At 63.3% G+C, this 42,741-nt stretch carries 30 protein-coding genes; 14 read left to right on the forward strand and 16 right to left on the reverse strand.

All coding sequences use genetic code 11. The features are described from left to right. Window positions 1–161: 161 nt before the first annotated feature. Both RLO07_RS01165 and RLO07_RS01170 read left to right on the forward strand, forming a co-directional pair. The gene (locus RLO07_RS01165; RefSeq protein ID WP_462290299.1) at window positions 162–1,427 is read left to right on the forward strand and encodes a cytochrome P450; all 1,266 of its coding nucleotides are present in this window, start codon (window positions 162–164) and stop codon (window positions 1,425–1,427) included. A gap of 56 nt (window positions 1,428–1,483) precedes the next feature. Continuing rightward, window positions 1,484–1,837: a glycine zipper family protein gene (locus RLO07_RS01170; protein WP_462290300.1), complete on the forward strand. Its 354-nt coding sequence runs from the start codon at window positions 1,484–1,486 to the stop codon at window positions 1,835–1,837. A 34-nt stretch (window positions 1,838–1,871) separates the two neighbouring features. Here the strand turns inward: RLO07_RS01170 and RLO07_RS01175 are convergent, their stop codons facing one another. Beyond that, the gene (locus RLO07_RS01175; protein WP_462290301.1) at window positions 1,872–3,092 is read right to left on the reverse strand and encodes an argininosuccinate synthase; all 1,221 of its coding nucleotides are present in this window, start codon (window positions 3,090–3,092) and stop codon (window positions 1,872–1,874) included. Between the two features lie 131 nt (window positions 3,093–3,223). On the opposite strand from RLO07_RS01175, the gene pyrC reads away from it, so the two are divergent. Together pyrC and rnt are read left to right on the forward strand one after the other, a co-directional pair. Further along, window positions 3,224–4,276 carry a dihydroorotase gene (gene pyrC, locus RLO07_RS01180; RefSeq protein ID WP_462290302.1) on the forward strand — a complete coding sequence of 351 codons (1,053 nt, stop codon included), beginning with the start codon at window positions 3,224–3,226 and terminating at the stop codon, window positions 4,274–4,276. Continuing rightward, window positions 4,273–4,908: a ribonuclease T gene (gene rnt, locus RLO07_RS01185; protein WP_462290303.1), complete on the forward strand. Its 636-nt coding sequence runs from the start codon at window positions 4,273–4,275 to the stop codon at window positions 4,906–4,908. The genes pyrC and rnt overlap by 4 nt, the downstream gene beginning before the upstream one ends. A 9-nt stretch (window positions 4,909–4,917) precedes the next feature. Here the strand turns inward: rnt and RLO07_RS01190 are convergent, their stop codons facing one another. Beyond that, window positions 4,918–5,733 (reverse strand): sterol desaturase family protein, encoded by an 816-nt coding sequence (locus RLO07_RS01190; RefSeq protein ID WP_462290304.1) that lies wholly within the window; start codon window positions 5,731–5,733, stop codon window positions 4,918–4,920. Further along, a complete protein-coding gene (locus RLO07_RS01195) occupies window positions 5,730–6,398 on the reverse strand; it encodes a TetR family transcriptional regulator (protein WP_462290305.1) in 669 nt (222 codons plus the stop codon). Before RLO07_RS01195 ends, RLO07_RS01190 begins: the two co-directional genes overlap by 4 nt. A 152-nt stretch (window positions 6,399–6,550) precedes the next feature. Here RLO07_RS01195 and nifJ point away from each other — a divergent pair, with 152 nt between their 5' ends. Next, window positions 6,551–10,195 (forward strand): pyruvate:ferredoxin (flavodoxin) oxidoreductase, encoded by a 3,645-nt coding sequence (nifJ, locus tag RLO07_RS01200; protein WP_462290306.1) that lies wholly within the window; start codon window positions 6,551–6,553, stop codon window positions 10,193–10,195. Continuing rightward, a complete protein-coding gene (locus RLO07_RS01205; RefSeq protein WP_462290307.1) occupies window positions 10,188–11,201 on the forward strand; it encodes a dihydroorotate dehydrogenase-like protein in 1,014 nt (337 codons plus the stop codon). Before nifJ ends, RLO07_RS01205 begins: the two co-directional genes overlap by 8 nt. Window positions 11,202–11,297: 96 nt before the next feature. Here RLO07_RS01205 and rnk read toward each other — a convergent pair whose 3' ends face one another. After that, window positions 11,298–11,708 carry a nucleoside diphosphate kinase regulator gene (rnk, locus tag RLO07_RS01210; RefSeq protein WP_462290308.1) on the reverse strand — a complete coding sequence of 137 codons (411 nt, stop codon included), beginning with the start codon at window positions 11,706–11,708 and terminating at the stop codon, window positions 11,298–11,300. A gap of 288 nt (window positions 11,709–11,996) precedes the next feature. Further along, window positions 11,997–12,920, reverse strand: coding sequence for an isopenicillin N synthase family dioxygenase (locus tag RLO07_RS01215; protein WP_462290309.1), 924 nt, complete (start codon window positions 12,918–12,920; stop codon window positions 11,997–11,999). A gap of 154 nt (window positions 12,921–13,074) precedes the next feature. Between RLO07_RS01215 and RLO07_RS01220 the strand changes: the two genes are divergently transcribed. From RLO07_RS01220 to RLO07_RS01230, 3 genes are all read left to right on the forward strand, one after another. Next, window positions 13,075–14,088, forward strand: a complete 1,014-nt coding sequence (locus tag RLO07_RS01220; RefSeq protein WP_462290310.1) for a histone deacetylase family protein — start codon at window positions 13,075–13,077, stop codon at window positions 14,086–14,088. A gap of 192 nt (window positions 14,089–14,280) precedes the next feature. Then, window positions 14,281–16,695: a TonB-dependent receptor gene (locus RLO07_RS01225; protein WP_462290311.1), complete on the forward strand. Its 2,415-nt coding sequence runs from the start codon at window positions 14,281–14,283 to the stop codon at window positions 16,693–16,695. A gap of 50 nt (window positions 16,696–16,745) precedes the next feature. Further along, window positions 16,746–18,371 carry an alkaline phosphatase D family protein gene (locus tag RLO07_RS01230; RefSeq protein ID WP_462290312.1) on the forward strand — a complete coding sequence of 542 codons (1,626 nt, stop codon included), beginning with the start codon at window positions 16,746–16,748 and terminating at the stop codon, window positions 18,369–18,371. Here RLO07_RS01230 and RLO07_RS01235 read toward each other — a convergent pair. Beyond that, entirely contained in the window at window positions 18,310–20,292 is a 1,983-nt protein-coding gene (locus tag RLO07_RS01235; RefSeq protein ID WP_462290313.1) for a BCCT family transporter, read from the reverse strand. The two genes, RLO07_RS01230 and RLO07_RS01235, sit on opposite strands and share 62 nt — an antisense overlap. Before the next feature lie 354 nt (window positions 20,293–20,646). On the opposite strand from RLO07_RS01235, the gene RLO07_RS01240 reads away from it, so the two are divergent. The 3 genes from RLO07_RS01240 (at window position 20,647) to RLO07_RS01250 (ending at window position 26,005) form a co-directional block, all read left to right on the forward strand. Then, window positions 20,647–23,256, forward strand: a complete 2,610-nt coding sequence (locus RLO07_RS01240; RefSeq protein ID WP_462290314.1) for a TonB-dependent receptor — start codon at window positions 20,647–20,649, stop codon at window positions 23,254–23,256. A gap of 66 nt (window positions 23,257–23,322) precedes the next feature. Beyond that, window positions 23,323–25,299, forward strand: coding sequence for a sulfotransferase (locus RLO07_RS01245; RefSeq protein ID WP_462290315.1), 1,977 nt, complete (start codon window positions 23,323–23,325; stop codon window positions 25,297–25,299). Window positions 25,300–25,456: 157 nt separating this feature from the next. Continuing rightward, window positions 25,457–26,005 carry a tetratricopeptide repeat protein gene (locus tag RLO07_RS01250; RefSeq protein WP_462290316.1) on the forward strand — a complete coding sequence of 183 codons (549 nt, stop codon included), beginning with the start codon at window positions 25,457–25,459 and terminating at the stop codon, window positions 26,003–26,005. Window positions 26,006–26,041: 36 nt separating this feature from the next. On the opposite strand, the gene RLO07_RS01255 is transcribed toward RLO07_RS01250, so the two are convergent. The 10 genes from RLO07_RS01255 to mpl form a co-directional block, all read right to left on the reverse strand. Then, window positions 26,042–27,217, reverse strand: a complete 1,176-nt coding sequence (locus tag RLO07_RS01255) for an MFS transporter (RefSeq protein ID WP_462290317.1) — start codon at window positions 27,215–27,217, stop codon at window positions 26,042–26,044. A 13-nt stretch (window positions 27,218–27,230) separates the two neighbouring features. Continuing rightward, window positions 27,231–28,871, reverse strand: a complete 1,641-nt coding sequence (locus RLO07_RS01260; RefSeq protein WP_462290318.1) for a serine hydrolase domain-containing protein — start codon at window positions 28,869–28,871, stop codon at window positions 27,231–27,233. Then, window positions 28,864–30,417, reverse strand: coding sequence for a sulfotransferase family protein (locus RLO07_RS01265; protein WP_462290319.1), 1,554 nt, complete (start codon window positions 30,415–30,417; stop codon window positions 28,864–28,866). Before RLO07_RS01265 ends, RLO07_RS01260 begins: the two co-directional genes overlap by 8 nt. 45 nt (window positions 30,418–30,462) lie before the next feature. Continuing rightward, window positions 30,463–32,820, reverse strand: coding sequence for a TonB-dependent receptor (locus tag RLO07_RS01270; RefSeq protein ID WP_462290320.1), 2,358 nt, complete (start codon window positions 32,818–32,820; stop codon window positions 30,463–30,465). Window positions 32,821–32,924: 104 nt separating this feature from the next. Then, window positions 32,925–33,797, reverse strand: coding sequence for a carbon-nitrogen hydrolase family protein (locus tag RLO07_RS01275; RefSeq protein ID WP_462290321.1), 873 nt, complete (start codon window positions 33,795–33,797; stop codon window positions 32,925–32,927). Window positions 33,798–33,916: 119 nt separating this feature from the next. Beyond that, the gene (locus tag RLO07_RS01280; protein ID WP_462290322.1) at window positions 33,917–35,722 is read right to left on the reverse strand and encodes an aminotransferase-like domain-containing protein; all 1,806 of its coding nucleotides are present in this window, start codon (window positions 35,720–35,722) and stop codon (window positions 33,917–33,919) included. 20 nt (window positions 35,723–35,742) lie between these two features. After that, a complete protein-coding gene (locus RLO07_RS01285; protein WP_462290323.1) occupies window positions 35,743–36,342 on the reverse strand; it encodes an LON peptidase substrate-binding domain-containing protein in 600 nt (199 codons plus the stop codon). A gap of 13 nt (window positions 36,343–36,355) precedes the next feature. Further along, window positions 36,356–36,580 carry a Fe-S-cluster oxidoreductase gene (locus tag RLO07_RS01290; protein ID WP_462290324.1) on the reverse strand — a complete coding sequence of 75 codons (225 nt, stop codon included), beginning with the start codon at window positions 36,578–36,580 and terminating at the stop codon, window positions 36,356–36,358. A gap of 32 nt (window positions 36,581–36,612) precedes the next feature. Next, a complete protein-coding gene (locus tag RLO07_RS01295; RefSeq protein ID WP_462290325.1) occupies window positions 36,613–39,228 on the reverse strand; it encodes an efflux RND transporter permease subunit in 2,616 nt (871 codons plus the stop codon). Continuing rightward, window positions 39,228–40,601, reverse strand: a complete 1,374-nt coding sequence (mpl, locus tag RLO07_RS01300) for a UDP-N-acetylmuramate:L-alanyl-gamma-D-glutamyl-meso-diaminopimelate ligase (RefSeq protein ID WP_462290326.1) — start codon at window positions 40,599–40,601, stop codon at window positions 39,228–39,230. Before mpl ends, RLO07_RS01295 begins: the two co-directional genes overlap by 1 nt. Before the next feature lie 174 nt (window positions 40,602–40,775). Here mpl and RLO07_RS01305 point away from each other — a divergent pair, with 174 nt between their 5' ends. Then, window positions 40,776–42,038: a 6-phosphofructokinase gene (locus RLO07_RS01305; protein WP_462290327.1), complete on the forward strand. Its 1,263-nt coding sequence runs from the start codon at window positions 40,776–40,778 to the stop codon at window positions 42,036–42,038. Window positions 42,039–42,095: 57 nt separating this feature from the next. Beyond that, window positions 42,096–42,641 carry an inorganic diphosphatase gene (ppa, locus tag RLO07_RS01310; RefSeq protein WP_462290328.1) on the forward strand — a complete coding sequence of 182 codons (546 nt, stop codon included), beginning with the start codon at window positions 42,096–42,098 and terminating at the stop codon, window positions 42,639–42,641. The last annotated feature ends 100 nt before the right edge of the window (window positions 42,642–42,741 follow it).

A 42,741-nucleotide genomic window follows, 5' to 3' on the forward strand; every position in this document is an offset into this window, starting at 1 on the left:
GTTGGGGGAGCTGTGCCTGAAAAAAGCAAAAACTCCAAAAACGACGAAAAAATGTACAGATGAAGGCGTGACTGCGCGCTACGGAATCGCTACGGCAAAAATATCGCCTTCACCGGCACACTCGTGCAACATTGGGGCTAGTATTCCGACAGGAGATCGCCGTGACCGGTGCCAATAGCCAACAGCAACAACCGCCCTTCAAGCCTGCCGACGTGCTGGATGCCCACATCATGGGCGACGAGCGCACCATGTATGCCCTGTTCGATTACCTCCGGGCCAACGATCCAGTGGCCTGGGTGGAGCATCCCGACTACCGTCCGTTCTGGTCCCTGAGCCGCTACGACGACATCAAGCGCATCGGCAGCGAGAACGACCGCTTTCTCAGTGCGCCGCGCACGGTACTGGTGCCAACGGCCTTTGAGGAAGCGCTACTGGAACGCTTTGGCACCCGCAACGGCCTGGAAACCCTGATTCACATGGACCGACCCAAGCACTTGAAACTGCGCCGGGTCACCCGCGAGTGGTTCCTGCCCCGCTCGATCGAGAGCCTGACCGCCGAGGTGCAGGCGCTGTCGAAGGAATTTGTCGACAAGATGCAGGAAATGGGCAGTGAGTGCGATTTTGTCCGCGACATCGCCCTGCTCTATCCACTGCGCATCATCCTCTCCATTCTGGGTCTGCCGCGGGAAGCTGAAGAGACCATGCTGAAGCTGACCCAGCAGCTGTTTGGCGGCCAGGACCCGACCCTGCAGCGCGGCGACAGCGAGACCGCCGGGCTGGATGTGCTCAATGACTTCGGCGCCTATTTCGGCGAGGTGATCGAGGACCGCAAGAAGAACCCGAAAGATGACCTGGCCACGGTGCTGGCCAATGCGGAAGTGGACGGCGAGCCGATGAACGTGCTCGACCAGGCCAGCTACTTCATCATCACTGCCACCGCCGGACACGACACCACCTCCGCGACCATCGGCGGCGGCATGAAGGCCCTGCTGGAGCACCCGGACCAGCTCGCCCTGTGGCGCAAGCGCCCGGACCTCGACAACAGCGCCGCCAAGGAGATCATCCGCTGGGTGTCACCGGTGCGGCACATGGTGCGCACCGCCACCGAGGACCTGGAACTGCACGGTCGCCAGATCCGCGCTGGCGACAACATCGCCCTCTGGTACCCCGCCGCCAACCGCGACCCGGAAGTCTTCGACCACCCCAATCGCCTCGATCTGCAACGGGACCCGAAAATCCAGCTGGCTTTCGGTTACGGCTCCCACATGTGCCTGGGCCAGCATCTGGCGGCACTGGAAGTGTCCTGTTTCTTCCGCGAACTGTTACCGCGCCTGAAGGACATGGAACTCGCCGGTGACCCGGAGTGGGTCAAGGCAATCTTTGTTGGCGGTCTGAAATCGATGCCAGAGCGCTACACTCTGAACTGAACCGGTCGCAATATTTGTTGCCAAAGCCCGGAAGCGCTGACGTCAACGAGGTGGACATGAAAACTTCGAGCATGCTGTTGATGACCACTGTACTGGCCCTGGCCGCGTGCTCGGGCACGCCCCGGCCCATCGTCGACACCAAGGGCGTCGACATGAACCAGTACCACCAGGATATGGCCGAGTGCCAGCGCTTCGCCGCAGAGGTGAATGTCGCCGGCGGCGTGGCGCGCGGCGCCGGGGTTGGTGCGGCTGTCGGTGGTGCCATCGGCGCAGTGACCGGCAGCGGCACCGAAGGCGCGGCCACCGGCGCCATAACCGGTGGCGCCACCTCCGGTATCAAGAATGACAGGGAGCGAGAGCGGGTGGCCAAGAACTGCATGCGCGGGCGCGGCTACCGGGTACTGAACTGACCCGCGCTCAACCCCGGACCAGCGCCGCGGGCGCTCAGAACAGCTTGCGCCCCTTGTTCGCCGCGATCCGCATGCGCAGCGCGTTCAACTTGATGAAGCCCTCCGCATCCTTCTGGTTGTAGGCACCGGCATCGTCCTCGAAGGTGGCGATGCTTTCGTCGAACAGGCTGTCCTCCGACTGGCGCCCGGCGAGGATGATGTTGCCCTTGTACAGCTTCAGACGCACCTTGCCGTTCACGTTCACCTGGCTCTGGTCGATAGCGGCCTGCAGCATCTGTCGCTCCGGCGACCACCAGTAGCCGTTGTAGATCATCTCGGCATAGCGTGGCATCAGGTCATCTTTCAGGTGGGCGACTTCCCGGTCCAGAGTGATGGACTCGATGGCACGGTGGGCCTTGAGCATGATGGTGCCGCCGGGGGTTTCGTAGCAACCGCGGGATTTCATCCCCACGTAGCGGTTTTCCACCAGGTCGAGGCGGCCAATGCCATTGGCGCCGCCGATTTTATTCAGGCGTTCCAGCACGGTGGCCGGGCTCAGGCGCTCGCCGTCGATGGCGACGATATCGCCGCGCTCATAGTCCAGTTCTATATAGGTAGGTGTGTCCGGAGCCGCCTCCGGGCTCACGCTCCAGCGCCACATGTCTTCCTCGGCTTCCGACCAGGGGTCCTCGAGTATCCCGCCCTCGTAGGAGATGTGCAGCAGGTTGGCGTCCATGGAGTAGGGCGACTTTTTCTTGCTGCTGCTGAAGTCCACCGGAATATCGCGCTCCTTGCAGTAGGCCATCAGCGTTTCCCGGGAGGTCAGGTCCCACTCGCGCCAGGGCGCGATCACCCTGATCCCGGGCTTCAGCGCATAGGCGCCCAGCTCAAAGCGGACCTGGTCATTGCCCTTGCCGGTGGCGCCGTGGGAAATGGCCTCGGCGCCGGTCTCGTTGGCGATCTCGATCAGGCGCTTGGCGATCAGCGGGCGGGCGATCGAGGTGCCCAGCAGGTACTCGCCCTCATAGACAGTGTTGGCGCGGAACATGGGATAGACGAAGTCGCGCACGAATTCCTCGCGCAGATCGTCGATGTAGATCTCCTTTACGCCCATGGCCTGGGCCTTGGCACGGGCGGGCTCGACTTCCTCACCCTGGCCGATGTCCGCAGTGAAGGTCACCACCTCGCAGGCATAGTTGTCCTGCAGCCAGCGCACGATAACCGAGGTATCCAGGCCGCCAGAGTAGGCCAGCACCACTTTCTTGATGTCAGACATGAGTTGCTCCGTTTTCAGGACTGTAAAGGGTCCGTATTCTACTCCGGGGCAACGGGTGATTCCCAGTCCGTATTCCCGTAGGGTGGGGTTTACGTTACCATCTCCGCTGACATTCCCTGCCCTGGCCCGCTGTGACTGAACTCACTCTTACCCGCCCCGACGACTGGCACGTGCACCTGCGCGACGATGACGCCCTGCCCCATACCTGCGCCGACATGGCACGGTATTTTGGCCGCGCCATCGTCATGCCCAACCTGACGCCGCCGGTGACCACCGTGGCTGCCGCCAGCGCCTACCGGGAGCGCATCCTGGCGGCCATGGCCGGGCTACCGCGGCAGTTCCAGCCGCTGATGACCCTATACCTGACCGACAGCACCGACGCCGCCGAGATTCGCCGCGCGGCAGACTGCGAGTTCGTGCACGCAGTCAAGCTTTACCCGGCGGGCGCCACCACCAACTCCGATGCCGGGGTGGCGCAGCTGGAGGCCCTGTACCCAACCCTGGAGGCCATGCAGGCGGCGGATCTGCCACTGCTGGTCCACGGCGAGGTCACCGACAGCGAAGTCGATATCTTCGACCGGGAAAAAGCCTTCATTGATCGCCATTTGGCGCCGATCGTGCAGCGATTCCCGGGTCTGCGGGTGGTACTGGAACACATCACCACCGCCGATGCAGTGGACTTTGTCAGCACCTCGCCGGCGACCGTGGCCGCCACCATTACCGCCCACCATCTGTTGCTGAACCGCAACGACATGCTGGTGGGGGGCATCCGGCCGCACCTGTATTGCCTGCCGGTACTGAAACGCAGCACCCACCAGCAGGCCTTGATTCGCGCGGCCTGCTCCGGTAGCCCGAAATTCTTCCTTGGTACCGACTCCGCACCCCACAGCACCGGGCGCAAGGAGACCGCCTGCGGTTGTGCCGGCTGTTACACCGCCCATGCCGCGCTCGAGCTGTATGCGGAAGTGTTCGAAGCCGAGGGCGCGCTGCCCCTGCTGGAGGGCTTCGCCAGCCACTTCGGGCCGGACTTCTACCGCCTGCCGCGCAACAGCGACAGCATCACCCTGCGCAAGGAAAGCTGGCAGGTACCGGCGCACCAGCCCCTGGGCGACACCACCCTGACCCCGCTGCGAGCGGGCGACGCCGTACACTGGCGAGTACTGGATCGGGACACCACGGTTTGACGGAAACCAGCGGGCAACGCATCTGCGACCGCTTCCGCGGCTTCCTGCCGGTGGTCATCGATGTGGAGTGCGGCGGCTTTGTCGCCGCCACTGACGCCATCCTGGAAATTGCCGCCACCATCGTGCGCATGGACGAGGACGGCAACCTGGGCGTGCATCGTACCCTCAACTTCCACGTCAAGCCTTTCGAGGGCGCCAACATCGAGCAGGCGGCGCTCGACTTCACCGGCATCGATCCCTGGCACCCCTTCCGGGAAGCGGTCGACGAGGCGGAAGCCTTCGACGAGCTGTTCAAAGTGGTGCGCAAGGAAGTTCGCGACCAGAGCTGCAATCGCGCCATCCTGGTAGGCCACAACGCCCACTTTGACGCCGGCTTTGTCAACGCGGCGGTGGAGCGCTGCGGTATCAAGCGCAACCCCTTCCATCCCTTCTCGTTCTTCGATACCGCTACCCTCGCGGGCCTGGCCTATGGCCAGACCGTCCTGGCCAAGGCCTGCAGGGAAGCGGGTATCGCCTTCGATAACGCCGAGGCACATTCCGCCGCCTATGACGCCGAGCGCACCGCCGAACTGTTCTGCGAAATCGTCAACCGCTGGAAGGACTCCGGCGGCTGGATGCCCAGCTTCGAGTAATCGGTCGTCCTACTTTGCCCCCGGCTGGCCGCGCTGCACGCCCTTGCGCACCAGCGGCCAGAACAGTTCCTCGCGCCAGTCAAACCGGCCCGGCAGGCCAAAGCGCTCCTGCCGCTCCCGCGGTATCTTCGCGGTACCGTAGAACACGTCCAGGCAGAACAGGGTGATGGCATAGTTGCCGCGCGCGTGGGCATGCTTGCCAAGTCCGTGGTGGGCATGGTGGGTGTCGGGCAAAGTAATGACCTTCTCCAGCACGTTGAACACCGGGGTCATGCCCGGCAACCGGCGCAAAGCCAGGTCCCAGCGGTAGGGGGTATGGGTCAGTGCATTCACCACGAATTCAATAAGGATGGCGGCGGCAAACACCTCGTACAGGCCCAGGTGCACGCAGATGGCACCGATCCAGGTCTGCGGTAGCAGCAGGGTCCAGAAAATGTTGTAGCGGTACAGTACCAGCGCATTCAACTGCGGCGCACTGTGGTGGGTGCGATGCAGCTTCCAGAGCCAGCGTTTCTCGTGGGACCAGCGGTGCAACCAGTAGTGGCAGAACTCCTGCAGGAAAAACACCACCGGGAACGCGAGCCAGAAACCGATCCCTGCCAGGGCACTCTCGGTACCGGTAAAGACCCTGCCGAACAGCAGGCCGATCATCAGGGCCACCACGGGACCCGCCATCAGGGTCTGGGCCGAGATGCCCGCGAGGGCGAAGCCACGGTCGCGCCAGGTATTGGTGCGCCGGCTGTGGTGCCCGCCCAGGGCTTCCAGCAGCAGCATGCTCACAAATACCGTCAGGACCACCACACCGACCAGCTGCTCTATTGTCATTGCTCGTTGCTCCCGGTAAAGGTGTCATCACGTTCCCGGCCCGCGGCCTGCAGGCCACCCGCCAGAAAATCCACCAACTGCCCTGTGCGGACCGCGACCTGCCGCCGCGACCAGGGCTGTTGCGCCTGCCGCCGCTGGTGTGCCCACAGGGCAGCGGTATGCACCAGGGTCAGGCTGGCCAGTTCCAGCCGCAGATGGCAGGTTGCCTCCGGCAAAGGTGCCAGCGCCCGGGTCAGCCACTCCGACAGCAGCCGCAGGGAGCGGCCGCGCTCGTGGCCGGCACCAAGCAGGAGTGCCTGGCGCTGCTGGCTGTGCAGCTGCGATACCAGGCTCAGATAGAAGCTGTCCTCGACAGCACCTGCCAGCAACTCGAGATAGGGCAACACCATCGCCTCGACCAGGGCCGGCAGCTGTGCAGTCCGCCCCTGCGCCTGCAGGGTTTCCAGCAGAACCATCCGGCGCCGGTTGATCGGACCCTGGCGGTATTCCAGCAACGCCTCCAGCAGCGCATCCTTGCTGCCGAAGTGGTACTGCAGGGCGGAGTTGTTGCGCTGCCCGGCCTCGCTGCTGATGCGACGCGTGGACAGGGCATCCAGGCCCTCTTCCGCAAACAGGCGCTCCGCTGTCAGCAGCAACTTGTGGGCGGTGGTGTTGGCAACATCCATGGTCATGGCGCCAGTTAAGACAATTGTCTTGATTAAGTCAAGCGTATTAACCGGTCGCAGCCTTAACTCTCGCGGTCATGATGCCGATCAAGCAACGTCAGCCCGAGGTGAACTATAGTGAAGCCTGCAGCAATCGCGTAAGGATGTACGTTATGGGCAAGACCAGCCTGACTATCGATGGCAATGAGGCGGCCGCACGCATCGCCCACCTGACCAGTGAAGTCATTGCCATCTACCCCATCACCCCCGCCTCCACCATGGGCGAATGGGCCGACGAATGGTCCGCCGCCGGGCGCCGCAATCTCTGGGGCAGTGTGCCCCGGGTGATTGAGATGCAGAGCGAAGCCGGCGCCGCCGGGGCGATTCACGGCGCCCTGCAGGCCGGTGCGCTCACCACGACCTTCACCGCTTCCCAGGGGCTGCTGCTGATGCTGCCCAACATGTACAAGATCGCCGGCGAGCTGAGCCCGACCGTATTCCACATCGCCGCCCGCTCGGTGGCCAGCCAGGCCCTGTCCATCTTTGGCGACCACAGCGACGTGATGGCAGCGCGAGCCACCGGTTTCGCCATGTTGGCCGCGAACAGTCCCCAGGAGGTCATGGACTTCGCCTTGATAGCCCACGCCGCCAGCCTGCGCGGGCGCCTGCCAGTGCTGCACTTCTTCGACGGCTTCCGCACCTCCCACGAAGTGGCCAAGATCGAAGCCGTGTCCGAAGATGTGGTGCGGGCACTCATTGATGAAGACGCGATTCGCGCTCACCGCGAGCGCGCATTGTCGCCGGAACACCCGGTACTGCGCGGCAGTTCGCAGAATCCGGATGTGTTTTTCCAGGCCCGGGAAACCGTCAACCCGTGGTACAGCGCCTTCCCCGGTATTGTCCAGGCCGTCATGGATGAGTTTGCGGCGCTGACCGGGCGCCGTTACCACATTTTCGACTATGTTGGTGATCCGGAGGCGGAGCGGGTGATCGCCTTGATGGGCTCCGGCGCCGAGACCGCCCAGGAAACCGTGGATCATCTGGTGGCTCGCGGCGAGAAGATCGGGCTGCTGAAAGTACGCCTGTTCCGGCCCTTTGATCCCGCCGCCCTGCTCGCAGCCATACCCGCCAGCACCCGCGCCATTGCCGTGCTCGATCGCAGCAAGGAACCCGGCGCGGACGGCGAGCCGCTGTACAAGGACATCCTCGCCGCGCTGGCGCAGGAAGCCATGACCGGGGGCGCCCGTGCCGGGCTGCCGCGGGTGATAGGCGGCCGTTTCGGGCTCTCCTCCAAGGAATTCACCCCCGGCATGGCCAGGGCGGTGTTCGATGAGCTTGCCAAAGACACACCGAAGAACCACTTCACCATCGGCATCCACGACGACGTCAGTCACAGCAGCCTGGACTGGGATCCAGACTTTCGCACCGATGCCCACGCCCACAGCATGCAGGCCCTGTTCTACGGCCTCGGCAGCGACGGTACCGTCAGCGCCAACAAGAACAGCATCAAGATCATCGGCGAGAGCACCGGCCTCCACGCCCAGGGCTATTTCGTCTATGACTCGAAAAAGTCCGGCGCCACCACCGTGTCCCACCTGCGCTTCGGGCCGCAACCGATCCACGCCAGCTACCTGATCGAGGACCACAGCGCCGGTTTCATTGCCTGCCACCAGCCGGGCTTTTTGCACAAGGTCGACATGCTGCACAAGGCCGCCCCCGGCGCCACGTTCCTGGTGAACTCGCCGCTGCCCCCGGACCGGTTCTGGGACAGCCTGCCGTCCCACTGCCAGCAACAGATTGTCGACAAGGATTTGCAGCTGTACTGCATCGACGCCTACCAGGTAGCCGCCGAAACTGGCATGGGCAAGCGCATCAACACCATCATGCAGGTCTGCTTTTTCGCCATCTCCGGCATTCTCCCAGCGGAGCAGGCCATTACCGCCATCAAGGACGCGGTGGAGAAAACCTACGGACGGCGCGGGGGTCGCATCATCGAGCGCAACTTCCAGGCCATCGACGCGGCACTGGCGGGGCTGCACCAGGTCGAGCCCGGCAGCGTGCGCGACAAGGTCGTTCCACTGCACGCAGATGTCGGCAGCGGCGACAGCTTTGTCGAGCGGGTCACCGCCCGCATCATGGCGGGCCAGGGCGACCTGATCCCCGTCAGCGCCCTGCCCGCGGACGGCAGTTTCCCGCTGGGGACGGCGGCGCTGGAGAAGCGCAACCTGGCGCTGGAGATTCCGGTCTGGGACGCGGACCTCTGCACCCAGTGCGGCAAGTGCGCCTTCGTCTGCCCCCACAGCGTCATTCGCAGCAAGATCTTCAGCGAGGCACTGCTGGCACAGGCACCCGCCACCTTCAAGGCAGCGCCGGTGCGCAACAAGGACTATCCGGCCGGCCAGGTCATGAGCTATCAGGTCGCGCCAGAGGACTGCACCGGCTGCACCCTGTGCGTAGACATCTGCCCCATCCGCGACAAGAGCAATGCCAGTCACAAGGCCGTCAACATGGCTCCCATCGAACCCCTGCTGGAAGAGGAAAAAGCCAACTGGAACTTTTTCCTGCAGCTGCCGGAGTTCCCCCGCGAACAGCTCAAGACCACTACCCTCCCCGGCGCCATGGTCATGCAGCCACTGTTCGAGTTTTCTGGTGCCTGCGTCGGCTGTGGCGAAACGCCCTACCTGCGGCTGGTAAGCCAGCTGTTCGGTGACCGCATGGTGATTGCCAATGCCACCGGTTGCTCCTCCATCTACGGCGGCAACCTGCCAACCACCCCCTGGGCGCACAACGCCGAGGGTCGGGGCCCGGCCTGGAACAATTCCCTGTTCGAGGACAACGCCGAGTTCGGTCTCGGTATCCGCATTGCCATCGACCAGCAGGTGAGTCAGGCCAGGGACCTCCTGCAACAGCTGCGCGGCGATGTGGAGCCGGCCCTGGCAGACGCGATTCTCGGTGCCGACGAGAGCGACGAGGCCGGTATTCACGAGCAGCGCCAGCGGGTGGCAGAACTGCGACAGGCATTGACAAGCCTGGAGGGAGACAGGGCCCGCCGCCTGCTGGAGTTGAGCGAAAACCTGTGCCGCAAGTCCGTCTGGTGCGTGGGCGGCGACGGCTGGGCCTATGACATCGGCTACGGCGGCCTGGATCATGTGCTGGCCACCGGCGAGGATATCAACATCCTGGTACTCGACACCGAGGTGTACTCCAATACCGGCGGCCAGACCTCCAAGGCCACGCCCCGCGGCGCGGTCGCCAAGTTCTCCGCCGGCGGCAAGCCGGTGGCGAAGAAGGACCTGGCCCTGCTGGCGATGGAATACCCGAACGTCTATGTGGCCCACGTCGCCTACGGCGCCAAGGACACCCAGACCCTGAAGGCCTTCCTGGAAGCGGAGGCCCACGACGGCCCGTCCCTGATCATTGCCTACAGCCCCTGCATAGCGCACGGGGTGGATCTGAGCAACAACCACCGGCAGCAGGACATGGCGGTAAAAAGCGGGCACTGGCCCCTGTTCCGCTTCAACCCGGCGCGGATTGCCCAGCACCAGAGTCCCCTGCAGCTGGATTCACCGGCGCCCAGCATTCCCTACCGGGAGTTCGCCGACTCGGAGACCCGCTTCAAGATGCTCTGGCACACCCACCCGGAGGCCGCGGAAAAATTTGTCGCCCAGGCGCAACACGACGTGGCCCTGCGCTACCAGCACTACCTGCAGCTGTCGCAGCTGGACTGGAGCGAGGAGGCCACCCTGTCGGCACCGCGCGCCCAGTTGCGCAAGAAAGGCGACCAGAACCGGAATGGGGAGACACCTGACCATGACTGACCTGAGCACCCGCTACCTGGGCCTGGCCCTGAAAAACCCGTTCGTGCCCTCTTCCTCTCCCCTCACCGGCAAAGTCGATAGCGCCCTGCGGCTGCAGGATGCCGGCGCCGCCGGTATTGTCATGCCGTCCCTGTTCGAGGAAAAAATCCAGCAGGAGCACGCGCTGCTGGACCGCTTCCTGGATGAACAGTCCCTGGGGCACGGCGAAGCCACCAGTTTCCGGCCCATTCCGGCAGAGTACAAGTCCAGCGAGGACCAGTACCTGGAGACTCTGCAGCAGCTGAAATCAGCGCTGGAGATCCCAGTGATTGCCAGCCTCAACGGCGTCACCGCCGGCGGCTGGCTGGAGTGCGCCCTGGCCATCCAGGATGCAGGCGCCGACGCGCTGGAGCTGAACGTGTACTACGTGCCGGGTGACAGCCGTGAAACCGCCACTGCAGTCGAGCAGCGCTACCTCGACATCGCCGCGGCACTGCAACCGCGGGTCAAGATTCCGGTAACGGTAAAACTCTCCTCGCAGTTCAGCGCGCCGCTGGATTTCATCCGCAAGCTGGAGCAAACCGGGGTCCAGGGCGTGTGCCTGTTCAACCGCTTCTACCAGCCGGATATCGATCTGGAGACACTGACGATGGTGCCGAAACTGGACCTGTCCAGCTCCATTGAGTCACTGCTGCGGGTGCGTTGGGCAGGCATGCTCCACGGGCACACGAGCTGCAACATTGCGGTAACCGGCGGTTTCCATACCGCCGCGGATGCGCTCAAGGCCCTGCTGGCCGGTGCTGATGTGGTACACCTGTGCAGCGCGCTGCTGCTGCAGGGGCCGCAGCTCATCGAGACACTGCTGGCGGACATGCAGCGCTGGCTGGAGGAAAAGGAGTACACATCGGTCGAGCAACTGCGGGGCAGCCTGAGCTGCCGCCACGCCCCCAACCCGGCCGACTACGCGCGGGCCAACTACATCGATGTGCTGGACAGCTACTCGGTTCCGGACGGCGTGCAGTTCTGACGCCGGCTCACGGCCGCAGCATCAGGCCCCGCTCGACAAACCAGCGCTCATCCAGCGGCGCGTAAAACTGTCCATGGCGGACTCCCGCGTAAAGGTTCAGTGGCCTCCCAGGGAGCCGTCGCCCTGCTCCACCGACTTCACCCGCAGGTGGCGAACACGCCCCGACGGCAGCGGCCACTCGATCTCGCCACCCACAGCGAGGCCGATCAGCGCACTGCCCACCGGGGTCAGCACAGACACCCGCATCTTGTCCACATCGGCTTCCTGGGGATAGACCAGCGTCACGGTGGTTTCCTGACCGGCGTCGGTGTCCTCGAATGTCACCCGGGAATGCATGCTGACAATACCCTCGGGAAATTCCTGATCGGGCACCGTATCGGCACGGGCCAGCTCTTCATCCAGGGCATCTGCCTGCGGACCTTCATGGTGCTCGATAGCCGCCTGCAGGCGGCGGTAGTCGCTGTCCCGGATAGTTATCGGGGAATTGATCTGGGCACTGTGCATCATTAAAACTCCATAACTCCTGATTGTCGACTGCGGAGGCCGGCCGTCAGGGTACTGTTGCTTTGATTGGTAAAGCGCAACCGCCGCCCGAACGGGCTGCAGCAAGCTCTGTTGTTATCGGGATACTGCCTGAGAGGGTGGCGCGACGATCAGGCCGGCAGGGAAGCCTGATCGCCGCGCACGGGGAAGACGCCGGCAGCACTCTGCGTCCGGGTTGCAATCGAGAATACAAAAATGTGCTGTGCACTGAACATGGGCGCAGCATAGCATAACGACGGTAGCTGGCGAACCTCAGCGCCGGTAGTCGCTGATCTGTACTTCCTCGCCGTAGTCACCGTAATCACCCAGGGCGCGCAGGTTGCGGAATTCCTGCCAGGGCAACGGACGATAGTGAGCGGGCGAGGACTCCGACACCAGGCCCGGGAGCGGCGCAATTATCGAGTCCCGGCCCGGGTTGAGAAACCAGGCAATGCTGAGACGCGCCTGACCCGAGCTGGCGCGAACCCGATGCAGCGGCGCCAGGTAGCGATCATTGGACCAGACCTGGAGCATGTCTCCCACGTTGATGGTGAGTGCGCCCGGCAGCGGGTCCACGTCCAGCCACGCCCCCCGGTACTGCACCTGCAGGCCCTGCACCTGATCCTGCAGCAGCACGGTCAGGGCACCCGCATCGGTATGGTGACTGATGCCGAAGGGGCCTGCCGGGGGAGCCTCCGCATCCAACGGCAAATCCCCGGTCGGATAGTGATTCAGTCGCAGGAAGCTGCCGTGTGTCGGGGCAAAGTGTGCGACCAGACTGGCCGGCGGTTGCGCCAGCCCCTCGCACAGGCGCTGCAACAGGTCCAGCGCCAACGCATGGCAGGCATCCGCGAATACTTGCAGCACCGGCCGCAGCTCCGGCATGGCGGGCGGCCACGGCGTTTGCCCCAGGGGTGCAAAATCAAAGATCTCCTTGCGATCCCGCAGGTTCTTGGTGAGCTCCCGGTCATAGTAGCCAAACGGGTTGTCGAGGGTACGGCTGGCAGCCTGCTTGAGCGCCGGATCGCTGGCGAAGAAGGCCCGGGCCGCGGCCTGGACATCAGCGACCAGCACCGGCGCCAGCCCGTGGCCGGTCACCTGGAAGAAACCCCAGCTGCCGGCGGCGGCCGCCAGCTCGGCGACGACAGCCTCGCGCCGGGCGCTGAGGTCGATAACAGGTATGGTTGGCGCGGTCATGCCGGGAGACTCCTGCTGTGGGTTCGCTGACAGGATACATTATGCCGCGCGGGTGCCCCGCGATGCACTATCCCGCCATACACTCCGCCGCCAGCTTTTGACCTCGGCAACCAGCTCTCTATACTGGCCACACACACAGCAAAGAGATTATCCGATGCAGGCATTTTTCCATTCCGCCCAGGACCAGCATATCCCGAAGACCTACTTTACACGAGGCCAGATGCGCCAGCCGCAGGAAGTGCCGGACCGCACCGGGCATATGCTGGAGGGCCTGAGGGAGCTGGGGGTAAGGGTTTCAGAGCCGGTAGACAGGGGTGCCGGCCCCATCTCCCGGGTGCACGACCTCGATTACCTGCGTTTCCTGCAGTCGGCGCACCGGCGCTGGCAGGAGATCCCGGAGGACTGGGGCGACGAGGTGATGTCCAATATCTTCGTGCGCGAGCCCAATGCGCTGCGCGGGATCCTGGCCGAAGCCGCTCGCTATCTGGCTGACGGCAGCTGTCCGGTGGGCGCCAATACCTGGCACGCCGCCTACTGGTCGGCCCAGTCGGCAGTCGCCGCGGCCGAGGCGCTGCTGGCGGGCGACCGCAGCGCCTACGCCGTCTGCCGCCCCCCGGGCCACCACGCCCGCCGCGACGCCGCGGGAGGCTTCTGCTACCTGAACAACGCTGCCATCGCCGCCCAGCACCTGACTTCGCGCTTCCCGCGCATCGCCATCCTCGACACCGACATGCACCACGGCCAGGGTATCCAGGATATCTTCTACCACCGCAGTGACGTGCTCTACGTCTCCATCCACGGCGACCCCACCAATTTCTACCCCGTGGTGAGCGGCTTCGAAGACGAGCGCGGCGCAGGCGAGGGGCTGGGCTACAACATCAACCTGCCCATGCCCCACGGCTCCTCGGAAGAGGACTTTTTCGCCAGGCTGGAGGAAGCCCTGGCGGCCGTTACCCTGTTCCAGCCCGACGCCCTGGTCCTCGCCCTGGGTTTCGACATCTACAAGGACGACCCCCAGGCCAAGGTGGCCGTCACCAGCGAGGGCTTCGCGCGGCTCGGCACTGCCATCAGCGAACTGCTCCTGCCCACCCTGGTGGTGCAGGAAGGCGGCTACGACCTGGATTCGCTGAGCACCAATGTCCAGCAGTTTTTCCGCGGCCTGGGGTAAGGGGCTTGAGGGGCCCTCCCCGGGCCCCTGTTCATCAGCCTCCTTTCCCACTTCGTCTATTCATCAAACCGTAACCCCGGTTTAGCACCACTGTCATATCCCACCGTTAGCCTTGTGGTCCGAATCGAGGCAGGGCAGGTGGAACTCGCATGCCTTGTCCACAACTACCCCCCACATGGATGCGATAGACAGATGACATTTCACAAGGCTTTCAATCTGCGCTCGGCACTGCTGAGTTCCTTTACGCTGCTGGCCGCCACGGCTTCTTCAGGTAGCCTGGCACAGCCAGCCTCCCGCGATCAGATCCAGTCACAGTCGCCTGCTCTGGAGGAGGTTGTGGTGACAGCGCAAAAGCGTGAACAGCGCCTGCAGGATATCGCGGCAGCTGTCAGCACCCTGGCAGGAGAGGATTTCGACGTACTGAACATCAGCAATCCCTTTGATTTCAGCGACCAGATCCCCGGGCTGGTTGCCAACAACGTGCAGGGCTACCGCCGCACCTTCTCCATTCGCGGCATTGGCAACGAACTGCCCGACAACGCCGCCACCAAGCCCGGGGTCGCCTACCACGTAGACGGCGTCTTCATGTCCAATGACTTTGCCCTGTTCCAGGATCTGGTAGATATCGAGCGTGTCGAAGTCATCCGCGGACCGGACGGCACCATCTATGGCAACAGTTCATCAGGCGGTGCGGTCAACGTCATCACCCGACGCCCCGATACTGAAGCAGTATCCGGATTTATAGGCGGCGAGACCGGCAGCTACGCCACCACTAATATTCGCGGCAGTTTCAACCTGCCCCTGGCCGAGACGCTGGCCCTGCGCCTGGCAGCGTCACATCGCGAACACGACGGTTTTACCAAGAATGTGCCCAATCCGGAAGCCAGCCCCCTGAATGTCCCCGGGGCTTTCAATGATCTCGATGACGAGAACAACACCTCCCTGAACGCCCAGCTGCTCTGGCAGGTAACGCCGGCGTTTTCCGCGCGCCTGTCCGTGCAGGACTTCGACATGGATATCAATGGGCCGGCACTGAAGGGCGGTTTCGATACGGTGTCGAGCGACAAGCGCGTGGTCTCCCACGATACAACCGAGTTTTTCCAGGTAGAGAACGCCATCGCCAGCCTGATCCTTGAATGGGAAGCTCCGGCTTTCGATGTCAAGGGCCTCTTCAGCCAGCAGGACTACAAAATGAGCCGTCGCCTGGACGCCGACCGCTCATCCCTCACCGCGAATGACCCTGCTCCCCTGGCCACTCCACCCTCCGGCGAGATCACCCTGTTGGGCCAGCTGCCCATCCGCCAGCATGTCGGCGGCCTTACCCAGGAAGACGAAACAGCGACTGCCGAAATCAACATCAGCTCGAGGGCTGACAACGGCGGCGCACTGGACTGGCTGGTTGGGGCTTTCTATCTGGACACGGATATCGAAAGCAATACACGCAATTTCGTCGACAATGACCGTGACGGTCTGCCGGTGAATTTCCGTGTGGTGGGCTTCGGCAACCCTGACACAGATTTCCAGAATTCCGATATTCGCTCGTTTGAGTCCACAGCCGTCTTCGGTCAGCTGACCTATGCTCTGACGGACCAGTTGAGCTTTACCGGCGGAGCACGCTGGACAGAAAACACGTTCGAGGACCGGCGCTGCAACATTTTCAGTGGCTGCCTGACCAATGAAGGTCGCGTTGGCACCCCTTCGCGGCCTTCAGAAAAGGAAGACAATGTAACCTACAAACTGGCCCTGGACTACGTCTGGAGCGATGACAACATGGCCTACCTGTCGGTGGCCACCGGTATAAAACCCGCCGCCTCCAACAATGGTTTCGTCGCGGACCCCAACGGTACCGGCTTCTTCCCGGAAATTTTTGAAGAAGAAGAAGTGACGGCCTGGGAGATTGGTTCCAAGAACTACCTGCTGGACCGACGGTTGCAGCTGAATGTCGCTGCGTACTACTACGATATTGAGAACTACCTGTTCAACTCCGCGGGACTGAACCTCACCGGCAACGGCGTCAGCGGTGGCAGCAACCTGCCTGAATCCGAGGTGTACGGAATCGAGATCGAGTCCGTAGCCAGGCTGACTGATCGTTTGACCCTCGACTTCATGTTCACCGCGGCTGAATCAAAAATCAAAAAAGGTCGTATGGCGGTTGATCGGGGAGAGCAGGTCAATCGCACCGCCGGTCTGAGCGACCCCGCCGAGATCGAGGCAACCATTCGCTCCATCGCCGTGGATCTGACCGGTAACGATCTGCCGAAAATCCCCGACGTTGTCGCCAATGCCCGCCTCACCTGGGACCAGCCCATCAGCAAAGGCGACCTGGAAGGCAACCTTGTCACCAGCATTACCTGGACGCATCGTGGGGAGTATTACAATCGGGTGTTCAACTCGGGTCGGGATATCGTCGAGTCTTACGACCTGGCGCACCTGAACTTTCGCTACCTCCCGCAGGATAGCAACTGGGACTTCGAGCTGAACATCCAGAACCTGTTTGACAGCGATGAGGTAAGCTCGGTCCACACCGATGATTTCTTCCAGGGTGTCACCAGCTTCCAGCTGCTTCCGCCCCGCGTAATCACCCTGGGAGCGCGCTACCAGTTCTGAGCTGATTGCCAACATGGCAACCAGCAATAACGCTTCCGGGAAAGGTGACTATGGACAGACAGGGAATCTCACGCAGGCGCCTGCTCAAGGCGGGCACCGGCGCACTCGCCGCCGGGAGCCTGGCGCCTGCCTTCGTCCGTTCCGCCTCCGGCCGCGGAACAGGCCGGCCAGCAACTCTCTCGGGCTCACAGGTCGGCGATGTGCGCGGCGACAGCGCAGTGCTGTGGTCGCGCACGGACCGCGACGCGCGCATGCAGGTGCGCTGGTCAACCGACCCGGGAATGACAAACCCGACGACCACACCATGGGTACATGCCCTCAAGGACTCCGACTACACCGCCAAACTGTTACTCGACGGCCTCCCGGCCAACGTCCGTATCTACTATGACCTGAGCTTCACGGACCTGGCCGACCTGCGTACTCAAAGCGAACCCGTCACTGGCAGTTTCATCACCCCGCCGGATGGAAACCGGGATGTGCGCTTCGTCTGGTCCGGCGACACCGCGGGCCAGGGCTGGGGTATCAATCCTGATTTTGGCGGCATGCGCATCTACGACACGATGCGCAAGCTGCAACCCGACTTCTTTATCCACTGTGGCGACACGGTCTATAGCGACAACCCCGTGGTGGAATCAGTGACCCTGGACGATGGCCGCGTCTGGCGCAATCGGGTAACCCCGGAGAAGACCAAAGTTGCCGAGACCCTGAACGAATTTCGCGGCCAGTTTCGCTATAACCTGCTGGACGAGCCCCTGCGCCGTTTCAACGCGGATGTGCCCATGTACGCCCAGTGGGACGATCACGAGGTCACCAACAACTGGTTCTGGGAAATGCGTCGCGATAACGACAAACGCTATCGCGAGGGTTCGGTGGCACGTCTGGCTGCGAGGGCGATGCGCGCCTTTCAGGAATACATGCCGGTACGCCAGCACCCCCTCAGTCCCGAGCGGATCTACGACAATTTCAGCTATGGCCCGCTCCTGGAAGTGTTCCGTGTCGACCTGCGCTCCTATCGCGGTCCCAACAGCGACGAGCAGCCGCTGGAGCTCACGCCCGAGTTCCGCATCCTGGGCGAGGCCCAGCTCACGTGGCTGCAACAGGCGCTGCGGCAATCAACAGCAACCTGGAAAATTATTGCCTCGGACATGCCGCTGGGGCTGGTGATTTACGATGACTGGGCGAATAGTCGCGGTACCGAAGCCATCGCCTTGCGCGACGGTGTGCCCGCAGGGCGGGAGCTGGAAATTGCGAAACTGCTGACTTTCATCCGCGACCAGGAAATTGGCAATGTGGTCTGGCTGACAGCGGATGTGCACTACACAGCCGCCCACTATTACGATCCGGCGAAGGCGCTGTATCCCCACTTCGCGCCATTCTGGGAGTTCGTGAGCGGGCCGCTGAACGCTGGCAACTACGGTCCCAACCGGCTGGACAACAGCTTCGGACCCCAACTTGTCTACCAGCGCGCCCCCGAGGACGGCCAGGTCAACCTGTCCCCGCTCGATGGCATGCAGTTCTTCGGCCAGGTGGATATCGATGGTGAATCCGGCGACCTCACCGTCACCCTGCGGGACATCGATGGCAGCGCCCTGTTCTCACAGCGTCTCGAACCTGCTAGCGCACTGAGCGCAGGAACTGCAGGTGGTTCTCGTACTGCCAGAGCAGGTCGTGCATGATCTGCTCCCGCGTCCAGCCCATGACATCGTAGTCCTGCCCGCCACGGAACAGGTGGACCTCCGCCCGATAGTATTTGTCCGCGTCGCCCAGGGCATCCAGCGGCGTGTCGACGGCAGCCTCTACCGGTCTCGGGTGAGCGCGGCAACGGACTTCGTAGACGAAATCCACGGCGTCGGCATGGCTTACCTCGAGCCGGACCGCGCCCTCATCGGCAATCGCATTCACCACTTTCGCCACCACATCGTGCAGTTGCAGCTCTGCGGCAAACGCCCTCAGTGACGGCAGCACCAGGTCCCGCTGAAAGGCATGCACACTGGTGTCACCGGGGTGTCGCAACAGGTTGGCGAGCCTCTCGCGCCAGTCCCCGGGTGAGGTGACCAGCGGTGCCACGCTGTGTATATCGCGGCGGTTGGCGTCGCGGCGCAGGGCTCGCCCCAGCCCCCAAATGGCACCCATGAGGGCCAGGGAGAAGGGTAGCGCGGTCACAATGGCGGCGGTCTGCAGGGCCGCAAGACCACCCGCAAGCAGCAGCACAATGGAGGTAGCGCCAATCACGCCAACCCAGTACAGGCGCTGTATCGGCGGGGTATCGTCGCGGCCGTTGGCCGAGAGCATGTTGAGCACCATCGCACCGCTGTCCGCCGAGGTGACAAAGAACACCACCACCATCAACAGGGCCACGCCGGACAGCAAGGTCGACAGCGGCAGATACTCGAAGAAGCGAAACAGGGCGATGGCCTGGTTGTCACTGACCGCGGCCCCGAGCCCGTTGTGGTTGCCGTGCAGGATCAGCTCAATGGCGCTGTTGCCAAATATTCCCATCCACAACAGGGTAAAGCCACAGGGCACGATCATGGCGCCCAGGACAAATTCGCGAATGGTCCGCCCGCGGGAGATCCGCGCGATGAACAGGCCGACAAAGGGGGCCCAGCTGAGCCACCAGCCCCAATAGAAAATGGTCCAGCCTCCGAGCCAGTCCGTCGGATCGTAGGCATAGAGATTGAAGGTCTTGGTCACCAGCTCACCGATGTAGGAACCAAAGTTCTCGATGGTCGCCTGCAGTACGATGACGGTCGGGCCGGCGAACAGGACTATCGCGAGGAGCAGGATAGCCAGACTCAGATTGAGTTCCGACAGGCGCTTGATGCCGGCATCCAGGCCCAGGACAACCGACACCCCCGCGAGGCCCAGGGTGAGCAGTATCAGTATCACCTGCACCCCGGGGGAGATAGGTACGCCAAACAGGTAGGACAGCCCGGAGTTGATCTGCAGCACGCCGAAACCAAGGCTGGTGGCAATGCCGCAGGTAGTGCAGACAATCGCGAACACATCAATCGTGGCGCCGGCACGGCCATAGATCCGCTCACCGATCAGCGGGTAGAAGGCGGAACGCATGGTCAGCGGCAAATCGTGGCGGTAGGCAAAGTACGCCAGAATCAGGGCCACAATCGCGTAGATACCCCAGGCGTGCAGCCCCCAGTGGAAGAAGGTCAGATTCATGGCCTCCCGGGCCGCCGGTACAGTTCCGCCCTCGCCCTGGGGCGGTGTCAGAAAGTGCATCACCGGCTCCGCAACGCCAAAGAACATCAGCCCGATACCCATGCCGGCGGCAAACAGCATTGCGATCCACGATGGATAGGCGTAGGCGGGCTCGGCGTGGTCCGGTCCCAGTTTTATATCGCCAAAGCGTGAGAGGCTGAATATGGCGACACTGACCAGGATAATGGCGACCACAAGCACGTAGTACCAGCTCGCATAGAGGACAATGGCGTCCTGCAGTGTCTGAAATAGACCCTCGCTGAGCTTCGGCTTGAGGCCGGCAAACAGCACCAGGGCAAACAACACCGCACTGGCTGGCCAGAAAACGGCCTTGTCTACCCGGAATCCGGGCGTCGCGCGGACACCATCTGTCGCACTCAAAAAGTTACCTCCCACGCTGCCTGTTGCCGCACAGAGCGGCATTGTGTACCGCGCTCAACGTCAACAATAATTACAGAGCTATGCTTAAGCCCGCAAAATTTGTGGTTGAAATCATAGAGCTGCATCTGTACAAATACCAACAATTCTCTGTAATTATTCTCGATTGGTGCCGATAGGCGCCTATTTATCACTATTTGTACTCTTTCACATGAATGTCCGCTGTTCCGTGACCGCGCTGTGCACTACAAGATATTAGTTTGAATCAAAAGCTTTGAGGCACACCGCAGCCCGTTGTCGGGCGCAGGCATCGGACAACAGGCGACACCCAGACATTAGCAACCAGGGGATCAAACAATGTCCAGCACAACAAGACTCAGTCAACGAAGCAGGCTCTACAGCGCCGTAGTCAGCGCGGTCGCGGGCTCGGCGATCGCCACCGGCGCTGCCGCGCAGGGGCTGGAGGAGGTTCTGGTCACCGCCACCAAGCGCGTCGCCAGCACCCAGGACATTCCCATCTCGGTACAGGCGCTGGGCGAAAACTCTCTCAATAACATGGGGATCGCCAATTTCAATGACTACCTGATCCAGCTGCCCGGCGTCACGGCCGGCGGCAGCGGCCCGGGTCAAAATACCATCTACATCCGCGGCGTTGCCTCGACCACGCCCAACCTCACCACCGCCGGTGTTGCCGGCCTGGCACCCAACGTTGCCCTCTATCTTGACGATCAACCCCTGTCCCAACCCGGACGCAACCTGGACGTCTATGCAGCCGACCTGAACCGTGTCGAGGTGCTGGCTGGGCCCCAGGGCACTCTCTTTGGCAGCAGCTCCCAGGCCGGCACGGTGCGACTGATCACCAACAAGCCCGACCCCAGCGGCACCTATGGCAGCGTCAAACTGGGAACTGCCTTCACCAGGGGCGGCGACATGAGCAACAACGTCACCGGCATGTTCAACCTGCCGGTGACCGATGCGTTCACCCTCCGCGGCGTTGTCTACGTTGACCGCATGGGTGGCTATATCGACAACGTGGCCGGCACTCGCGATGCCAGCGAAAGTGCCCGCTTTCGTCCCGCGGGCACGCCCCGTGCCAATGGTGTACCAGTGAATGCCCAGAGAGCGGGATTCCAGTCAACCGCCGACCTGAGCGATGTCGAGTTCCTCACCGCGGACAATTCCACCAAGACCGCCAAGAACATCAATGACACCGTGTACAACGGCTTCCGCCTCAGCGGCCTTTACGACATCAATGACCGCTGGAGCCTGCAGGTCAGCCACATGCAGCAATCGCTGGATTCGGACGGGGTGTTTTTCTCTGACCCGGATCTCGGCGACTACGAGATCAACCGCTTTCACGACGACAACATCGACGACAGCTTCGACAACACCAGCTGGACCCTGGACGGGCGCATCGGCAAGCTGGAGGCCGTCTATACAGGCGCCTTCACTGACCGCGAAACCAACCAGACAGTCGATTACACGGACTACCTGTTCGTCGGCCAGTATCTGCCCTACTACATCTGTGATGGCTCGGTGTCCTACCCGGGCGATGCGGCACCTTCGGGCACCTGCCAGCCACCGGACCTGTTCGTGAAGTCGGTCACGAAAACCGAGGTAATGACTCATGAGGTCCGCTTCAATACCCCGGTCGAGAATCGCCTGCGCGCCACTTTCGGCGGCTTCTACAGCGACCTGCAGCTCGACGAACGCAACGACTTCACCTATCCCGGCTCTACCCGGGTGGACGGCTTCGGGGTGCAGACCGGCTTTTCGCCCAACTTCCCCTTCACTACCGGCTTCACTTCCGACCCCGGCCCGTTTCCGGACGGGGTAATCTTCCGCAACGATATTCGTCGCACCGACAAGCAGTACGGCGTTTTCGGTGAACTGACCTTCGACTTCAACGAACAGTTCGCTCTCACTCTGGGAGCGCGCTGGTACGACATCGAGGTGGATTTCGAAGGTGGCGCCAACGCGTCGTTCTGCAATCTGTTCCAGCCCGACGTGAACGCGTTCGGCACTGATATCAGCGACCTCTACAACGGTGATGGCGAGGTCACCTTCCGGGGCTCCTGCGATCCCGCTGACCACATCACCTACACCCTGGATACCATCGATCAGGCACCGGCCCAGGTTGCCGCGGCGCTCCTCAACGCGCCTGACAAGGCCCAGACCGATGGTGTCATCGGCAAGGTCAGCCTCGCCTGGACACCCAGTGTGAATCAACTCTGGTATGCCACCTGGTCGGAAGGGTTCCGCGCCGGCCTGCTCAACCGGCCCGGCGGCGCCCAGGGGCCCGATGGGTTCACAGTACCCTTCGCACTGGATACCGACGATGTCACCAACTGGGAACTGGGCTGGAAACTGGACCTGCTGGACAACACGCTCAGGCTCAACGGCAGCCTGTTCTTCGTCGACATCGAGCGCCTGCAGACCACCATCTTCGACCCCAGCATCGCCAACCTGTTCTTTTCCGACAATGCGGCGGACGCCGAGGTCAAGGGCCTGGAGGGCATCGTCACCTGGGCACCGGCTACCGCGCCGGGCCTGACCGTAACCGGGTCGTTCTCGTTCCTCGACACCGAGATTACCGAAGTGCTGACGCCCACGGACGACGTCCGCAAGGGCGACGAACTGGCCTTCGCACCGGAGTTCCAGGGCAACCTGCGGGCGCGCTACGAATGGGAGCTCACCTCCGGCTACCGGGCTCATGTGATGCCGCATGTCGCCTACTCGGAGTCGTCCTACAGTGATATCATCACCATCAACCGCGCCGAACTCGACAGCTGGGTTCTGGTTGGCTTCACCGCGGGCGTAAGCACGATGGACTGGACCGCCGAGCTCTACGTCGACAATCTCTTCGATGAGCAGGCGGAACTGGCCAACAACTTCGTCTACGATCGGGAGCGCGTTACCCTGGCGCGGCCCAGGACTGCGGGCGTCAGAGTCAGCTACGACTTCTGACATGCACGCTGACGCGGCACCTCTGGCGCCCCTCCGGGGCGCTTTTGCCATCTGGCGGAGCCATTGGTGAACACGACCGACAACGGGCTGGACCTGGCATCCATCCAGCAGAAAATGCTGGCACAGGCGTTCGCCCCCGCCCTCGACGACCTGGCCGCTGTACTGGCCGCCGATCCGGACAACACCGAGGCGCTGTACATGGCAGCGGTCTGTCATCGCTATCTAGAACAGTTCGAACTGGCGGCAGCAAGGCTTGAACGCCTGAAGCACCTGGCTCCGGACTTTGGTCGCGCCCACCAGGAGGAGGGGCACCTGAACCGGGCCCAGGGCAGGGATGACGAGGCCCTGCTCGCGTACAGCCGCGCCTGCCAGGCCAACCCGGCGCTGGAGGCCAGCTACCGGGCGCAGCTGGATATTCTGGGGCGGCGCGGTGCCCGCGAGCAGCAGCGGCGGGTGCAGGCGCAACTGGATCACTTGCTGAGCCTGCCCAGGCCGGTGGTCGCAGCAACGGACCTGATCGCCCAGGGCAAGCTGGTCCGGGCCGAGGAAATTTGTCGCGCATTCCTGCAGAAGGTGCCCCATCACGTGGAGGCGATGCGCCTGCTGGCCGATATCGGCGCGCGCCTGGGAGCACTCGAGGAGGCGGAATTTCTGCTGGAGAGTGCCGCGGAGTTCGCTCCAGGCAACGTCCAGGTCAGGATCGACTACATTCGTACACTGCGCAAACGACAGAAGTTTGCGGCGGCGTTCGCGCAGGCCCGGCGCCTGCTTGCGACGGCTCCCGACAACCCCCAGTTCCAGTCACTCTACGCCATCGAATGCATGCAGACCGGTGACTACGAGGCGGCACTGGCTGCCTTCGACGATATACTGCGCAGACTGCCTGGAGATGCCACCACGCTGACCTCCCGCGGCCATGCCCTGAAGACCTGCGGACAATTCGACGAGGCCGTTGCCTCCTATCAGGCCGCCCTGGCAAGCAACCCGCAGCATGCCGAGGCCTGGCATTCCCTCGCCAACCTGAAGACCTATCGTTTCAGCGCCGCAGACAAGGCAGCGATGGCGGAATTGGCGGCAGACAACAATCTCTCTTTCATGGACCGGGTCTATGTTGCCTTCGCCCTGGGCAAGGCCTGCGAGGACGACGGTGACTATCGGGCATCCTTCGAGCACTATGCCCGGGGCAATCAGCTGAAGAAGAACCAGAGTCGCTACGATGCTGACAAAATGAGCGCGGAGTTGGCCGCCCAGCGGCAGGTGTGCAGTTCCGGCTTGTTCACCCGCAAGGCAGGCTGCGGCCATCCGGCCCCGGATCCGATTTTCATCGTTGGACTGCCGCGCGCGGGCTCGACATTGCTGGAGCAGATTCTGTCTTCCCACAGCCAGATCGACGGCACTCTGGAACTGCCCAATATTCTCTCCTGTGCCCAGCAATTGCGCCGGCGCAAGCGCGCCTCCGGCGCCGCCCCGGACTACCCGGAAGTGCTGGCAGAACTCTCGCCCCGGGAGCTTGCCGAGCTTGGCGAGAGATTCATCACCGACACCCGCATACACCGCCAGGGCGCGCCGTTCTTTATCGACAAGATGCCGAATAATTTCCGCCACATCGGGCTGATCAAACTGATTCTGCCCAACGCCAGGGTCATTGACGCCCGCCGGGAGCCCATGGCCTGCTGCTTCAGCAGTTTCAAACAGCTGTTCGCGGAAGGACAGGAGTTCAGCTACAGCCTGCAGGACCTGGGCCAGTATTATCGTGACTACGTCACGCTGATGCAGCACTGGGATCAGGTACTGCCCGGCTTCGTATTGCGGGTACAGCACGAGGACGTGCTGGCGGATCTTGAGGGGCAGGTGGCGCGCATGCTGGAGTTCATCGGCGTCCCCTTCGAGGACAGCTGTCTGCGCTACTACGAGACCGAGCGCGCCGTACGCACACCGAGCTCGGAGCAGGTGCGCCAGCCCCTCTACCGGGACGCCGTGAGCCAGTGGCAGCATTACGACGAGTGGCTGCAACCGCTGCGCAAAGCCCTAAGCCTGAGTTAAGGATCGCCGGGTACCCTGCTGTCAGTTCTTCGGAGGGTACTGCATGAAAATTTTTACTCGAACTCGCTGGTCCGCAATGGTTTATCTCGTCGTGTTTCTGGCCCCATCGCTGGTTTCTGCGGGGGCACTGGAGGCTTCATCAGCGGATGTGGCTGGTGTGCGAGCACAATGGGAGCAGGTCAATTTTGTCGTTGCCGAAGCCGAGCGCGAGCACCAGTTTCGCGCACTGATCGAAACCTGTGACTCTCTGCTCGCGACCCGGCCCAACGATGCGCAGGCGCTGACCTGGTGCGGCATCGTCCAGTCATCCTACGCCGGCGCCGCAGGTGGTCTCGGCGCACTGAAACACGCAAAGGCCGCGCGCAAGCACTTCCAACGGGCCATCGACATTGATCGCGGCGCCGTGAACGGCGCTGCCCTGACCAGCCTGGGCACACTCTACGCAAAAGTTCCCGGCTGGCCGGTGGGGTTCGGAAACGACAAAAAGGCGCGCCAGTATCTTGAGGAGGGTCTGCAGGCCAACCCGGAAGGGATGGACAGCAACTTCTTCATGGCCGAATTCCTGGCGGACCAGGGCGAGACCGAGGAGGCCAAGCGGCACCTGCAGCGTGCGCTGCAAGCACCCGGGCGCCCCGGCCGTGCCATTTCCGACACGGCTCGCCGCAAGGAAGTCGAAGCGTTGTTGGCCGAACTCGCGGCGCCCTGAGTAGCTCTCAAGCCAACACGGCAGACTGCATGGCGATCAGATCGAAGCCTCCCGGTCCAGCATTAGCGCCGGGCGCATGATGACGACCAGACACAGAATCAGCGCCAGCACCGCGGCGTTGATCACCAGATCATAGCGGTTGTCGCCCAGGAACAGGGAAGCCAGCAGGGGACCGCTGGCGAGGCCCATCTTGGATGCGAAACCACCCAATGACGCCATTTGTCCCACCGGGTCGAAGTGCGCGCACATGCCCAGCAGGTAGGGGATGACGAAGGCCCAGGTAATGCCCACGCCGCAGTTCGCCAGCAGGTAGGCCCAGGGCTGGCCGCTCCAGTGCAGCAGGGCGGTACCCAGGATCGTGAGACTCATGCCCAGGAACAGGGGCCACCAGCGGCCGTATTTCGTCGCCATGACAACCACCAGCAGGGCACCGATGATGCCCACCCAGGCTGCGGCCCCCAATGTCGGACTGATGAAGGCCATGCCGAGGCCGTAGTGCTTGCCCATGCCGATGATGAAGGCGTACAGCCCCATGTTGGCGGCCTGAAACAGAAACAGGGCGATCAGCACCGCCAGCATTGGGGCCCAGCGAATAGCCGCCGGCGGAGGCGAGCCGGCACTGGGCACTACCACCGGGTAGTCGTCGAGGAATGGCAGCATGGCGAGGGTCGCAACACTGAAAGCAATCAGGGACAGAAACAGGGCACTGGTACCGAAGTGTGGCACCAGTGGTGGCAGCAACATGACGCCGACGCCACCCAGACCAAACTGCACCACCAGCAGATAGCCGAAAGTGCGATCCGGCTTCAGAGTGCGGGCAATGACAGCAAAGCCGATGCCGACCAGCATGCCCCCGACAGCGCCGTGCAGGAAGCGAACCGCGACCAGCACCAGCGGCAGGCGCAGCAGGATGGAAACGAGATCCAGCGCGATCAGCGCAAGCAACAACAGGAACGCCGCCCTGCGCCAGCGAATGCGACGCACCAGGAATACCGCCGCCAGCGCGCCCAGGGCGGCACCGTAGACGTTGGCAGAGCCCACCAGTCCGGCCTCCCGGTTGGAGAACCCCAGCCCCTCCACCAGGCCGTCGACCAGGGCCGGCATGATGTTGACGTAGAACAACCCCGCCGTGGCCAGGAAAGCCAGCGCGACGCGGGCCCACTCTCCGTGTGGTGACAGGGTGCGACGGGCGGTTACGGTGGCTTGGCTCATGGCGGGACCCGGGTTATTGACAGAGTGGACGCTGCTGATGGACGGCGACTACCGCAGACAGCCAGCGGAATTCGTTGTTGTCACTGACGTAGTAGTACAGGGTGTTCTCGTTCAGCAGCGCCAGGGTGATGCCACCGTGCCCAGACAGGAAAGGAATCCAGTACGGTTGCGCGCAACCCAGGGTCGGGGCCGCATCCAGCAACCAGAAGCCGTGTTGATAGCGCAGGCCGGCGCTGCCCGCCGCCACCCCGGGCAGCGCTCCGCGGGGCGTGATCGCTGCACGGATCATGTCCGGATCCAGTAGCTCCGGTTGCCGGCCTTGCGCGGCCAGCCACAAACCGAGTTGCAGGAGATCATCCGCGGTCAGCAATTGGCCCCAGCCACCAAAGGGCTGCGCTGCGGCATCCGCCGTGCGCCGGGTGAAGGCCGCCAGCGGCCCCAGGGACAGTCTTGACCACGCTTCCCCGTGCAGCAGATCGCTGTAGAGATCCGCCCGCTCGTCGTCCCGGAGCTCACGCAACAGCGCCGCCATGGCGCTGACCAGAATGTAGGTATCGCCAGTGTGGTAGACCCAACGTTCTCCCGCGGCTTCCCGGCGCGGATAGGCCGTGCAGGCCCAGGCCAGCTTCGCCGCATGCCCCGGCGCCAGAAACAGGGGGCTGGCGATCGCCGCGTCCTCGTCCGCAAAATATACCGGCGAATCGTAGCGACCGGTTTGCATGTCCAGTGCCTGCCGCAGCGTCACCTGATCCCAGTCCTTGCCGCATGCGGGCAACAGTTCGCCGATGGTACGCTGGCTGCTGCCCGGTACCAGCCGCTCCAGGCGCATCAGTGCGACTCCCGCCACCAGGCTCTTGGACAGGGAAAACGATGGCAGCGGCAGCTGCTCGCAGCGGCGGCTCACGCCCGCCGCCGCAGCACAGCCGGACTGGTAGTGGCGCCCGTCCAACAGCAGCCCGGCCACGGTAAGGTGCTCCGCACTCACCCCCTCCGGCGGTGCCAGGCGAGCGCCCTCGATACCGGTGTCGCGCTGCAATTGTTCCAGGTTGTACACGGGAAAGCGGGATTCGTGGGCCGGCGCGACCGCCACCCCGGCCGGCCGCCAGCGCGCGCTACCCTGAAAGCGCGCGCGGAACTTGAAGTACTCGCAGGTCTGGCCGGTCACCTGCAGAACGGCAGTACCCTCGCCGCCGACAGGCAGGGTGGCCTCGAGCGTACCGTAGTGAATGCAGTTGGCACCCTGCTCCAGCAAGTCCAGCGGCAACTTCAAGACCAGGGTACGGGTTGCATCACGCTCCCAGCTGCCCTCTCCCGCCAGCGCCTGCCACAGTGGATGCGACCCGGGCATGGGCTGACGTTGCGCGGGCACCAGCACCCTGCCATCGGTCGCCAGCCGCAGCGTGAGATCGGGCAGGCGTCCCACCTGCCCGTGGAACTGCTCCGCCAGGCCGAGACGGTCGCTCTCGATTACAAGGCGCTCCGCGGCAGCGAACCGCAGCTGCAGTTCGCCTGCGGGGGAGTCGCCGGCATTTGCCAGGCAGGCCCACGGAACTGTCAGCAGAACCAGCAGGCACCACTCTAGCGGCGCTGCGCTAGAGCGACTCCATCGCCTCCCGGTTGCGCGCTGGCTGCGATGCACCCCGGCCTCAGTCACAGTCGATCCCGGCGCGCTGCAGCTGCTCGATCAGCGGTGCCAGTCCGACGCGGTACTGGCGCCAGAGATCCACCGAGCGAGTATGCATCGGCTCCCGCACCTGGGCCGCGCTGGCGGTGGCGACCGGAGCCGGGTTCGCATGAAACGCCAGGCAACCCGGCTCCCAGGGCAGGTCACAGGCGGCCAGCAGGCGACGGACGCCCGCCTCCGGTGCCGTCACCAGGGCCTCGTAGTCGACGTCCAGCCAACTGGTCGGACCCAGCACCTGGCGCCAGTGGTTCAACAGGTGGTGGTAGGCAATATAGTAGCGGGCCAGGTCGTCGAGGTCGTAGCTGAAGGGACACGCCATGCGAAACAGGGTCTTGAACAGGGCGTGGCAGCTGGCGACCGGGTGGCGCCGCAAATGCAGGATCCGGGCACCGGGCAGTGCCGCGACAATGATCCCCAGGTAAAGAAAGTTGAGCGGCGTCTTGTCCACCAGGTACACCGCCTGTGTCCCATACTGCGCAGTCGTAGTGCGATAGTCCCGGCCCAGCGCCGCCATGTCCGCCCGCGCCGCCTGCGTCATGAGGTCGCGCCGACTCCCGTGCGGGCCCGCGGCCCGCATCAGGGCGAGGGCGAAATCGTTGATCTCGCCCAGGCTGGCCACCTGGCTGTGACTCGCCAGCATGCGGTCCACGAGGGTAGTGCCGCTGCGCGGCAGCCCCAGCACGAATATCGGCCCCGGCACAGCGTCGCCGCGCTGCTGGCGCTGCAACCAATCGTCATCGAAGTGCTGCGCGATAGTCGCCATGGTCTGCTCGTCCCGCTCCACCCTGTAACTCAGGCGCGCCCGGCGTGCGCGGGCGCCGCGCTGGAGATAGTCCCAGGCGCCGGCATAGTCACCGCAGTCTTCATGCTCCTTGGCCAGGGCATAGCACAGCGGTGCCTCATCCTGTGGCCCGCCCTGCAGGGCCCTGGTCATCTCGGCAATATGATTGTCATCCACGGCCACCCGGCGCAGGGTGGCGCGGTTGTAGTGACTGTCTGCATCCAGTGGATCCTGCAGCAGCAGCTTGCTCAGCAACTGCTCTGCCTCCCCGCTCGCGCCGGTCACAGCGAGAACATTGGCAAGATTGGCCTGCGCAGCGGGATCCCCGGGCGCAAGCGCTGCAGCCCTGCGGTAGGCCGCGAGGGCGGCAGCGTAGTCCGTTGCCGACAGATAAAACTGGCCAATCGCGGCCCAGTCAGCCGCCCCGGAAGCGCGAGGCTCCTGCGCCAGAACCAGGGCCCGGGCGCGGGCCAGCTGGCCCGTCAGCACCAGCGCCTCGGCATGGCCAAGCTGGATCCCGAGGTCATCCGGCTCCAGCGCCGCAGCTTTGGCGGCCGCACTGCACTGACTGCTGTAATCGGCGCTCAGCTGCGCCAGCTTCGCCGCCAGCAGCCAGCCCCGGGCCTGCCGAGGCTGCGCCCGCAGAGCCTGCTGGCAGCACAGTTGCGCCCGCTGCATGTCGCCCCGGCGCAATGCCGCCGCAGCCTGTTCCAGCAGGTCTCCCTCGTCCCTCACGCTGCGCCCCCAACCATTCCCAGGGCAGAGCCTAAACCAGCGCCATCAGAAGCGATAGGTAGCAGCCAGACCAATGGTTCGCGGCAGCGAAATCACGTCCTTGGCGCCATTGCCGAAGTAGCCCTGGTCCGGGTCGGTGCCCATGTACTCTTCCTTGTAAACACCGGTCACGCCATCCTCGTTGAACAGGTTCTTGGCGAACAGGCTGACATCCCAGAACGCCGTCGTCACTCCGGTGGTGAGGTTCCAGAGCTGGAAGCTGTCCAGGGTTTCGGCGAAGCGCGCCGACGGGCTGATACTGTTCTCGCTGGAGGACTGATAGTAACCGTCAACCCGTGTCGTCCAGTTCATGTCCCCGGTGAGTGCGCGGGTGTAGTTCAGGGTCAGGTTTGCGCTGTGCTCGGGTGCCCCCGGCAGGCGGGTGCCGTCACCGGCCAAGGGCGTGGTGATTGCCGGATCCACCGACAGGAAATCCGCACTGAGCTCGGCATCGACGTAGGCGTAACCCAGGGTGTAGGTCAAGCCTTCCGCCAGCGGCCCGCTCACTTCCAGTTCCAGCCCGCGGCTGGTGGCCTCATCGCCATTCTGCACGGCAAAGAAAGCCCAGTTGGTGGTAGCGGAATTGAGCTGCACATCCTCCCAGTCGACGTAGAACAGGGCCGCGGTATAGCTGTGCTGACCTCTGCTGCCCTTGACCCCCAGCTCGTAATTGACCACCGAGTCGGCATCGTACAGCTGCCAGGCGGGATCTTCTGCAAAGACACCGACGGTGGGCACAGCATTGGCGCCGCCACGGCGGTAACCCTCGGATACGGTACCGTAGACCAGGGTGGTGTCGTTCATGTCCCAGGACAGGTTGATCTTGAACAGGGTATCGGAATCATCCCGACTGAAGTCGGCTTCCGCCGAGGGCCGGAAGCCTTCGTAGAAGCTGATCTGCTGGAAGGTATCGATATCGGACTTGTTGTCGAAGTAACGGACACCACCCGTGAGGTGTACGCTATCCGTCAGGTGCCAGGTCAGCTCGCCGTAAAGCGAGACGTCGCGAAAATCCTCGGTGCGCCGGTAGAGGAAGTCCTGGTCGTCGATCACCACGCCAGGGCCAAAGGCCACATCGGCCCAGTTCTTGAAACCCAGCAGGAAACTGTCCTGGCCGGACTTGATGGTCTGGTCCTGATAGTAGACACCGACCAGGTAATCGAAGGCACCATCGGTGCTGGATACCAGCCGCAGCTCCTGGATGAAGCTCTCGTCATCGTAGCTGCGCTGGGCGCTGGCCATGGGCCGCGGGTAGTTGTAGTAGAACGCGGCAATCCAGCCCAGCTGCGCGTAGAAGCCAGTGTTTTCGCTGGTACCTTCACCGCTGTGCTCGTAATGCGAGGTACTGGAGGTCAGGGTGGCGAACCCGAGGTCGATATCCGCCTCCAGGCTCACCAGATCGATATCGCGGGATGAGGGTTCCAGCAGTACCGCGCCCAGCTCGTTGTCACCGTAGGGTTCGCCGGCACCGTTGCTGCCGCGGGTAGTGCCACGACGGCCACCGATGTCATCGGACTGGGTATGGTAGCTGAGGGTGGCGTCGACGCGATCGTTGGGCTGGAAGCGCAGGGCCGCCCGCGCGAACCAGATATCCACATCATCCGCGTCTTCCACATCGCGGTAGACCGCGTCCGGCGCCAACACGCCGTTGGGTGCGACCGGCACACCGCTGTCGTCGAGCACGTACACATTCTTGTAGTCGGTGATACCGTCATAATCGTTCTGACCAGCGACCACCCGTAACGCCAGGGTGTCCGACAGCGGCAGGTTCAACATGGCATCCGTGGTCCAGTTCCAGCCATCGGAACCGTCAGTTCGGCTGAACCCCCCGGAGACTTTGCCATTGAGCTCATCGAACTCCGGCTCGCGCATGATGTAGCGCACGGTACCGGCCAGTGAACCGGAACCATAGAGCGTACCCTGGGGGCCGCGCAGCACCTCCACCCGCTCGAGATCCTTGAGCACGAAGTTGGCGAATACCGGTGTATCGTTGACATAGGTCGACACCGTGGGTGCCGATGCCACCGCGAAGTCACCGACAATGGAGCTGTCGACATTGAGCCCGCGGATACGGATGGTGTTGACCGTACCCGAGTTGCGATAGCCGCGATCAATGATCCCCACCCCGGCGATCGAGCGCAGCAGTTCGGCCTGGTCAGTCATCTGTGCCGCCTCGATACTGGCGCCACTGACCGCGGAAATATTGTAGGGAATATCGAGAATGGATTCGTCGCGGCGAGTTGCAGTCACCCTGACCTCTTCCAACACCGTGCCCTGGGCGAAACTGTAGTCCGGCACCAGCAGAGCGCTGCCCGCAGCGACTGCCAGAGAAAGGGTTTTCCTGCCTGTATTGAGTGTTCTCATATTCCTGCCCCTCAGCTTGAATCGTGGCGGTAGTCCGCCCGCATTATCTTCCGCCCCACGTTACGAGCCTGCCGCGGCAGGTCATAGGGCCAGTTTCGACTTGCCTATGGTTCCACATCCACTGCCGGGCCCCCGCGCGTTGGCACCTGCAGCGCCCCCAGGGCATCCAGTGCCGGACTGGCATGACCCTCCCGGTAGGGCGGGAACTGTACCGGGCTGTCGCGAAAACTCTTCAGCACCTGGCCCAACCCCATCAGCCCGCGCTCGCGGGTACGCCGCACCAGCCCGAAATCCGCCTCGAAGGCGATGATTTCGTGACCGATGCCCGCCTCGTGGATAATATTGCCCTCCGGCCCGCAGACGATGGAGCGGCCATTGCCCAGCCGCCCGGCGACATTGATGTCGACGAAATAGCATTGATTGATCGCCGCGTTGGTACGGGCAATAGCGAGTTCGAGGTCCCTGTCGATGGTGTTGGTCATGGTCGGGTGGATGATGACCTCGGCCCCCATCCAGGCCAGAGTGCGGGTGGTTTCCGGAAACCAGCCATCGTAGCAGATGGATACACCCATGCGACCAACGTCCGGCACGTCGAATACCACGAACTCGGTGCCCGGGCTGACGCCCTGTTCGTAGGGGTAGAACGGGAACATCTTGCGGTAGCGGGCCACCACTGCACCGGCGGGATTGATGACCGGCAGGGTATTGAAAACATGGTCACCGCAACGCTCAAACAGCGTCCCCGGCAGCAGCCAGATACCGTGTTGCGCGGCCAGGCTGCAATACTGGGCCTCTATGTCGGAGGGCAGGGGCTGGGCGTGCCGTGTTTCCGGGCCCAGGGTCGCCAGCTCTCCGACCACGACCATCTGCACCCAGGGAAAACGGGCCATGATCTTGTGGATCTCGGCATTGATACGGTAAAGGTTGTCCTGGTTGGTCAGCTCCAGTTGCAAACCGGCGATCGCGAAGCGGGCCATCAACATCTCCTGCGGCAATGTGCTACTGCCGGGGCGACAAAGCCTCGACACTGGTTGGCAGGGTAGCGATGGCAGGCGGTACGGGTTAGCGCCAGATCGGCGCCGTGGATGAGTCCAGATCAGGGTTCCGGCGGAGGCCACTGGATATAGGCGGCATCCACCAGTTGCCGCTCGCGGTCAAACCACTTGATCTGGTTGCCGTCGATGACGACGTACAGTGCCAGGGTCTTGCCGTAGGACCACTGTTCCCAGCGCCGCAACCAGAGCTCGCCTTCGACCCACCACTCGCCGCGGTCGCAGTCTTCAGCGGCGTAGCCCGCCTGCCCTGTCATGGTGCCATCCGGATGCAGGCGGATCCTGGCCGGGTCACCATAGACCGTGGTGAAGTGCAATTCCGCACCGGCCAACCGACTGCGCAGCAGGGCTCCACCGACACGCTCGCCCCGGGCATCATCCAGGGTTTCAGTATGGGTCGCCGAAAGATCGCGAATGACGGCGGCCAGCTCGGCCACGCCGCCACGGATCTGGCTTTCGTCCAGACTGGTCAGGCCGAGACGAAAACAGTTTTCCGGGTGAATGGAGTCCTGATAATAGTGCCCAACCGGCTCCAGCAGGACACCGCGGCGACCGGCCTCGCGCGCCAGCACCCGGGCATCCAGCCAATCGGGCCCGTTCACCCACAAGGCCGTACCGCCCTGGCTGGGGGCCGTCACCACCAGGTTTGGCAGATAGTGATTGAGCGCGTCCCGCAGTGCCAGCCAGCGCGTGCGGAACGCCGCGTCCAGGCGCCGATGGAAACTGTCGTAGTGCCCCAGGGACAGGAAATAGGCCATGGCGCGCTGGTTGTTCCGCGGGGGAATGCCGAACAGCGTGCGACGCAACTGCCGCGCCGCCTGCACCACCTCGGCAGGTGCCACGATAAAGGCCAGTTGCAGGCTGCCGGCCAGTACCTGGGCAAGTGAGGAGAGGTATATCACCCGGCCACCGCTATCCATGCTCAGCAACGCCGGGTGCGGCTGCCCCAGGTAGTTGGTCTCTGCCGCATGCTCGTCCTCGATCACCAGGGCGTCCAGTTCCGCGGCGCGCGCAAGCAGTACCTGGCGCCGTGACATGCTCATGGTGATACCGGTCGGTAGCTGGTGACTGGGCATGACCACCAACAACCGGTGCCGGCCCGACGCCGGCGGGACCATGCCCTCCTCGTCGATCGAATGCGAGTCGAGGCGCGCGCCCCGCTCCCGCAGCAGGGTGCGCCACTCGGGTGACCCGGGGTCTTCAATCGCCACGACATCGCCCCGCCCAGCCAGCAGCTGCGCCAGCAGTGCTCGGGCGGCATCAATGCCTGGCATGACGATGATCTGCTCGTCCGCCACCTGGATCCCCCGGGCCGGCAGCAGCTGGGTGCGAATAGCCTCCAGCAACAGCGGATCGTCGGCGTCGCCGCGATAACGGCTCCAGGCGCTGACCTCCCCCACCCCCAGCGCCAGGCGACTGGCCTCGCGCCACTCATGCACCGGAAACAGCGCCTGGTCATAGTAGCCATCAATAAAGGGGAAGGGATAGCGTTGCCAGTCGGGCGGCGCCTGGAACGCCTTGCGCTCCGGCACCCGGTGCAGGCGTCTTCCCCAGTCGACGGTGCTGTCATTGCCATCCTGATGGCCGGGCTGATAGCCCACCCGCCGGGCCAGCACCTCCTCGTTGACGAAGATACCGCTGCGCTCCCGGGTCAGCAGGTAGCCCTCGTCCATCAGTTGCTGGTAGGCCAGGACCACGGTATTGCGCGCCACACCCAGCTGGGCCGCCAGCTTGCGGGATGAGGGCAGGCGCCGACCGGGCACCAGACTGCCCACCATGATCGCCTCCACGATTTTCTGGCGCAGTTGGCTTTGCAGGCTGAGCGGGCTGTCCGGGTCGAGGTAGAACATGGGCCTCTGCGGGCGAGGGTTCAGCCCTCGCCGCTGATCTCGCTGAGGATAAGATCCAGCTGGTCCATCATCTCATCGACATCATCGGCGTTGAGCAGCGCGTATTTCAGCGACTCATCCAGCGGCAGCAGCTGGGCCAGGGTGTAGCCAACCTGCCAGGCATCCTCGAAGTCGATATCAAGGCCCATCCGGCGCACGTGAGGGTGTTGCCCCAGGTTCTCCAGAATCTCCCGCAGCGGCGACCACTCTTCATCCAGAGTCGCGGCTTCAGGCATGGCTTCCAGGGCTACATCGCCCACTACCAGGCCGTTTTTTGCCACCCGGGTATCACTCAGGCGAAAACGCTCCCGACCCTGGATGGTGACGCCCAGCAGGCCGTTGGGCAGCTGGTCGAAATCGACGATGCGGGCAACGGTGCCGGTGTCGCCCAGCTGTTGCTGGCCCGGTCCGGGCGCGACTTCCTCGCCACGTCGCAGCCACACCACCCCGAAACCGGAACTGGACTTCATGCAGTCACGGATGAGATCCAGGTAGCGCTGTTCAAAGATCTGCAGGGGCATGCGGCCATAGGGCAACAGCACGGCAGAGAGCGGGAACAGGGGCATTTCTGTGGTCGGCATGGGCATCTCCTGTTCAATCCGGGCGGCTGAGTATCTCCAGCTGCTGCAGGTTCACCAGAGCTGTCTCGCGATCATCTCCACAAACAGCATACTCGGCCTGGAAATCGTTGCACACCGCTGGTCTGCGGATATCTCCGAAAAGTCCACAGAGGCGCTCGCGAGTCAGGTGGATACAGGTGACACCGGCGGGCTTGCCCTGCGGCATGCCATGGAACGCCGTGGAAATGGATGGCGCCACACAGCAGGCGCCACAGCCGGCCCGGCACTCCACTAGCCCTGCCCCTCTGCTGCCGGCTCGCCCTCGGGCCCCAGCGGCCGCAGCACCAGAATCAACTTGGGCAGCAGCAGCAGGGCACCAATCACCGCCGCGACCATTGCCAGCACCGTCAACAGGCCAAAATATATACTGGGATTGAAGTTGGATACGGTCAGAGTGGAAAAACCAATCACCACCGTCACGGTGGTGTAGTACATCGCCCTGCCGATACTGTAGTGGCACCGGTGCATGGTCGCCAGATAGTCGCGGTCCTCGGGGAATTCGCGCATGAACCGGTGCACATAGTGAATGCAGTCATCCACGCCGATACCCACCACGATCGCGGCGATGGTGATGGTCATGATATCCAGCGGAATACCCGCCAGGCCCATGACACCAAGCACCAGCCCCGCGGCAACGATGTTCGGGGCCAGGGCAATAAACGCCAGGGACAGGGAACGAAACAACAGCATGAACATGGCAAGGATGGCCACGAATACCACGCCCAGCGTCAGGATCTGGGACTGGAACAGGCTCTGCAGCACGTTGTTGTAGAGCACCAGCATACCGGTAAACTGCAGCTGTTCCGGCTCCAGGCCGGTCACGTCAAGCAACTCGCTGTGCAGCCTCTGCAGGAACGCATTGCGACGCAACTGCTCACTGGTTTCCATCACCCTGACACTGATGCGCGCCTGCTCCTTGCCCTCGGAGAAGTAGGGCTCCACCATCAGCTCGGCGACATCCTGTGGCAGGCTCTTCTGTACCAGCGCCAGCTCCACACTGCCGATATCGTCGCCCAGCAGGTCCTTGACCACCGCGAAAGTGGTGGACAGGGACAGCACCTTGCCGGTCTCCTCCTGCTGGTCTACATGCCGGTGCGCGCGATCGAGGATACGCATGCCCTCGAGGCTGAACCAGAAGCTGGGGGTAAAGCTGTCCTCGCCAGTGCTGAAGCTGTCGAAATCCTCGCCAAATTCGTCGTCCCAGTCGTCAGCGGCCAAGCCCTCGTCGGCACCGAAGTCCTCGGCCTCTGCCAGGAAAGGATCATCCGCTGCCGGCGCCTCGGCCGCAGTATCGAGGTTCTCCAGGCCCGGCAGCGGCATATCGCCGTCCGGTGCCGAGAGGATAATGTCCAGCGGAATGGTGCCGCCAAGGCGCGAGTCCAGCAGCTCCATGCCCTGATAGATTTCAGTGCTGTCCTTGAAATAGTCGATAAAACGGTTCTCGACCTGCAGGCGCGAGATGCCCAGCGCGGTCAGGCCGAGAATGATCGCGGTGACCACCAGAATGGTAGTGCCGAAATGTTCCGTGGCGCGCGCAAAATGGACGGTCAGGGGCTGATGTTCCTTCTTGTGAACGAAGGGGCGCCCCTTGGGCCAGACCTCGGTCAGACAGGGCACCAGCACGAAGGCCAGTACCAGGGCAACGACGATGCCCACGGTCATCATCCAGCCAAAATCAATGACCGGCTGGATCCCCGACACCACCAGCGACATGAAGGCGACAATCGTCGTGATCCCGGTATAGATACAGGGCACCGCCATCAGTGCCACCGTCTGCAGGACGCGATCGTGAACACTCCAGTCGGGGTGCAGTGCATGCAGTTCGCGGTAGCGCACCACCAGGTGAATGGCGATGGCGAGGCTGATGATAAGCAGCACCGCGACAAAATTGGAGGAGATGACCGTCATCCGCCAGTCCAGGAACGCGAGCAACCCCAGCATGACCGTAGAGGTGGCTATGCAGGTCGCCAGCGGAATTACAGTCCAGCGTACGCGACGGAAAATGATCCCCAGCACCACCAGCATGACCCCGAGGATGGCGCTGCCGAACAGCATCAGGTCACTGCGAACAAAGCTCACCATGTCGGCGGTGATCATCGGCACGCCGCCGACGAAAATCCTGGCGTGGCTGCGGTAATCCTCCGCAATCTCGCGCACGGATTGCACCAGCGCGCTCTGCGCCTCCAGTGCCTGCGCCGTGTGAGCCTTGAAAGCGAGGGTTACCTCCTCCAGCCTTTCCGCCTCGGCGCTGGCCAGGGTTCCCTCGTCATCTTTCGCCCGCAACCGGTCGCGCTCCTGCAGGAGTTCAAAGTAGCGCTTATCCCGCTGCAGGTTGACCTGCACGGCAGTGAGATCGCCGTCACGACTGACCAGCAGCTCGGCATAGATGGGGCTGGTGGTGAATTCCTGCAGCGCCAGCTCGCGGTCGATGCCAGGGTCATCGAGACTCGGCAGCGGCTCGCCGGAGGTAATCTCGGACAGGCTGACCGGCGGGCTTTCCAGTAGCGGCACATCCCAAACTGTAACTACCGAAGACACTCCGGGCAGCTCGCGCAATTCATCCGCCATCCGCCGCAATGGCAGCAGAGACTCGTCGCTGAACAGCGGCGCCTGCGGTTGCCAGGTGAGCAGCAGGAAATCCTCGGCGCCATATTCCTCGGATACCTCGCGGAAAAAATCCAGGGCCGGGTCGCCCTGCAGCATCAGCGAGTCTGCGGAAGCGTCGAGCTTGAGTTTGCCCAGCTGGCTGACACTGGCAATCAACAGCAGCGCCACCAGCGCCAGGGAAACCAAGGGACGCCGCAGCACCAGGGCATCGTACGCAGTAAGCAAGGGGTGTGAGACCATCAGCAATTCGCCGCCTTCAATTCGTCGAGCAGGATCTGGTGAATGCCACCGAACCCCCCGTTGCTCATGATAACGACCCGGTCACCGGGTCGCGCCTGTTGTGTAACCTGTCGTGCCAGCTGCCTGACATCCGTGCTGAGACTCGCCGGCACCGGACTGCCGGCGATAACCGCATCCATTGACCAGTGCATGCCCGCGGGCTGGAACCAGTACACCTGGTCGGCTTCACGGGTGCTCGCGGCCAGTCGCGCCTTGTGTTCACCCATACGCATGGTATTGGAACGCGGCTCAATCAACGCGATCACCCGTCCCTCGGCGCTGCTGGCGCGCAGGCCCTGCAGGGTCGTGGCGATAGCCGTGGGGTGGTGGGCAAAATCGTCATACACCGTTACCCCACCGATCTGCCCCAGCAGTTCCAAACGGCGCTTGACGCCGCGAAACGCGCGCACCGCCGCGACCGCGTGTTGCAGCGGCACACCCACATGGTGGGCAGCCGCGATCGCGGCCAGGGCGTTCTCGGCATTGTGCCGGCCAAGGAAAGCCCAATCGACCTCACTCCTGCCACCGTCCGGCGCAGTCACCGTGAAACTGGCAGCGTCATCCTGCAGCAGCTCCGCGGTCCAGTCCGCTGCCCCGTCAATCCCGAAGGTCTGTAGCGGCGTCCAGCAACCCATGGCGAGGACCTCGTCGATCGCCGCAACAGCCGGCGGGTGAACTACCAGGCCCTCCCCCGGGACACAGCGCAGGAGGTGATGGAACTGGCGCTGGATCGCGGCCAGGTCGGGGAAGATATCCGCGTGATCGAATTCCAGGTTGTTGATGACCACCGTGCGCGGCCGGTAGTGGACGAACTTGGAGCGCTTGTCGAAAAAGGCGGTGTCGTACTCGTCCGCCTCCACCACAAAGAAGTCGCTGCCTCCGCAGCGGGCCGAGAGCCCGAAATTGGCCGGCACGCCGCCAATGAGGAAGCCCGGGGCCATGCCCGCGTACTCCAGGATCCACGCCAGCAGACTACTGGCAGTGGTCTTGCCATGGGTACCGGCAACCGCCAGCACCCACTTGTTCCGCAGCACGTTCTCCGCCAGCCACTGCGGGCCCGAGATATAGTCAAGGCCGGCATTGAGCATGTATTCCACCGCCGGATTGCCGCGGGTCATGGCATTGCCTACCACCACGACGTCCGGCGCGGGCTGCAGGTGCTCGGGGGCATAGCCCTCGGCCAGGGTAATACCCGCTGCCTCCAGCTGGGTACTCATGGGTGGATAAACATTGGCATCGGAGCCGGTGACCCGGTAGCCGAGCTCTCGGGCCAACAGGGCGACACCCCCCATGAAGGTGCCGCAAATGCCGAGTATATGTATGTGCCCTTTCAAGTTCCGCTCCCTTTGGCGAAGGCGGCGAGTTTAGCACGGGGGTTCCACAGCCCGCAGTAGCGGGCGGTAATACTGCCCATCGCGGTCTACAAGCCAGCCACTTTGGCGTATCATTACCGGTCAATGAATCGCCAACACGCCCCGCCAGCGGGCCCGGCCTGACACGGAATTTCTATGCCAGCCAAAAATGCCTTTTATGCCCAGTCCGGTGGTGTCACCGCTGTCATCAATGCCTCTGCCTGCGGCGTCATCGAGACCGCCCGTGCCCATCGAGGCAAGATTGGCAAGGTCTACGCGGGCCGCAACGGCATCATCGGCGCCCTGCGCGAAGACCTGATCGACACCAGCAAGGAAACCAAGGCGGCGATTCACGGCCTGCTCAGCACCCCGGCCGGCGCCTTCGGCTCCTGTCGCCACAAGCTGAAGGACCCGCGAGAAAACCGGGCCGAGTACGAGCGTCTGATCGAGGTGTTCAAGGCACACAACATCGGCTACTTTTTCTACAATGGCGGCGGTGACTCCGCCGATACCTGCCTCAAGGTGTCCCGGCTCAGCGAGTCCATGGGCTACCCGCTGCAGGCGATCCATATCCCCAAGACCATCGACAACGACCTGCCCCTGACCGACACCTGCCCGGGCTTCGGCTCGGTGGCGAAATACGTGGCCATCTCCACCCGCGAAGCCGCGCTTGACGTGGCTTCCATGTGCGCAACGTCGACCAGGGTGTTCATCCTCGAGGTGATGGGCCGGCACGCGGGCTGGATCGCAGCGGCTGCGGGGCTGGCCGCCGAGCAGGAAGGGGACGCGCCCCACATCATCCTGTTTCCGGAAGTCGCCTTTGATCGCAAGCGGTTCCTGGCCCGGGTCCAGCGCACAGTCAAGCGCCACGGCTACTGCGTGATCGTCGCCTCGGAAGGTACCCACGATGCCGACGGGCGCTTTCTCTCCGAATCCGGCCTCACCGACGCCTTTGGTCACAGCCAGCTCGGCGGGCTCGCCCCGACACTGGCCGACATGGTCAAGAGCGAGCTGGGTTACAAATACCACTGGGCGGTGGCCGACTATCTGCAGCGCTCCGCGCGGCACATCGCCTCCCAGACCGACGTCGACCAGGCCTACGCGGTCGGCAAGGCGGCGGTGGAATTCGCGCTGCAGGGCAGGAATGCGGTCATGCCCGCGATCCAGCGCGGCAAGGGCAAGCGCTACAGCTGGCATATCGGCGAGGCACCGCTGCAGGATGTGGCCAACCGGGAGAAAAAAATGCCCCGGGATTTCATTACCCGGGACGGCTTTGCCATTACCGAAAAGGCCCGCGACTATCTCGCCCCGCTGATCGTTGGCGAAGCCTATCCGCAGTACCGCAACGGCCTGCCCATCTATACGCGGCTGAAACTGGTGGCGGTGCCGCGCAAGCTGAAGACAGCGTTCAAGGTTTGAGCAGAGCCTGCTATACTCCGCACCCCCAAACAGCAACCCTCTATCACAGGAACACCCATGAGCCTGAACCTCGTGCCAGCCGGGAACAACATTCCCGACGAAATCAATGTCATTATCGAAGTCCCCGCCCACTCTGATCCGGTCAAATACGAAGTGGATCACGAAAGCGGCGCCATTACCGTAGACCGCTTCATGACGGCCGCGATGTTCTACCCCTGCAACTATGGCTATATCCCCAACACCCTGGCAGATGACGGCGACCCGCTGGATGTTCTGGTGCACACCCCCCATACCGTCATCAGCGGCTGCGTCATTCCCTGCCGCCCGGTGGGTATTCTGCACATGTCCGATGAGGGTGGCGGCGATGCCAAGCTGATTGCGGTCCCCACCGACAAGCTGAGCAAGGCCTACAAGGACATCAAGGAAGCCACTGACCTGCCACCCCTGCTGATCCAGCAGATCCAGCATTTCTTCGAGCACTACAAGGACCTGGAGCAGGGCAAGTGGGTCAAGATCGACGGTTGGGGTCCCGCCGAAGAGGCGCGCAAGGCCATCGTCGACGCCGTGCGCAACTTTGACCAGACATCGATGATCGAACGCTAGTGGGCTGCGCGGCTAATTCGGTAACATTCAGCCGTGGCCCAAGCGTTGTGGGGGAGGCGCGCGAGGGCAGGGCTGGCCGGGGCCCAATCAAACGAGCGCC

Source organism: Haliea sp., assembly GCF_040221975.1.
Lineage (GTDB): Bacteria > Pseudomonadota > Gammaproteobacteria > Pseudomonadales > Halieaceae > Haliea.

Excerpts from the sequence above, each read along its gene's own strand:
- RLO07_RS01220 (WP_462290310.1), top strand. The coding sequence starts at position 13,075 with ATGCAGGCATTTTTCCATTCCGCCCAGGACCAGCATATCCCGAAGACC.
- RLO07_RS01195 (WP_462290305.1), bottom strand. The coding sequence starts at position 6,398 with ATGGATGTTGCCAACACCACCGCCCACAAGTTGCTGCTGACAGCGGAG.
- RLO07_RS01255 (WP_462290317.1), bottom strand. The coding sequence starts at position 27,217 with ATGAGCCAAGCCACCGTAACCGCCCGTCGCACCCTGTCACCACACGGA.
- RLO07_RS01270 (WP_462290320.1), bottom strand. The coding sequence starts at position 32,820 with ATGAGAACACTCAATACAGGCAGGAAAACCCTTTCTCTGGCAGTCGCT.
- RLO07_RS01225 (WP_462290311.1), top strand. The coding sequence starts at position 14,281 with ATGACATTTCACAAGGCTTTCAATCTGCGCTCGGCACTGCTGAGTTCC.
- RLO07_RS01175 (WP_462290301.1), bottom strand. The coding sequence starts at position 3,092 with ATGTCTGACATCAAGAAAGTGGTGCTGGCCTACTCTGGCGGCCTGGAT.
- RLO07_RS01280 (WP_462290322.1), bottom strand. The coding sequence starts at position 35,722 with ATGTTCTACCTCGACCCGGACAGCCCGCTCAGCCTGCAAAGCCAACTG.
- RLO07_RS01190 (WP_462290304.1), bottom strand. The coding sequence starts at position 5,733 with ATGACAATAGAGCAGCTGGTCGGTGTGGTGGTCCTGACGGTATTTGTG.
- RLO07_RS01205 (WP_462290307.1), top strand. The coding sequence starts at position 10,188 with ATGACTGACCTGAGCACCCGCTACCTGGGCCTGGCCCTGAAAAACCCG.
- RLO07_RS01230 (WP_462290312.1), top strand. The coding sequence starts at position 16,746 with ATGGACAGACAGGGAATCTCACGCAGGCGCCTGCTCAAGGCGGGCACC.
- RLO07_RS01305 (WP_462290327.1), top strand. The coding sequence starts at position 40,776 with ATGCCAGCCAAAAATGCCTTTTATGCCCAGTCCGGTGGTGTCACCGCT.
- RLO07_RS01275 (WP_462290321.1), bottom strand. The coding sequence starts at position 33,797 with ATGGCCCGCTTCGCGATCGCCGGTTTGCAACTGGAGCTGACCAACCAG.
- nifJ (WP_462290306.1), top strand. The coding sequence starts at position 6,551 with ATGGGCAAGACCAGCCTGACTATCGATGGCAATGAGGCGGCCGCACGC.
- rnk (WP_462290308.1), bottom strand. The coding sequence starts at position 11,708 with ATGATGCACAGTGCCCAGATCAATTCCCCGATAACTATCCGGGACAGC.
- RLO07_RS01240 (WP_462290314.1), top strand. The coding sequence starts at position 20,647 with ATGTCCAGCACAACAAGACTCAGTCAACGAAGCAGGCTCTACAGCGCC.
- ppa (WP_462290328.1), top strand. The coding sequence starts at position 42,096 with ATGAGCCTGAACCTCGTGCCAGCCGGGAACAACATTCCCGACGAAATC.
- RLO07_RS01215 (WP_462290309.1), bottom strand. The coding sequence starts at position 12,920 with ATGACCGCGCCAACCATACCTGTTATCGACCTCAGCGCCCGGCGCGAG.
- RLO07_RS01170 (WP_462290300.1), top strand. The coding sequence starts at position 1,484 with ATGAAAACTTCGAGCATGCTGTTGATGACCACTGTACTGGCCCTGGCC.
- RLO07_RS01285 (WP_462290323.1), bottom strand. The coding sequence starts at position 36,342 with ATGCCGACCACAGAAATGCCCCTGTTCCCGCTCTCTGCCGTGCTGTTG.
- RLO07_RS01295 (WP_462290325.1), bottom strand. The coding sequence starts at position 39,228 with ATGGTCTCACACCCCTTGCTTACTGCGTACGATGCCCTGGTGCTGCGG.